At 61.4% G+C, this 57,000-nt stretch carries 49 protein-coding genes (1 of these 49 only partly in view); 26 read left to right on the top strand and 23 right to left on the bottom strand.

What is annotated here, in order from left to right; translation table 11 throughout:
- Nucleotides 1–5: the 3' portion of a SurA N-terminal domain-containing protein gene (locus HX868_RS22385; RefSeq protein WP_177004400.1), read on the top strand. Its footprint begins 1,870 nt before the window's first position; only the last 5 of its 1,875 coding nucleotides appear in the window; its start codon lies off the left edge, out of view; it ends in the stop codon at nt 3–5.
- A gap of 48 nt (nt 6–53) precedes the next feature.
- On the opposite strand, the gene HX868_RS22380 is transcribed toward HX868_RS22385, so the two are convergent.
- The gene (locus HX868_RS22380) at nt 54–494 is read right to left on the bottom strand and encodes a helix-turn-helix domain-containing protein (RefSeq protein WP_177004399.1); all 441 of its coding nucleotides are present in this window, start codon (nt 492–494) and stop codon (nt 54–56) included.
- A 79-nt stretch (nt 495–573) separates the two neighbouring features.
- Here HX868_RS22380 and HX868_RS22375 point away from each other — a divergent pair, with 79 nt between their 5' ends.
- Both HX868_RS22375 and HX868_RS22370 read left to right on the top strand, forming a co-directional pair.
- Nucleotides 574–1,068 (top strand): DUF2938 domain-containing protein, encoded by a 495-nt coding sequence (locus HX868_RS22375; RefSeq protein WP_177004398.1) that lies wholly within the window; start codon nt 574–576, stop codon nt 1,066–1,068.
- An 89-nt stretch (nt 1,069–1,157) separates the two neighbouring features.
- Nucleotides 1,158–1,682 (top strand): GNAT family N-acetyltransferase, encoded by a 525-nt coding sequence (locus HX868_RS22370; RefSeq protein WP_177004397.1) that lies wholly within the window; start codon nt 1,158–1,160, stop codon nt 1,680–1,682.
- Here HX868_RS22370 and HX868_RS22365 read toward each other — a convergent pair.
- Nucleotides 1,662–2,834, bottom strand: coding sequence for an MFS transporter (locus HX868_RS22365; protein WP_177004396.1), 1,173 nt, complete (start codon nt 2,832–2,834; stop codon nt 1,662–1,664). The two genes, HX868_RS22370 and HX868_RS22365, sit on opposite strands and share 21 nt — an antisense overlap.
- Before the next feature lie 119 nt (nt 2,835–2,953).
- Between HX868_RS22365 and HX868_RS22360 the strand changes: the two genes are divergently transcribed.
- Together HX868_RS22360 and HX868_RS22355 are read left to right on the top strand one after the other, a co-directional pair.
- Complete coding sequence (locus HX868_RS22360; protein WP_095016801.1) at nt 2,954–3,853, top strand: LysR family transcriptional regulator; 900 nt, start codon at nt 2,954–2,956, stop codon at nt 3,851–3,853.
- Between the two features lie 89 nt (nt 3,854–3,942).
- Nucleotides 3,943–4,725 carry a DUF2242 domain-containing protein gene (locus tag HX868_RS22355; RefSeq protein ID WP_095016800.1) on the top strand — a complete coding sequence of 261 codons (783 nt, stop codon included), beginning with the start codon at nt 3,943–3,945 and terminating at the stop codon, nt 4,723–4,725.
- A 247-nt stretch (nt 4,726–4,972) separates the two neighbouring features.
- Here HX868_RS22355 and HX868_RS22350 read toward each other — a convergent pair whose 3' ends face one another.
- Complete coding sequence (locus tag HX868_RS22350) at nt 4,973–6,001, bottom strand: AraC family transcriptional regulator ligand-binding domain-containing protein (protein WP_177004395.1); 1,029 nt, start codon at nt 5,999–6,001, stop codon at nt 4,973–4,975.
- Entirely contained in the window at nt 5,998–7,128 is a 1,131-nt protein-coding gene (locus tag HX868_RS22345) for a carbon-nitrogen hydrolase family protein (protein ID WP_177004394.1), read from the bottom strand. Before HX868_RS22345 ends, HX868_RS22350 begins: the two co-directional genes overlap by 4 nt.
- A 211-nt stretch (nt 7,129–7,339) precedes the next feature.
- Between HX868_RS22345 and HX868_RS22340 the strand changes: the two genes are divergently transcribed.
- Both HX868_RS22340 and HX868_RS22335 read left to right on the top strand, forming a co-directional pair.
- A complete protein-coding gene (locus tag HX868_RS22340) occupies nt 7,340–9,379 on the top strand; it encodes an NADPH-dependent 2,4-dienoyl-CoA reductase (protein ID WP_177004393.1) in 2,040 nt (679 codons plus the stop codon).
- Between the two features lie 57 nt (nt 9,380–9,436).
- Nucleotides 9,437–10,321 (top strand): 1-aminocyclopropane-1-carboxylate deaminase/D-cysteine desulfhydrase, encoded by an 885-nt coding sequence (locus HX868_RS22335; RefSeq protein WP_177004392.1) that lies wholly within the window; start codon nt 9,437–9,439, stop codon nt 10,319–10,321.
- Here HX868_RS22335 and HX868_RS22330 read toward each other — a convergent pair.
- The 3 genes from HX868_RS22330 to HX868_RS22320 form a co-directional block, all read right to left on the bottom strand.
- Nucleotides 10,311–10,868: a cytochrome b gene (locus HX868_RS22330; protein WP_177004391.1), complete on the bottom strand. Its 558-nt coding sequence runs from the start codon at nt 10,866–10,868 to the stop codon at nt 10,311–10,313. The two genes, HX868_RS22335 and HX868_RS22330, sit on opposite strands and share 11 nt — an antisense overlap.
- A gap of 114 nt (nt 10,869–10,982) precedes the next feature.
- Complete coding sequence (gene phnX, locus HX868_RS22325; RefSeq protein WP_095016794.1) at nt 10,983–11,810, bottom strand: phosphonoacetaldehyde hydrolase; 828 nt, start codon at nt 11,808–11,810, stop codon at nt 10,983–10,985.
- A gap of 50 nt (nt 11,811–11,860) precedes the next feature.
- Nucleotides 11,861–13,009, bottom strand: a complete 1,149-nt coding sequence (locus tag HX868_RS22320; protein ID WP_177004390.1) for a 2-aminoethylphosphonate--pyruvate transaminase — start codon at nt 13,007–13,009, stop codon at nt 11,861–11,863.
- A 110-nt stretch (nt 13,010–13,119) separates the two neighbouring features.
- On the opposite strand from HX868_RS22320, the gene HX868_RS22315 reads away from it, so the two are divergent.
- Together HX868_RS22315 and HX868_RS22310 are read left to right on the top strand one after the other, a co-directional pair.
- A complete protein-coding gene (locus HX868_RS22315; RefSeq protein WP_177004389.1) occupies nt 13,120–13,977 on the top strand; it encodes a LysR substrate-binding domain-containing protein in 858 nt (285 codons plus the stop codon).
- Nucleotides 13,978–14,076: 99 nt separating this feature from the next.
- On the top strand, nt 14,077–14,784 hold the full coding sequence (locus HX868_RS22310) for a YebC/PmpR family DNA-binding transcriptional regulator (protein ID WP_016976136.1): 708 nt from the start codon (nt 14,077–14,079) through the stop codon (nt 14,782–14,784).
- Between the two features lie 89 nt (nt 14,785–14,873).
- Here HX868_RS22310 and HX868_RS22305 read toward each other — a convergent pair whose 3' ends face one another.
- Both HX868_RS22305 and zapE read right to left on the bottom strand, forming a co-directional pair.
- On the bottom strand, nt 14,874–16,157 hold the full coding sequence (locus tag HX868_RS22305) for a protein kinase (RefSeq protein WP_177004422.1): 1,284 nt from the start codon (nt 16,155–16,157) through the stop codon (nt 14,874–14,876).
- A 39-nt stretch (nt 16,158–16,196) separates the two neighbouring features.
- On the bottom strand, nt 16,197–17,291 hold the full coding sequence (gene zapE / locus HX868_RS22300; protein WP_177004388.1) for a cell division protein ZapE: 1,095 nt from the start codon (nt 17,289–17,291) through the stop codon (nt 16,197–16,199).
- A 215-nt stretch (nt 17,292–17,506) separates the two neighbouring features.
- On the opposite strand from zapE, the gene HX868_RS22295 reads away from it, so the two are divergent.
- The 7 genes from HX868_RS22295 to HX868_RS22265 all read left to right on the top strand — a co-directional run bounded on the left by HX868_RS22295 (nt 17,507) and on the right by HX868_RS22265 (nt 23,814).
- Nucleotides 17,507–18,004: a Csu type fimbrial protein gene (locus tag HX868_RS22295; protein ID WP_425504239.1), complete on the top strand. Its 498-nt coding sequence runs from the start codon at nt 17,507–17,509 to the stop codon at nt 18,002–18,004.
- Nucleotides 17,998–18,540 carry a Csu type fimbrial protein gene (locus HX868_RS22290; RefSeq protein ID WP_177004387.1) on the top strand — a complete coding sequence of 181 codons (543 nt, stop codon included), beginning with the start codon at nt 17,998–18,000 and terminating at the stop codon, nt 18,538–18,540. The genes HX868_RS22295 and HX868_RS22290 overlap by 7 nt, the downstream gene beginning before the upstream one ends.
- A gap of 18 nt (nt 18,541–18,558) precedes the next feature.
- Entirely contained in the window at nt 18,559–19,101 is a 543-nt protein-coding gene (locus tag HX868_RS22285) for a Csu type fimbrial protein (protein WP_025999725.1), read from the top strand.
- 2 nt (nt 19,102–19,103) lie between these two features.
- The gene (locus HX868_RS22280) at nt 19,104–19,592 is read left to right on the top strand and encodes a Csu type fimbrial protein (protein ID WP_177004386.1); all 489 of its coding nucleotides are present in this window, start codon (nt 19,104–19,106) and stop codon (nt 19,590–19,592) included.
- A gap of 25 nt (nt 19,593–19,617) precedes the next feature.
- Complete coding sequence (locus tag HX868_RS22275) at nt 19,618–20,406, top strand: fimbrial biogenesis chaperone (RefSeq protein ID WP_095016787.1); 789 nt, start codon at nt 19,618–19,620, stop codon at nt 20,404–20,406.
- Between the two features lie 139 nt (nt 20,407–20,545).
- Nucleotides 20,546–22,840 (top strand): fimbria/pilus outer membrane usher protein, encoded by a 2,295-nt coding sequence (locus HX868_RS22270; RefSeq protein WP_177004385.1) that lies wholly within the window; start codon nt 20,546–20,548, stop codon nt 22,838–22,840.
- Nucleotides 22,837–23,814 (top strand): Csu type fimbrial protein, encoded by a 978-nt coding sequence (locus HX868_RS22265; RefSeq protein WP_177004384.1) that lies wholly within the window; start codon nt 22,837–22,839, stop codon nt 23,812–23,814. The genes HX868_RS22270 and HX868_RS22265 overlap by 4 nt, the downstream gene beginning before the upstream one ends.
- On the opposite strand, the gene HX868_RS22260 is transcribed toward HX868_RS22265, so the two are convergent.
- Both HX868_RS22260 and HX868_RS22255 read right to left on the bottom strand, forming a co-directional pair.
- Nucleotides 23,811–24,548: an anti-sigma factor family protein gene (locus HX868_RS22260; protein ID WP_177004383.1), complete on the bottom strand. Its 738-nt coding sequence runs from the start codon at nt 24,546–24,548 to the stop codon at nt 23,811–23,813. The two genes, HX868_RS22265 and HX868_RS22260, sit on opposite strands and share 4 nt — an antisense overlap.
- Nucleotides 24,545–25,051 carry an RNA polymerase sigma factor gene (locus tag HX868_RS22255; protein WP_122729159.1) on the bottom strand — a complete coding sequence of 169 codons (507 nt, stop codon included), beginning with the start codon at nt 25,049–25,051 and terminating at the stop codon, nt 24,545–24,547. Before HX868_RS22255 ends, HX868_RS22260 begins: the two co-directional genes overlap by 4 nt.
- A 167-nt stretch (nt 25,052–25,218) precedes the next feature.
- Between HX868_RS22255 and HX868_RS22250 the strand changes: the two genes are divergently transcribed.
- Both HX868_RS22250 and HX868_RS22245 read left to right on the top strand, forming a co-directional pair.
- Nucleotides 25,219–26,301 (top strand): catalase family peroxidase, encoded by a 1,083-nt coding sequence (locus HX868_RS22250; RefSeq protein WP_177004382.1) that lies wholly within the window; start codon nt 25,219–25,221, stop codon nt 26,299–26,301.
- The gene (locus tag HX868_RS22245) at nt 26,298–26,837 is read left to right on the top strand and encodes a cytochrome b (RefSeq protein WP_177004381.1); all 540 of its coding nucleotides are present in this window, start codon (nt 26,298–26,300) and stop codon (nt 26,835–26,837) included. Before HX868_RS22250 ends, HX868_RS22245 begins: the two co-directional genes overlap by 4 nt.
- On the opposite strand, the gene HX868_RS22240 is transcribed toward HX868_RS22245, so the two are convergent.
- A complete protein-coding gene (locus HX868_RS22240) occupies nt 26,739–28,010 on the bottom strand; it encodes an MFS transporter (RefSeq protein WP_177004380.1) in 1,272 nt (423 codons plus the stop codon). The two genes, HX868_RS22245 and HX868_RS22240, sit on opposite strands and share 99 nt — an antisense overlap.
- Nucleotides 28,011–28,107: 97 nt before the next feature.
- Between HX868_RS22240 and HX868_RS22235 the strand changes: the two genes are divergently transcribed.
- Nucleotides 28,108–28,560, top strand: a complete 453-nt coding sequence (locus HX868_RS22235) for a winged helix-turn-helix transcriptional regulator (protein ID WP_177004379.1) — start codon at nt 28,108–28,110, stop codon at nt 28,558–28,560.
- Here the strand turns inward: HX868_RS22235 and HX868_RS22230 are convergent.
- Nucleotides 28,557–29,708 (bottom strand): M14 family metallopeptidase, encoded by a 1,152-nt coding sequence (locus HX868_RS22230; protein ID WP_016976152.1) that lies wholly within the window; start codon nt 29,706–29,708, stop codon nt 28,557–28,559. The genes HX868_RS22235 and HX868_RS22230 overlap by 4 nt on opposite strands.
- Before the next feature lie 465 nt (nt 29,709–30,173).
- Nucleotides 30,174–30,515: a DUF6124 family protein gene (locus HX868_RS22225; protein ID WP_177004378.1), complete on the bottom strand. Its 342-nt coding sequence runs from the start codon at nt 30,513–30,515 to the stop codon at nt 30,174–30,176.
- Between the two features lie 132 nt (nt 30,516–30,647).
- Here HX868_RS22225 and HX868_RS22220 point away from each other — a divergent pair, with 132 nt between their 5' ends.
- A complete protein-coding gene (locus HX868_RS22220; RefSeq protein ID WP_177004377.1) occupies nt 30,648–31,280 on the top strand; it encodes a LexA family protein in 633 nt (210 codons plus the stop codon).
- Here the strand turns inward: HX868_RS22220 and HX868_RS22215 are convergent.
- The 4 genes from HX868_RS22215 to HX868_RS22200 all read right to left on the bottom strand — a co-directional run bounded on the left by HX868_RS22215 (nt 31,277) and on the right by HX868_RS22200 (nt 36,921).
- Nucleotides 31,277–33,202, bottom strand: a complete 1,926-nt coding sequence (locus tag HX868_RS22215) for an acetyl/propionyl/methylcrotonyl-CoA carboxylase subunit alpha (protein ID WP_177004376.1) — start codon at nt 33,200–33,202, stop codon at nt 31,277–31,279. The two genes, HX868_RS22220 and HX868_RS22215, sit on opposite strands and share 4 nt — an antisense overlap.
- Complete coding sequence (locus HX868_RS22210) at nt 33,199–34,005, bottom strand: gamma-carboxygeranoyl-CoA hydratase (RefSeq protein ID WP_177004375.1); 807 nt, start codon at nt 34,003–34,005, stop codon at nt 33,199–33,201. Before HX868_RS22210 ends, HX868_RS22215 begins: the two co-directional genes overlap by 4 nt.
- A 133-nt stretch (nt 34,006–34,138) precedes the next feature.
- On the bottom strand, nt 34,139–35,746 hold the full coding sequence (locus tag HX868_RS22205; protein WP_177004374.1) for a carboxyl transferase domain-containing protein: 1,608 nt from the start codon (nt 35,744–35,746) through the stop codon (nt 34,139–34,141).
- 11 nt (nt 35,747–35,757) lie between these two features.
- Complete coding sequence (locus HX868_RS22200) at nt 35,758–36,921, bottom strand: isovaleryl-CoA dehydrogenase (protein ID WP_028616896.1); 1,164 nt, start codon at nt 36,919–36,921, stop codon at nt 35,758–35,760.
- A gap of 150 nt (nt 36,922–37,071) precedes the next feature.
- Between HX868_RS22200 and HX868_RS22195 the strand changes: the two genes are divergently transcribed.
- Both HX868_RS22195 and HX868_RS22190 read left to right on the top strand, forming a co-directional pair.
- Nucleotides 37,072–38,706, top strand: coding sequence for an AMP-binding protein (locus HX868_RS22195; protein ID WP_177004373.1), 1,635 nt, complete (start codon nt 37,072–37,074; stop codon nt 38,704–38,706).
- An 80-nt stretch (nt 38,707–38,786) separates the two neighbouring features.
- Nucleotides 38,787–43,961 carry an NEL-type E3 ubiquitin ligase domain-containing protein gene (locus tag HX868_RS22190; protein ID WP_177004372.1) on the top strand — a complete coding sequence of 1,725 codons (5,175 nt, stop codon included), beginning with the start codon at nt 38,787–38,789 and terminating at the stop codon, nt 43,959–43,961.
- Between the two features lie 548 nt (nt 43,962–44,509).
- On the opposite strand, the gene HX868_RS22185 is transcribed toward HX868_RS22190, so the two are convergent.
- The 3 genes from HX868_RS22185 to HX868_RS22175 all read right to left on the bottom strand — a co-directional run bounded on the left by HX868_RS22185 (nt 44,510) and on the right by HX868_RS22175 (nt 46,935).
- Nucleotides 44,510–45,409 (bottom strand): hydroxymethylglutaryl-CoA lyase, encoded by a 900-nt coding sequence (locus HX868_RS22185; RefSeq protein WP_177004371.1) that lies wholly within the window; start codon nt 45,407–45,409, stop codon nt 44,510–44,512.
- Nucleotides 45,410–45,425: 16 nt separating this feature from the next.
- Nucleotides 45,426–45,818 carry a MerR family transcriptional regulator gene (locus tag HX868_RS22180; RefSeq protein ID WP_016977418.1) on the bottom strand — a complete coding sequence of 131 codons (393 nt, stop codon included), beginning with the start codon at nt 45,816–45,818 and terminating at the stop codon, nt 45,426–45,428.
- 181 nt (nt 45,819–45,999) lie between these two features.
- Nucleotides 46,000–46,935, bottom strand: coding sequence for a LysR family transcriptional regulator (locus tag HX868_RS22175; protein WP_177004370.1), 936 nt, complete (start codon nt 46,933–46,935; stop codon nt 46,000–46,002).
- A 151-nt stretch (nt 46,936–47,086) separates the two neighbouring features.
- Between HX868_RS22175 and HX868_RS22170 the strand changes: the two genes are divergently transcribed.
- A complete protein-coding gene (locus tag HX868_RS22170) occupies nt 47,087–48,316 on the top strand; it encodes an acyl-CoA dehydrogenase (protein WP_016977420.1) in 1,230 nt (409 codons plus the stop codon).
- A 27-nt stretch (nt 48,317–48,343) separates the two neighbouring features.
- Here the strand turns inward: HX868_RS22170 and HX868_RS22165 are convergent, their stop codons facing one another.
- Nucleotides 48,344–49,675, bottom strand: a complete 1,332-nt coding sequence (locus tag HX868_RS22165; RefSeq protein WP_177004369.1) for a substrate-binding domain-containing protein — start codon at nt 49,673–49,675, stop codon at nt 48,344–48,346.
- A 96-nt stretch (nt 49,676–49,771) separates the two neighbouring features.
- The gene (gene xthA / locus HX868_RS22160; RefSeq protein WP_177004368.1) at nt 49,772–50,584 is read right to left on the bottom strand and encodes an exodeoxyribonuclease III; all 813 of its coding nucleotides are present in this window, start codon (nt 50,582–50,584) and stop codon (nt 49,772–49,774) included.
- 168 nt (nt 50,585–50,752) lie between these two features.
- Here xthA and HX868_RS22155 point away from each other — a divergent pair, with 168 nt between their 5' ends.
- The 3 genes from HX868_RS22155 (at nt 50,753) to HX868_RS22145 (ending at nt 56,866) form a co-directional block, all read left to right on the top strand.
- A complete protein-coding gene (locus HX868_RS22155) occupies nt 50,753–51,403 on the top strand; it encodes a GNAT family N-acetyltransferase (RefSeq protein WP_016977423.1) in 651 nt (216 codons plus the stop codon).
- A gap of 64 nt (nt 51,404–51,467) precedes the next feature.
- On the top strand, nt 51,468–53,195 hold the full coding sequence (locus HX868_RS22150; protein WP_177004367.1) for an autotransporter assembly complex protein TamA: 1,728 nt from the start codon (nt 51,468–51,470) through the stop codon (nt 53,193–53,195).
- On the top strand, nt 53,195–56,866 hold the full coding sequence (locus tag HX868_RS22145; RefSeq protein WP_177004366.1) for a translocation/assembly module TamB domain-containing protein: 3,672 nt from the start codon (nt 53,195–53,197) through the stop codon (nt 56,864–56,866). The genes HX868_RS22150 and HX868_RS22145 overlap by 1 nt, the downstream gene beginning before the upstream one ends.
- Nucleotides 56,867–57,000 lie beyond the last annotated feature (134 nt).

Genomic DNA, 57,000 nt, shown 5'->3' with positions numbered 1-57,000 from the left:
TCTGATGTTGGTTTGAACAAGAAGCCCCCGGCCTGAAAAGACCGAGGGCTTTTTTATGTGCGCTGGAGTGGGCTGCTCGGTTGTGAGGCACCCGTCGTCCTGCTCCTTTTCAGTTTGCCTGCGGCGACTTTTAGCAGACGTTGGAAGTTCGGGCATTGGCCATGGTCAGTCGCGGGGCACTCTGCGGCATGGCGCAATCCAAGGCTCATCGCCTTCAGGCGTTTGATGGTCGCGTCTATGCTGTCGGCCTTGTCCAGCAGCACCTGCCTGTCCACCTGCAAGGCACCCTCGACCGGGAGCATGGTGCGGATCTCGTCCAGAGACAGGCCGCCAGCTTGCCCAAGGGCAATCAGCGCCAACTGATCGAGCACATCGGGTTTGAAGTGCCGTCGTTCGCCGGGTGCGCTGGTCGCGGCGATCAATCCGGTCTTTTCATAGAACCGCACGGTGGAAGAGGGTAGTCCGGTACGCCGGGCCACTTCTGAGATATCCATGATGCATCCCTTGACTTGAAGTTGACTTCAACTTCTATCCTGCCTGTGAACGAGAGTCTCATCAATCAGAGGGCAGGCAATGTTGTCGATGGCAGAAGGGGTCAGGTTGGTATTGGTCGGGGTGGGTGCGACCGTGGTGATGGACGTGTGGTCGCTGCTCCTGAAAATGTTGGGTGTTGCGACGCTTGACTACGCCATGGTGGGGCGATGGGCGGGTCACCTCTGTCGTGGCACGTTCGCCCATGCCAGTATCGGCAAGGCTACGCCGGTACGTGGGGAAGCCTCCTTGGGGTGGGTGATTCACTATGCCGTCGGCATTGCCTTTGCGGCGCTGCTGGTGGGCCTCTACGGCGTGCAATGGTTGCATGTCCCTACGGGATGGCCTGCGCTGATAGTGGGCACGGTCACGGTGGTGATTCCTTACTTCGTACTGCAGCCCGCCATGGGCGCGGGTGTGGCGGCGTCTCGTACGACCACGCCTTGGAGAAATCGTCTGCGAAGCTTGGTGTCTCATGGCGTGTTTGGTGGCGGTTTGTACCTTTCGGCTGTGATGCTTGCGCAAACAGTCGGGTAGGTAAGGCAGCAGTGCTGTGCGATGAGACCTTGTGTCCAGTTGTGTTTAACGGGGATGCTGGAGGGCCACTGACGAAGGAGTGTTCAAACATGTGGACTCAAGGACGCGACAGTTTGGCGATCCGCCGTGCCAGCGCGAACGACGCTGCGGCCGTATTGCAGGTGTTCGACGAGGTGATTGCCTGGTTTGTCGCCATCGACAACCCTGGCCAATGGGGCGCTGAGCCCTGGTCGACGTCGCCCCGGCGGGTCGTGCAGGTGACTGAAGCTTGCGCATTGCCCGGCGCATGGGTCGTGGAAGGCCCTGACGGGCGGATTCACGCAGCGTTGGTCCTGGGTGAGCCAATGCCTTATGTGCCTGCGGCAACTGAGCCGGAGGTGTACGTGCGTCTGCTGATCGCCGCACGCGATAGCGGTGTACGTGGCCTGGGCCGGCGTCTCATGGCTTTCGCCGACGAGCGCGCCCTTGCCTTGGGAGTGCAGCGCTTGCGGGTAGATTGCTACGGTGGTGGGAGTGGCGATCTGGTGCGGTTTTATGAGTCTTGTGGGTATGAGCGCCTCTCAACGTTCGACGTGGGGGGGTGGCCGGGCCAGTTATTGGGGCGCAGTCTTTAGCGCACCGGTAAAGGCCAGCAACATCAGCAGCATAACGGCCCAGGCAAATGCGCCGACGCCCCAACCCTGCAGCAACACCCCGCCTGCCAGGCCGCCGCCCGCTATGCCCAGGTTCCAGAAGGTCACCAGCATCGATTGCGCGGCATCGGCCGATTCGCCCGCCGATTGGGCCAGTGCCGTTTGCAGCAATGCAGGCAACCCGCCGAACGCCAAGCCCCATAACGCCACGGCGACGTAGATGACCGCTGGCAGGTTGATCCAGAACGCCAGCGCCAAGGCAATCAGGCCAAACATCGCGCAACTGATCAGCAGCAGCACGCGCAGCCATCGATCAATCAGCACGCCAGCCAGCCATATGCTCAATAACGCCGCAAGGCCGAACACCAGCAGCACCTGGTCGATATCGGCAGCCATTCCTGCCGGCGCCAGCAGCGGCGCGATGTAGGTATAGAGAATGTTGTGGGCCAGTACGTAGGTAAACGTCACCCATAGCACCGGACGAATGCCCGGCAGCGCCAACACTTGGTGCAATCCCAAGCGTTTGCCTGCCGGTTCGCATGCGAAGTCCGGCAGTTGCCAGCGCGCCCATGCCAACAGCACCAGCGTCAGTCCGGTCATGATCGCAAAGCTCAGGCGCCAGCCAACGGCGGCCCCGAGGAAGGTGCCTGCGGGTACACCCAGCGACAGCGCCAGCGGTGCGCCAAGCATGGCCACTGCAATTGCCCGGCCTTGCAGGTGTGGCGCAACCATCCGGCTGGCATAACCGGCCAGCAGCGCCCACAGCAGTCCGGCAAATACACCGGCAAAGAAGCGCGCCACCAGGGTCAGCCCGTAGTGGCTGGAAACGGCGGTCACGCTGTTGACTAAAGCGAAGCCGCCGATTGCCAGCAGTAACACAGGGCGACGTCGCCAGCCTCGGGTCAGCAGCGTCAGTGGAATGGCCGCCAGCAGTGAGCCCAGTGCGTACAGCGTGACCATTTGACCGACCAGCGCGGGCGATACGGCCAGTCCTGCGCCTATTTGCGGTAGGAGCCCGGCGGGCATGGCTTCGGTGAGGATGGTGATGAAGCCGGCGCTGGCCAGGGCAAGCAGTCCGCCCAGCGGCAGTGTTTCGGGTCGGGCGTTTACGGGGGAATCGGTGAGGGCAGTCATCGTGCTCTGTCCATGCAAGAGGGCAAGGCGCCAGAGTAGGGGGCTGTGCCTGGCGGAAAAACAGGCTAAGGTTCCGAACTTATCGGACTTGAATGTCCGCAATCATCAAGGACCCTTTCATGGACAGCCTGGGCAGTCTTTGCGTATTCGTGCAGGTCGCGGAGACCCGCAGCTTCACCGCCGCCGGGCGGGTGCTGGGCGTATCGTCTTCGGCCATCGGTAAAAGCATCGCGCGGATGGAAGAGCGCCTGGGTGTGCGGTTGTTTCACCGCAGCACCCGCAGCATCACCTTGACCAGCGAAGGCGCGCTGTTCCTTGAGCGCTCGCGACGCATCCTGGCCGAGGTCGAAGCCGCCGAGCGAGAGTTGAGCGAAGCCAGCGCCACCCCTCGGGGCAAGTTGCGTATCAGCCTGCCGCAAGTGCGTGGTTTGCTGATGCCGGTGCTCAGCGATTTCATGCGCGCCTACCCGGACATCGAGCTGGATGTGGATTTTTCCGACCGCATGGTGGACGTGATCGAGGAAGGGTTCGACGCGGTGATTCGCACCGGCAAGCCAGAAGATTCGCGGCTGATGGCCCGTCATCTGGGGCATTACCAGTTGGTGCTGGTGGGCACGCCGGGCTATTTTCGCGAATATGGCACCCCGCTACAGCCACAGCACTTGAGCGACCATGCCTGCCTGCGCCACAAGTTCTGCGCGACCGGCAAGCTGGAGCCTTGGCCGTTGCGACTTGCACCGGGCGCCGCCGAGCCCGTCTTGCGTGCGCCGTTGATCAGTACCACCATTGAGTCCCTCAACCACGTGGTGCACGAAGGCTTGGGCATTGCCTGCCTGCCGGACTACATGGTCAACCAGGCCGTGCGCGAAGGGCGCCTGCAAAGGGTGCTGGATGATCACCTGGAGCACCGCGGCAGTTTCTGGATGCTCTGGCCCTCCAGCCGCCACGCCTCGGCCAAACTGCGCGTGTTTATTGATCATATGTGTGCCGGGCTGTTTCCTACGGGCGGCGTCGTGTAAGGCTGTGACGTTTTACCGACAGGAATGCGCGCGCCAAGGCCGCGTTCTGTTGCACAATACCGCCCGGACCGTTTTCCTCAGGATTTTCAATGTCGACATCATTTCACTTGCGTAGCCTCGGGCTGGCGCTGGTGCTGGCGGGCGCCGCGGGCTGCTCGTCACCCAAGACCGCCATTTATGAACATGAAAATTTCGACGACTCCGGTACGTTTTCCAGGGATTACCCAGTCACGGACGTCGCAGCGTGTGAAGCCGCGCGGCGTGCCTTGCTGAGCCAGGGCTACATCATCACCAGCAGCGATCCGAAACTGGTCGTGGGTAACAAGAGCTTCCAGCAGACCGGCGAAACCCACCTGCAGATCAGCTTCAACGTGGTGTGTGCCGATGATGGCAAAGGCACCAACCATTCGACGATGTTCGCCAACGCCTTGCAGGATCGCTACGCGCTGAAGAAGGTCAACAACTCCGCGAGCCTGGGTGTGGGCGTGCTGGGCTCGGTGTCGATGCCGATCGGCTCCACCGATGACTCGATGGTGAAGGTGGCCAGCGAGACGGTGTCCGCGCCGAAGTTCTACGAGCGTTACTTTGCGCTGGTGGATGTGTTCCTGCCGCAAGAGGTGAAGAAGGCCGAGAACATTCCTGAGAAGCCCAAGGCTGAGCTTGGCGTGCCGGAACCTAAAGCCGCACCCGTCGCCGAGAAAGTCGAGCCGCCGAAGGAAGAGCCCACTGTGTCACAGCCGGTGGCACCTCCTGTCGAGGCTGCGCCGATTGCGCCGATTGCGCCGCAGGCCGAGCCTGCACCTGCGCCAACCAATCCCGAGCTGCCACCGCCGACAGAAGCCATTCCGCCGCTGCCGACGCCTGCGCAGTAAATCGGTGAGGCTAAATCCGCACAACGCTGCTACGTTTAATTCTTGAGTGCAGGAACGTCATGACTCCGACATTTTTTCGTCATCACGGCACTTTAGGCTGGTGATGCAGGTCATTTATCTGCAGCCACACTTAACTCAAGAAGGAGTCCACCATGGACGATTACCAGGAAGAACTGCTGGAGTACCACGCGATCGAGTTGGACCCGCTGGAACCGGCTGACGATGCAACAGAGCTGTAATACCGACTTCAGGCGGAATGCCGCTGACTGCGGCGAAATTCCCCTGGGGTCTGGTTGTTCCACCGCCTGAAGGCCCGTTGAAACGCCTGGGCCGAGGCAAAACCGAGCAAGTAGGCGATCTCGCCGAATGCCAGTTCCGTATCGCGAATGTAGGTCATGGCCAGGTCGCGGCGGGTGTCGTTGAGAATTGCGCGGAACTGAGTGCCTTCGTCGGCCAGTTTGCGACGCAGCGTCCAGGTAGGCAGCTTCAAGCGTGCCGCCACTTCTTCCAGGTCGGGTTCCCGGCCGCCATTGAGCATCGGCCCGAGCAACCGGGTAATGCGCTCGCGCAGGCTGCGGGTGCGGGTCAATTGCTCCAACTCTTGCTCACACAGTTGTAACAACAGGTTCCAGGTGCTGGGGCAATGCTGTGGGTTGCGCAGGGCCAGGGTTTGCTGGTTGAGGCGTAATTGGTTGGCCTCGGCGCCGAAGTGGATGTCTCCCAGCACGCTGTACTGATCGCTGTATTCCGGCGCTTCAAATTCGATGTCGATGCGTTGTGCCTGCACCGGCTGCTGGGCCAGGCTCGACAGTTGATGCAGCCAGCCGGCGATGATCGAGTCCACCACAAAGCGGTTGTAGGCGTTGTAGGGGCTGATGGAATAGAAGCGCAGCCAGGCGCCTTCAGCATCTTCGACAAAGCTCGACTGCCCGCGATAATTGGAGCCGTACAGCGCTTCGAAGCGGGTGAGTGCCCGCGCCGCTTCGCGCACGTTGGGGGCCTGGGCGGCGGTGACGCCCGCCAGTCCGCCTTGGCTCAGGCGGCTGAGTTGGCCCATGCGCAGCCCCAGGCCCGGATCGCCGGTGAGTTGGATGGCCGCATGGCCAAGACGCATGTAGCGCGGGATCGACAACCGTGCACCGGCCTCAGCCAGGCGCGCCGGGTCGAGGCCGTATTGCAGCAGCAGTGGCTGCGGGTCCAGGCCGTGACTGTGGACGGCGTCGGCCAGGGCGTGCACGAAGCCCACCGACAAATCCCCCAGCCGTACGGGCTTCACAGCCAGATATTCAACAAGCGCGCGCCACGGGCTTCGCCATCGGCGTTGACTTGCCCGTTGCTGCTGAGAAAGCTGTGCCCGGCAGTGCCCAGGTCCCAGAACTGGCCGCGCAGGAACACGCTCATGCCGGCGCTGGCCTGGCTGATGGGTTGCTGGCTGATCAGCGTAAGCCGACGCCAGGCTTCGCCCTCACTGAGTTCTTCGGGCTTGAGGCTGATTTCGGTCGGCGTGGACACGCTTTTGAAGCCGCGCCACGGGCGGTCCCAGGTATCACGACCCAGCACAAAAGCCGGCACCGCGATCAATTGCGCGCCTTGTTCGTTGAGTTTGCGGTAGTTGTCCGGGTACCAGCTATCGCTGCCCACCAGTACGCCCAAGCGGCCAGCCGGAGTGTCGACCACGCTGACGACATTTTCGTCACCGGGCTCGATAAAGCCGCGCTCATCGTAGATCGGGTAGAGCTGGCGTTGCGGATCGCCGATCGGCAAACCATCGGCGGCAAACACCACGCTGGCGTTGTACAAGGCGCCATGGCCGACGCGCAGTTGGCCCTGGCTCACACTCGGGTTGGGCAGGGTGATGGAGCCGGCGACCAATGTGACCCCGAACTCCTTGGCCAGGCCGCCGAACAGCACTTGGTAGTCCCGTGCCATGCCGTCGGCTTTCATGCGCAGGTAGGCGTCATCGGTGCGGTTATCACCGGTGGCGCTGATCCAGGCGCGGGCGAACAGTAGCGGGTTGCTCACCGACATCCAATTCATCGCATCTTTGGCGTGGAGGGCCTGGTACACCTCGTTTTTCTCGCCGGTGAGCATCAGCCAGGTGCCGATATGCTCGGGCAGTACCACGATGGTCTTGTCGTTGATCAGCCCCTGGTCCCGCGCTTTTTGCAGGTAGGCCGCGAGCTTCAAGTGCAGGCGTTCCAGGCTCTGGTAGTCGGCCGGGAACAGCTCCGGTTGGATGCCCAGCAAGTTGCCACGGTCGGCTGGCAGGCCTTCGTTGACGGCGAGGGTGATGCGCAGGTCCGACAGGTAATGCGCCACGGGGCGCTCCTGGGTCCAGACCAGATACGCGGCGACGGCGGCAACCAGGGCCATGGTGACAGTAAAAGCTAGAAGTTTACGCATGGGGGAACAGACAACAGACCGTGTGCAGGGTTCGCGACTAGGGTAGGGCCCATAAGCCGGCTTGCCAAGGGGCACTGTGCATTTGGATCAATAACTTGTCAGTTTCGGTCATTGAGCCGTCGTCCACCGCCTCTTAGTCTGTGGGACATAAACCGATGGCAGGCCATTCGAGCCTTCCACGTCCCGTGATGATCCGTTGTGGAGCTTGACCATGACCGCTGCTGCCTACCCGCACCTGCTGGCCCCGTTGGACCTGGGTTTTACCACCTTGCGCAACCGTACCCTGATGGGCTCGATGCACACCGGCCTGGAAGAAAAGCCCGGAGGTTTTGAGCGCATGGCGGCTTACTTTGCCGAGCGCGCTCGCGGCGGCGTGGGCTTGATGGTCACTGGCGGCATCGGCCCGAATGATGAGGGCGGTGTGTATGCCGGTGCGGCCAAGCTGACTACCGACGAAGAAGCGCAGAAACACAAGATTGTGACCCAGGCCGTACACGCAGCAGGCGGCAAGATCTGCATGCAGATCCTCCACGCCGGCCGGTATGCCTACAGCCCCAAGCAGGTAGCACCGAGTGCGATCCAGGCGCCGATCAACCCGTTCAAACCCAAGGAGCTGGACGAAGGGGGCATCGAAAAGCAGATCCAGGATTTCGTCACCTGCTCGTTGCTGGCCCAGGTCGCCGAGTACGACGGCGTGGAAATCATGGGCTCCGAAGGTTATTTCATTAACCAATTCCTCGCTGCTCACACCAACCACCGTACCGACCGCTGGGGCGGCAGCTACGAAAACCGTATGCGCCTGGCCGTGGAAATCGTGCGCCGTGTGCGCGAGGCCGTGGGCCCGAACTTCATTATCATCTTCCGCCTGTCGATGCTGGACCTGGTGGAAGGCGGTAGCACCTGGGAAGAAATCGTGCAGTTGGCCAAGGCCATCGAAGGTGCTGGCGCGACGATCATCAACACCGGGATCGGCTGGCACGAAGCGCGCATCCCGACCATCGCCACTAAGGTACCCCGTGGGGCGTTCAGCAAAGTCACCGCCAAGCTGCGCGGTGCGGTGCAGATTCCGCTGATCACCACCAACCGTATCAACACCCCGGAAATCGCCGAGCAGATCCTCGCCGAAGGCGATGCCGACATGGTCTCCATGGCGCGGCCATTCCTGGCCGACCCGGACTTCGTCAACAAGGCTGCCGCCGGGCGTGCCGATGAGATCAACACCTGCATCGGCTGTAACCAGGCGTGCCTGGACCACACCTTCGGCGGCAAGTTGACCACCTGCCTGGTCAACCCGCGGGCGTGCTACGAGACTGAACTCAATTACCTGCCGGTCAAACAGATCAAGAAGATCGCTGTGGTGGGCGCCGGTCCTGCGGGCCTGGCGGCTGCCACGGTGGCGGCAGAGCGCGGGCATCAAGTGACCCTGTTCGATTCCGCCAGCGAAATCGGCGGCCAGTTCAACATCGCCAAGCGTGTGCCGGGCAAGGAAGAGTTTTTCGAAACCCTGCGCTACTTCAAACGCAAATTGCAGACCACCCACGTCGAGCTGTGCCTCGACACCCGCGTCGATGTGGCGCAACTGACGGCAGGCGGTTATGACGAGATCATCCTCGCCACCGGCATTGCGCCGCGTACCCCGGCGATTCCAGGCGTCGACAACGCCAAGGTGCTGAGCTACCTGGACGTGATCCTGGAGCGCAAGCCCGTGGGCAAGCGCGTTGCGGTGATCGGTGCGGGCGGTATCGGTTTTGACGTGTCGGAATTTCTCGTGCACCAGGGCGTATCCACCAGCCTCGATCGCGAAGCGTTCTGGAAGGAGTGGGGCATCGACACCCAGCTGCAGGCCCGAGGCGGCGTGGCCGGGATCAAGGCCCAGGTGCATGCCCCGGCGCGTGAAGTGTTCCTGCTGCAGCGCAAGGCCTCCAAGGTCGGCGACGGCCTGGGCAAGACCACCGGCTGGATCCACCGCACCGGCTTGAAGAACAAACAGGTGCAGATGCTTAACAGTGTCGAATACCTGAAGATCGACGATGAAGGCCTGCACATCCGTATCGGCGCCGAGGGCGAACCGCAGGTGCTGGCGGTGGACAACATCGTCATCTGCGCCGGCCAGGACCCGTTGCGCGAATTGCAGGACGGCCTGGTCGCGGCCGGCCAGAACGTGCACCTTATCGGCGGCGCCGACGTGGCGGCCGAGCTGGACGCCAAGCGCGCCATCAACCAGGGCTCGCGCCTCGCGGCCGAGCTGTAAGACCCGAAGCGGGGCGGTGTTAGACTACCGTCCCGTTTTTCATGCAGATTTCCTCCGATGGGTCCTTTCGATTGGCTGCCCCACGCACCGCTTGAACCTTTGCGCCTGGATTGGCTGAAAGGTGTCGAGCTGGCCGTGTTGCGCCTGGACCGCATCGACCCGCTGATCAGCGGCAACAAGTGGTTCAAGCTCACCGGGCACTTGGCGCAGGCGCTGAACGCTCGCGGCATCATCAGCCTGGGCGGTGCGTATTCCAACCATTTGCACGCGTTGGCGGCGGCGGGGAAACGCTTCGGTTTTCCTACGGTTGGCCTGCTGCGTGGGCATCCTCAAGACACTCCCACAATCCAAGACCTGAAAGCCTTCGGCATGCAGCTGCATTGGCTGGGGTATGGCGGCTATCGTGCGCGGCATGAGCCGGGCTTTTGGCGACCTTGGCGCGAGCAATATCCCGATCTCCATCCCGTGCCCGAAGGCGGTGGCGGGCTTGTCGGTGCCATAGGCTGTGGTGTGCTGGTCGAGCAGGCTCGCGCGCAGTTGCCCGCACTGGGCTGGGCGGATTACGACGCGTGGTGGTTGGCGGCGGGTACCGGAACCACTTTGGCAGGGTTGGTGCTGGCAGAGGCGGGCGCGCACCGGGTGTACGGCGCCATGGCGGTGCCGGATGACCACGGCGTGGCAAAGAACGTCGACGCCCTTGTGCAGGGCGGCTATGAACTGCTGGACGGTAGCCGAGGTGGCTTCGCAAAAGTCGACCCGGTGCTGCTCGACTTCATCGACGCCACGCAACAGGCCTGTGGCTTGCCGTTGGAACCGCTCTACACCGGCAAGGCGTTACTGGCCTTGAAGACGCAGATCGAGGCCGGGCGATTTACCGCCGGCACTCGCTTGATCTTCGTCCACACCGGCGGCCTCCAAGGCAACCGGGGCTTCACGGGTTGACGCGCTTGCCCGGCATCATGCGCAACGCCGTGTTGTCTCGCAGGATGTAATGGTGGGCAATCCCCGCCAGCGCATGCAGCCCGATCAGCCAATAACCGACCTTGCCGAACCACACATGCCAGCCTTCGATTTCCTTGGCCAATGCTTTGTTCTCGCCGATCAACGGCGGCAATTCCATCCCGTAGAACATCACCGAATGCCCCTCGGCACTGACGATCAGCCAACCGGCAATCGGCATGCCGATCATCAGTGCATAGAGTGCGAAGTGCATCAGGGTCGCCAACAGGCTTTGCCATTGCGGTGGCGCCGGTACGATCTTCGGCGCCACACCCAGGCTGCGTGCGAACAACCGCAGCCACACCAGCACAAACACGGTGAGGCCGAACATAAAGTGCATCTCGACGATCAACGTCCGTGCACCGCTGCCTTTGGGAAACTGGCCGCGTAATTCAATGCAGGCGTAGACCACCGCCAGCAGCACCACCATCAACCAGTGCAACGCGATCGACATGGTGCTGTAGCGTGTATCGGAGTTTTTCCACGGCATCGCTGGTTTCCTCACTCATCAGGGCAAACCTCCATTCTTTGGTGATGGAGTCCTTTAACTGTATGCCGGTTTTGAGCGGTTTGCCTGGCGTAAATGCCCTGGTATTGACCTCGGTCAGTGGCTCTGCGGCATTTCCCCGCGGGCCAGCCGTGCGTTGATGTCGGTGATGACCGCGGGCAGGTCATTGATCGTGTCGATCAGGTAGTGCGGGCGCGAGCCTTCGAACATCGCCTCGATCCGTTTGCGCTCGCTGGCCAGGGTCGCGGCATCCAAGCTGCGGAACTGTTCGTAGGTCAGGCCCAGCGCATTGCCGGAACAGGTCAGGGCCACGGTCCACATGCCGGCGCGACGGCCTTCGAGGATACCCGGCACGGTGTCGTCGACCTTCACGCACGCCGCCACATCGTCAATGCCCAGGGCGATCACGTTGGCCAGGGCCTGGGCCGGCCAGGGGCGACCGTTGGGCACTTCATCGGTGGCAACCACGTGGTCGGCGATGTAGCCATTGGTGGCGGCCAGGGCGACGACTTTATCCATGACTTGCTTGGGGTAGCCGGAGCAGGAACCGATCTTGATGCCTTGCACACGCAACCGGGCGATGGTGTCGAGGGCGCCAGGGATCAGCGCCGAGTGTTCGGCGATCTTCTCGATCTGCAAGGGCATGAAGCGCTGGTAGATGGCAGTTACGTCGTCATCGGTGGGCGTGCGGCCAAAGGCCTTGCGGTAGCGCTCGGCGACCTGCGGTTGGTCGCAAAGGGTGCGGATGTGGTCCCACTTGCCCATGCCCATCGGGCCACGGGCTTCTTCGATGGAGACTTGCACGTCGAACTCGGCAAAGGCCTCGACAAAGATCTGCGTCGGTGCGAAGGAGCCGAAATCGACCACGGTGCCGGCCCAGTCGAGGATCACCGCTTGCAGGGTGTTGGGGTTCTGATAGTTCATACACAAATCCTGTAGGAGCTGGCTTGCCAGCGATGAACGAAAATGAGGTTTTACAGAAGGAACGCGTCGCCGGTGATCGCCGGCAAGCCGGCTCCCACAGGTTGGAGCACATTCATTTCCTGCAGTACTTGCGCGATCGCGGCGACGGCTGCATGCATGCCCGTCGCATCCACATGCCCGATGCAGCCCACACGGAAGGTTTCCACCTGAGTCAACTTGCCTGGGTACAGTATGAAACCCTTGGCCCTGACCCGTTCGTAGAAGTCCTTGAACTGGTAGCGCGGGTCGTGTGGGGCGTGGAACGTAACGATGATCGGCGCCTGGATTTCAGCCGGCAGGAAGCTGCGCAGGCCCAGTTCGGCCATGCCGTCGAGCAGTGCGTGGCAATTGCGCGCATAGCGTTGATGACGGGCGGGCAAGCCGCCTTCCTCGGCGTATTGCAGCAGCGCTTCGTGCAGGGCCGCCACCACATGGGTCGGCGGGGTGAAGCGCCATTGGCCGGTCTTGGCCATGTAGGCGTGCTGGTCGAACAGGTCCATCGCCAGGGAGTGGCAATTGCCTTGGGCCGCAGCCAGTGCCTGTTTATCGGTGAAGACAAACCCCATCCCCGGCACGCCTTCCAGGCACTTGCCTGACGCGGCGATCAACGCGTCGAAAGGCACTGCGCGGGCATCGATCGGCAACGCACCAAAGGAACTCATGGCATCGATGATCAGGCGCTTGCCGTGGGTTTTCACGACCTGGGCTATCTCGGCCAGCGGGTTGAGGATGCCGGTGCTGGTTTCGCAATGGATCAGCGCGACGTGCGTGATGGCCGGGTCGGCTTGCAGCAGACGGTCCACATCGGCAGGGGTAGTGGGTTGGTCTTCGGCGGTTTCAAAGGTGCTGAACTCGCGGCCCAACACTTCACAGATTTTCGCCAGTCGCTTGCCGTAGGCACCGTTGATCAGTACCAACACCTTGCCGTTGCGCGGCACCAGGGTGCCGATGGCAGCTTCGACGGCGAAGGTGCCGCTGCCTTGCAACGGTACGCAATGGTGGCTGGCCGCGCCGTCGATGATTGCCAGCAACTGCTCACAGACGCTGGCGGTGAGCTGGTTGAAGCGGTCGTCCCATGAACCCCAATCCACCATCATGGCCTGGCGGGTGCGGGCGGAGGTGGTCAGCGGGCCGGGCGTGAGCAGGATGGGCGTCGTCATTACAAGTCCTCGCGAAGCATCGGATGAATCTACGGCGCCTAAATTGCAGTTTGGCTTGTCATCAATCAAATTGTTTGTTGTTATGCGAGCTATCAGTGAGGCCGATAGCTATGAACCTGTTTCAACTGCGTGCATTCGATGCCGTGGCCCGCGAGGGCAGTTTTACCCGTGCGGCGGCGCGGTTGTTCATCAGCCAGCCGGCGGTGACCGGGCATATCAAGGCACTGGAAGAGCACTACCAGATTCCGCTGCTGCGCCGCACCGCCAGGCGCGTGGAATTGACGGAGGAGGGCGCGCGGTTGGCGGCGATCACCCGGGCCATCTTCGGCCTGGTGGACGAAGCGCAGACGATGCTGGAGGCCAATCGCCAATTGCTCATCGGGCGCCTGGAAGTCGCAGCCGACGGCCCGCACCTGGTGATGCCGATGATCGCCAGCTTGCGTGCGCGCTACCCCGGCATCACCGTGAACCTGCGCCTGGGCAACGCCCAGGAAACCTTGGCGGCGTTGTTGTCCGAGCATGCGGATGTCGCAGTGCTGACGGAGGTGGAGCCACGCAATGGCCTACACCTGCAGCCTCTGAGCGAATCACGGATTTGCGCGCTGGTGCCGGCCAGTCACCCGTGGGCGGCGCTGCCCAAGGGTATCCGCCTGGAACAACTCAATGAGGTGATCATGGTGCTGCGCGAGCCGAGTTCCATCACCCGGCGTACGTTCGATGACGCCTGCCAGGCTGCCGGTGTACAGCCTAAGGTGCTGCTGGAACTGGACAGCCGTGAGGCGGTGACCGAAGCCGTGGCCGCTGAGTTGGGCGTGGGCGTGGTCTCGTCGATGGAGGTCAGCCCGGACCCGCGGGTGCGCGCCGTACCGATCCAGGGCGATGGGCTGGTGAACCGGCACATGCTCGGCTGCATGGAGCGGCGTCGCTCGTTGCGCTTGATTCAGGCGTTTTTCGAGTTGGCGCCCTGACGGTTTTTTGGTGGAACGTTGCGTTTTTGCGCTATAAACTCTGCCCCCAAAGCGCCGGCCAGTAGACGTTTGGGCGCGATGGACAGAAGAGAGTGAGTCATGGGCGCACAGTGGAAAGTCAAACATAAAGAAGCGGCAGCCAATGCCAAGGGCAAGATTTTCGGCAAGCTGGTGAAAGAAATCACCATCGCCGCCCGCAACGGCGCCGACACCTCCACCAACGCCCACCTGCGTCTGGTGGTGGAACAGGCCAAAAAGGCCTCGATGCCCAAGGAAACCCTGGACCGCGCCATCAAGAAAGGCGCCGGTCTGCTCGGCGAAACCGTGCAATACCACCGCGTGACCTACGAAGGCTTCGCGCCGCACCAGGTGCCGCTGATCGTCGAGTGCGTGACCGACAACATCAACCGTACCGTGGCGGAAATCCGCGTGGCCTTCCGCAAGGGCCAACTGGGCGCTTCCGGTTCCGTGGCCTGGGACTTCAACCACGTCGGCCTGATCGAAGCCTCGCCGGACAGCCCGGACGCCGATCCGGAAATGGCCGCTATCGAAGCCGGCGCCCAGGATTTCGAAGAGGGTGAAGAAGAAGGCACCACCCTGTTCATCACCGAGACCACCGACCTCGACGCAGTACAAAAAGCCTTGCCGGAGCAGGGTTTCACCGTGCTGTCGGCCAAGCTGGGTTACCTCTCGAAAAACCCGGTGAGCGGTTTGAGCGACGAGCAGATGGCTGAGGTTGAAGCCTTCCTCGAAGGCTTGGACAACCACGATGACGTGCAGGATATGTTTGTCGGGTTGGCTGGCTGACGCTTACGTGCTGACTGACAATGCCTTGTAGGCGTCCGGCTTGCCGGCGATGGTGGTTTCAAGGACGCCATCGCCGGCAAGCCGGGCTCCTACAGGATTTGCGTTATTTCGTTGAAGCTCGGCCGTGCCAGCACATCGTGCTGACAGCATCTTTTCTGCAGCTCGACTATTTCGCTGCTCACCTGTCCTTCAACCCGCTCCAACAATTCCCCCAGTAAAATCCCGAACGCCCGCACTTCAATCCGCTGCAACGCCCTGGTTTCCACGCTATCCGCTGTGGCATGGAACGATGCCGCGCCAAAATCCCCCAGCAAGCAGTCGCCGGCTGCATTCCACAGGATATTGTGGCCATACAGGTCACCGTGAGTGATGCCGTGCCGGTGCAGGTGCGCGGCGACCGAAGCGATGCCCCGCGCCATGCGCAGCGCCACTTCAACGCTGAAGCGGGTACCCGGTTCATAGATGTCGCGAGTGCAAGACGCCAGGCTCGGTAGCGCCGCGAGGTTGCGGTAGCTCAGGTCGATCAGGTCCATGACCAGTGCGGCCTGGTCATCCGGGTGGCCGACCACGCGGCCCTCTACCTTGATCAGGTTGGGGTGCAGCCCGGCAGCGATACAGGCCTGCATTTCGTGCAGCGGCGAGCCATCGCTGGTGATGGTGCCTTTGTAGAGTTTGACCGCAACGGGCTGGCCTGACGGTTTCCACAGGGCCTTGCGGATAATGCCGGAAGCGCCTTCGCCAAGGACTTCGGCCAGTTCCAGCTCTGGCCAGGGAATGTTCGGCGTAGCGTCATCACCCGTTACGTCCACGGCCATTTCCACCGGGTTACCGGCATAGGCCAGCCAAGTCAGGCTTGGCAGTGTCAGTAGCCATTCCGGCAGTTGGGTGAAGCGGTTGGAAGCGATGCGCAGCAATTCGAGGTTATGGCAGTTCGCCAGGCTTTCTGGCAGGTGCGCCAGTTGGTTGCCGGCCAGCATCAGTTTTTGCAGGAGTGGTCGCTTGCCCAGTTCGTCGGGCAACTGGCTGATGCGGTTATCGGTCAGGATCAGCCAGCGCAACAACGGCGGCAGCGCGGCGGCGGGCACGTGGCTGATCTGGTTGGCCTTGAAGCCGATCATGCTCAGTTTGGCGCATTGGCCCAAGCAAGCCGGCAGCTCGGTGAACCGGTTGTCCGAGCAGAACAGCACGCGCAGGTGCGGCAGCCGGTGCAGGTCGTCGGGCAGGCTGTTCAGGGCGTTGCCGCTGAGATTGAGGATCTCCAGGGAGTCGGCCAGTTCGAAGATTTCCCGGGGAAATTCGGTCAGCCCGCAGGACAAGTCCAGGCGCGTGATACCGGCCAGTTGGCCGGCCTTGAGTTGGGCGAGGGTATGCATGAACGGGGTGGTCACTCGGCAAAGGGGCATCAATGGCGCTCATGATACCGGGTCGGGTGCCGGTTGCGGGTCAGCCTGTTGCAATTGTCCCAGACGGCTGGCGGTGCGGGCCAGGTCGATGGCCTGGCCGCCCAGGGCAATGGCGAGGGGCTGCGCGCCGATCAGGATCAGGTGCTTGTCCCGATCGTAGAGCACGTCCACCAGGTTGATAAAGCGTTGCTGCACGGCGATCGGGCAGTCCGCCAGTTGAGGCAGGCCGTCGATGACCCAGTGGTCGTAGTCCTGGCACAGCAGCAGGTAGTCCATGACTGCGGTCAACTGCTCGCAAAGATCGCTGAAGGTGAAGGCGATGGAGCGGCCTGCGCGGTGACGGCAGATCAATGTCCGATTACCGACGGCCAGGGGCTGTGGCGGGCAGTCGGCAGCGGGAAGATCCAAGGCTTCGCGCTGGCGCGCAGTCCCCGGCCAAACGTACTGACCGCTGGTAAAGCGTTGTGTGCTTTGGGCCTGGGGCAGGCTGCGGAAATCCTGGGGCGAACTGACTTCCAATACCTCCATGCGCGCATCGATCAGGTCGATCACCGGCTTGAAACGCTCGTGGTACAGCGGGTTGGGCAGCAGCCCCTGTGGCGCATAATTGGACGTCACCAGCACCAGCACACCGCGTTGGAACAGGGCTTTGAACAGCCGCGTGATCAGCATCGCGTCGCCGATGTCGTGGACGTGAAACTCGTCGAAACACAACACCCGGCAGTCCGTCAGCAGTTCATCGAGGGTCACGGCCAGGGCATCGTCCTGTTCACGATGCGTGAACATGCCGCGATGCAGGCGCGCGAAAAAGTCATGGAAATGCACGCGCTGCTTCTCGGTAATCGGCAACGCTTGGAAAAAACCGTCCAGCAACCAGCTTTTGCCGCGCCCAACCGGCCCGTACAGGTACAGGCTGCGGGTGGGCTGGCCGGTGAGCAGGTGCTGGGTTTCTCGGGCCAAGGCGGCGATGGCGCGGGTTTGGCCGGCGCTGAGGGTATAACCCTGTTGCTCGGCTTTTTGCTGGAAGAACGCGGGTATAGGCGAGGCGTCAGGGGCGTCGGTTTTCTTGCCGAGCAGGCGACGGATCAGGGAAAGCGCGGCCAATGCGAGTCACTCTGTATTTCAATGGTCGCTCACTTTAGGGCGACTGCTGCGTTTTGACCAATAGAGAAGGGCGCTGCCCGCTATCTCGAAACGGCATGTCACGCTTGCAAAGCTGCCCAGACTGGCAGTTTCTCGTTGAGTGACTAACCTCCTACACAGCAGTTACCCCTGTACAAGGATTTGGGGCAGTGAAGGGACGAGCAGTATTGGCAGTCATGGGCGCGATGCTCTGCAGCACGGCTTTCGGGGCACAACTCCAGGTGGAGGTGCGTATCGACGTGCAGCGGGGCTGCCAGTTGGTGGGCACCACCCGCAGTGCTGGCATCGAGCAACTTGGCGTACTGGATTTTGGCAGCGGCGCGCGTCTGGATGACCCGGCCGGGCCCCTGAGTGCGGCACTGATCAGCCAACGCCAGCCGCGCCTGGAGTGCAACCCCGACACGCCGTATCAGGTGCGCGTGGATGGCGGGCTGCATGGCGGTACCGGTGAAGTGCGCTACCTCAGCGCCACCCCTTCGATCAAACCCATTCCCTATCGCATTTATGCCGACGCCGCGCGGCGCGTGCCGTTGCCGGTGGATGTGCCGATCAGTGGTCGCGTGCCGGACGCAGGCTTCGTTGATCTGCCGCTGTATGGCCGCATCGAGCCGCTCAAGGACATCCCCGCCGTCGGCCGCTACACCGACCTGCTCAAGGTCACGGTCACATGGTAAGCCGCTATCTGGCCGTGATGGCCATGGGAGGCCTGCTGATGCTGGCGGATGACGTGCAGGCGGCTGTCGCCACCGGGTTTATCCAGGCGCGACTGGTGATCACCGCCAGTTGTGAAGTGAGCAAAGGCGTCGAGAGCGCGCCGGTCAACCCCACGGGCGGCACGGCGCTGCTCGACTTCGGCAGCCAGGGCCCGACCTGGAACAACACGCTGGGCGCAGCGGTCTCCGACGGCGACAAGGCGCCGCTGGCGGTGTCGTGCAACCCCTCGGTCTCAAGCTTCACCGTGACTATCGACGGCGGCACCAACGGTGATGGCACTACGCGGCGCCTGAGCAATGGGCGTCAGATGATTCCGTATCGGCTGTCCGCCGATCCACAGGGCCGCAGCACCTACAGCATCGGCCAGCAACGCAATTTTGTCGTAGCCAAGGGCACCCAGATACCGATCCCGGTGTTTGGCTCCGTGGTGGCAAATACCAGTGCCTTACCGGCAGGGATCTACACCGACACGTTGACGGTGACACTGGACTGGTAACTCAAGAGGATGAACACCATGCATGTACTTGTTTCGCGATTGGGCGCTTGCGCGCTGGGGCTGGCAATGGCCTCCAACCTCAATGCGGCAACCACGGTCACCGGGCAGATCACCTCCAGCCTGATATTGATCGCCAGTTGCCAGGTCAACGGTTCCGGCGCGGCGACCGGGTTGAACTTCGGTAGCTTGAACTTCGGCACCACCAACAGCCTGTTCACCAACGCCGATGCCCAGTTGCTCGGCGGTACTGGCACCGGTGGCGCGTTATCGATCCTGTGCTCCAGCGGCACCACGCCAGCGGTCAAGGTGCGCGCCGGTGCCCATGACGGCGCGTCCCCCGGTGGCAGCCGTGCATTGGCCGACGGTGCGGGCAACTTCGTGCCCTACGACTTCTACACCGACAGCGGCCACTCTGCGCTGTTGGCGATTGACGGCGTGATCACGCTCGCCACCAGTACCGGCGTGGCGCAGACCGTCAACCTCTACGGTCGGGCGGTGGGCAAGGCGGGGCTGCCAGCCGGCACCTACACCGACACCGTGGCCGTGGAGCTGACGTTCTAGCGATGTGGCTCAGAGCGTTGCTGGCCTGTGGGCTGGCGGTGCCGCTGCCGTTGTCGGCGGTGACCAGCCAGAGCTTCCAGGTGAGCGCGACTATCACGCCGGGTTGCCTGATTGTGGGCGGGGGCTCCAATTACGGCACGCTGACCTACGGCAGTTATTCGGCCCTGGCCTCCAGCACGGTCACGGCGGCGCTGACCGGGGGCGTCACCTTGCAATGCACGCCGGGGGTGACGCTGAGCATGAGCGTCGACGGCGGCCTGCACAGCAGCACCGGGCGCAATCTGCAGCTCAACAGCGGCAGCGCGCGGGTGGCTTACCAGCTGTTTCGGGATGCGGCATTCAGCCAAAGCCTGGGGATTGGCCAAAGCGTCAATGTGGCCTACAGCGATGCCAACAACATCAACCTGCCCATTTACGGGCGGGTGCAATTGCCGGGCAATCAGCCTGGGGGGACATACAGCGACACGCTGCAGGTGCAGCTGACGTGGTAAGGCTATCGGTAAAAGGAGTGGGGTTATGCGTTCACCTTCCCGGCGGCTGTGGGCCGCGGGTATTGCCCTGAGTGCCGTGTGCACGGCGGGGTTTGTGCAGGCGGCCAGCTCGGTGCTGATCTGGCCCATCGACCCGGTGCTGGAGGCCGATCAACAGGCCAGTGCGTTGTGGCTGGAAAACCGTGGGAGCGAAACCGCGAGCCTGCAGATTCGTGTGTTCGCGTGGAGCCAGAGCGGCTTCGACGAGCAATACCAGAACCAGCGCGATGTGATCGGCAGCCCGCCGGTGGCGCGAATCGAGCCGGGGCAAAAACAACTCGTACGCCTGACCCGCACCCGCGAAGTGCCACCAGGGCAAGAGTTGGCCTACCGCATCATCATCGATGAAATCCCTTCGCCCTTGCAGGTGCCGACGCCGCCGGAAGGCAAGAACACCGCAGCGGCGATTCGCTTCCAGATGCGCTACTCGGTGCCGCTGTTTGCCTATGGCGCGGGCCTGTGGAGCAAGGAAGACAGCACGCGCCAGCGCGACCCCAAGGGTGCCGGCAAGCCGGACTTGAGCTGGCACAAGGTCACGGTGGCGGGGCGCAACTATATCGAGGTGCGTAACCAGGGCGCCGTGCATGCGCGCCTCACCGATGCTTCATTCAAACAGGGCGGGCAGACCAAACCGTTGGTGGACGGCCTGTTGGGCTACGTGTTGCCGGGCGCGACCATGCGCTGGCCGGTGCCGGATGGGCTGTCGGCTGACCAGCCCTTGCAAGTCAGGGTCAACGGTGCGCAACAGTTGGAGAACCTGGCACCGAAGCGGTAACCGAGTGTAGCGGGGCGGGACGCTCCGGGATTTAAACGGATGGAGATGTCCATTGAAGGACACAACGCCATGTGTGAGTCGTGGTCGGGCTCGTCGTCTATGGCCGTCGGTGGCAGTGGTAAGCGGGCTATGGGCCGCAATGATTGCGCCCCAAGGCGTGGCTGGCGACCTGCCGCCGCCGCCAAGCAGTATGGAGGCTGTCGCCGATGCACAGTTGTTTCTGGAACTGGTGGTCAACCAGATGGACACCGGGCGCGTCATCGCGGTCGATCAACGGGCCGGGCAACTCTATGTCCCCGCCAGTGCGTTGCAGGATGTGGGCATGAAGCTGCCCGGTGAACTGAGTGGCAGCGTGGCGTTGGACACCATCCCAGGCCTGCACAGTGACTACGACAGCAATGGCCAACGCCTGTTGCTGGATGTGCCGCCCGCATGGCTGAAGGAACAGTTCATCGGCAATCGCAACACCTACCCGCGCACCCAGGCGATGAGCAGTTTCGGCGCCTTGCTCAACTATGACCTGTACTTCAACGACACCGACGAGGGCGGCAGCTACCTCGCCGCCTGGAACGAAGTGCGGCTGTTTGACAACTGGGGCACCTTGTCCAATACCGGGCAATACCGGCAGACCCTGGCCGATGGCGTCAGCAGCAGTACCTTCAACAACGGCTACCGGCGCTATGACACCACCTGGCGTTTCTCCGATGACGAACGACTGCTGACCTACGAGGCCGGTGACGTGATCAGCGGCGCCTTGCCCTGGAGCAGCTCGGTGCGTCTGGGCGGGGTGCAGTTTTCACGGGACTTCGCCGTGCGCCCGGACCTGGTGACCTACCCCTTGCCGCAATTTGCCGGTGAAGCTGCCGTGCCGTCCTCGGTGGACCTGTTTATCAACGGCTACAAATCTGACAGCGCGCTGCTGCAACCGGGGCCTTACACCCTGACCAACGTGCCATTTATCAATGGTGCCGGTGAGGCGGTGGTGGTGACCACCGACGCGCTGGGTCGCCAGGTGTCAACCACGGTGCCGTTTTATGTGACGAGTTCGCTGCTGCAAAAAGGCCTGACGGATTTCTCGGTGGCCGCCGGTTCCTTGCGCCGGGAATACACTTTGAAGGATTTCGCCTACGGGCCTGGCGTCGCCAGCGGCACCTTTCGTTATGGTGTTTCCGACAATCTGACCCTGGAAAGCCACGCCGAAGCCTCCAGTGACCTGACCCTCGGCGGCCTGGGTGGCAATTTGAGGCTGGGCAACTTCGGCGTGCTCAACACCGCCGTCAGCCAAAGCCAGTTCGAAGGGCGCGGCGGCCAGCAACTGAGCCTGGGGTATTCATACAACAGCACGCGCTACAGCCTGTCGTACCAGCGGGTCGAACGGCGCGACGAGTACGCGGACCTGACCCTGGTCGACACCCCCTATGCCAGCCTCAGCAAACGCAGTGAGCAAGTGACCTTGAGCCTCAACCTTGAGCGCTTCGGCAGCCTGGGCGTGGGTTACTTTGATGTGCAGGCAGCGGACGATTCGCGCACGCGCTTGCTCAACCTGAGCTGGAGCAAACCCCTGTGGCACAACACCAGTTTCTACCTGTCGGCCAACCGTGAGATCGGCGACAGTAACTGGGCGATGCAGGCGCAGTTGGTTATCCCGTTCGACCTCAACGGCAGCCTGGCCGTGAGTACCGAGCGCAGCAAGGATGGCGCCAGTCGCCAGCGCCTCAACTACAGCCGCGCAGTGCCCAGCGAAGGCGGGGTGGGTTACAACCTTGGTTATGCCCAGGGTGATGGCCCGGCGTACCGGCAGGCCGACCTGACCTGGCGTTTGCAGTCGGTGCAGTTGCAGGCGGGTGTGTACGGCAGCAGCGACGCCGAGACGCGTTGGGCGGATGCCAGTGGTTCGCTGGTGTGGATGGGCGGCGATATGTTTGCCGCCAACCGTATCAATGATGCGTTTGTGGTGGTGAGTACTCAGGGCTTCGCCGGGATTCCGGTGCGCTATGAAAACCAGCTGGTGGGTGAAACCGACCGTAATGGCCACTTGCTGGTGCCGTGGAGCAGCGCCTATTACCGCGGCAAGTACGAAATCGATCCGCTGAACCTCCCGCTCAACGTGCAGAGCCCGAATGTGGAGCAGCGTGTGTCGGTGCGCCGTGGCAGCGGTTACCTGCTGGAATTTCCATTGCGTCGGGTGCTCGCGGCCAGTGTCACGCTGGTGGACACCCAGCATCAGGAGTTGCCCCTCGGCAGCCTTGTGGTGCATGAGCAAAGTGGCCAGCAGGCGGTGGTGGGCTGGGATGGCCTGGTGTACCTGGAAAACCTCTCGGCCCATAACACGTTGCAGGTCACGTTGGGTGAAGGGCGTACGTGCCAGGCGCGGTTCGAGATGGACGAGCAGCAACAGGGCGTGCCGTTGATCGGGCCGTTGGTGTGCCAATGAGAGGGCGCGGCATTGCGTTGATAGGCAGTGTGCTGCTCTGCGGTAGTGCGTCGGCCGCTTGCTCGGTGGTGGCGACCGCGCCGGTCAGTTTTGGCTCCGTCAGCTCAATGACGGTGAACACGACGGTGCAAGGCAGTTCCACTGCCAATGCCGGGCTGCGCTGCACGCCGACCCTGATCGCACTGGTGCCGGGCAGCGATCACTTCATTGCCACTATTACCTCGGCCACGTCAGGTATGGTGGGACCGACCGGAGACGTGATCGGTTACACGATCTATGGCAATAACAGCGCCAGTTTCCCTATCAATCGCGGGGTGGCTTTCGATTTTGGTACCAATGGCATTGCCTCGTCCTTTGGCTTGGTCTCTGGGCCCGGTGCCAAAACCCTGCCGTTGTATGTCGGGAGCATTACCGGCAGCAACGTGGCGGCGGGGGTCTATACCGAGACCTTGAACATTGTCTGGAGTTGGGACTATTGCTCACTCCTGAGCCTGGGCAATGTGTGCCTCGCGCGCGACAAGAGTTCCAACCCGCCGGTAGCGACCCTGACAGTGAGCATGACGGTCACCAACGACTGCCAGATCACCGCGCCCAATATCAGCTTTGGCAGCGCCCCGGTCATCAGTGGATTTACCGCCGTGACCGGGCAGACCATCAATATCGCCTGCACCAAGGGCAGTGCCTACACCGTGGGCTTGAGCGACGGCCAGAACGCCGTCAGCGTGGGCGGTCGGCGGCGGATGATCTCGGGCAGCAACTACCTGGCGTATGACATCTTCAAAAGCGCCGGCACTACGCGCTGGGGCAGCGTGGGCGCTGCACGGCGCGCCAGCTCCACCGCCGAGATCAACCCCGGCAATGGCCTGGGCACCGGCAGCCAGGTGTTCAACTACAACGCCCGGATCTACACCGACCAGAGCACGCCTCCCGGCGGCACCTATGTGGACAACGTGGTACTCGATGTGGGTTTCTAGAACGTCAGCAGCGGCGGGGCAGGCTGATCCACCGGGCTGACCATCGCATAGTTGTAGCCTGCGCCGGACCAGTACTGCGCCTGCAAGCCATCGGCACTGCGGCTGCCCCTTGGCAGGAAACCGTTTTCCGGTCCTGGTGGGCGAATGTAGAAACTGATGCGCCGGCCTTGCGGGTCTTCATACAGCACCATGGCAGCAGCGCCTTGCTCGGTGGTGAGCAAACGCCCACTGACCGGTGTGAATCCGGACGCGCTCAAGTCGGGTAGGCGATGGGCCTGGTTGAAGTAGCGGTCGAGCCAGGCCTGCATCGTGCCACTGCCCTGCACTTTGTAGTCGGCGGGCATGATGCCGTCTTGGGCGAATAAGCGGAACGCCTGCATCGCATCGGCCATCGGCAGTTGGGCGGGCTGGGTGGCTTCACGGGCGTGCCAGCCACCGACACCGCCGAGGCTGATGGCGATCAGCAGCACGGCGGCCGTAGCCAAGTGGCGTCGTGATTGACGCTTGATGCGCTGGCGGATCAGCGCCGGGTCCAGGTCCGGGTTGGCCGGCTGTTGCAGGGCGCCGCCCAACGCGGCACGCAGCAACTGCGCGTCGTGTTGCCAGGCGTGGACCTGGGCGGCGACGTCCGGGTGGGCCGCCAAGTAGGTTTCAAGCACGCGGCGATCACTCTCCAGCAGTTGGTGATCGACGTAGGCATGCAAATCGCGTTCGCTGGGGGGCAGGCTGATCATTTGAGTATCCGCAGGGAAGGGCTGGCAATTTCGCCATCACTGAGTTGACGCAGGGCTTGGCGCGCCCGGGACAGGCGCGACATCACGGTGCCGATGGGCACCTCAAGGATCTCGGCGATTTCCTTGTAGCTCAGGCCTTCGACCGAAACCCACAGCAGCAACGCGCGCTGCTCGGTGTTGAGTTGATCGAAGGCTTGCAGGGTCGCTTGGGCGATCACCGTGCGTTCCACCGACGGCTGCGCATCGTCGCGTCCGGTGAAGAATTCCAGCATGCGCGCATAACGCCGGGTGCGGCGGTGGGCATCGAGGAACTGCCGGTAGAGGATCGAAAACAGCCAGGCGCGCAAGTCGCCTTCGACGCGTTTGTCGGCCCAACTGATGATCGCCCGCTCCAGGGTCGACTGCACCAGGTCGTCGGCGCTGCTGGCGTTACGGGTCAGGGACACGGCAAAACGCCGCAACCTGGGGATGAGTTCACGTAACTGTTCGTCGAGTTCATGCATGGGAATCTGGCTGGTCACTACGCTGGGACTGGAGAGACGTGCGGCGTGAACGGTTATTCCCGATCCTGGGAAATAAATCAAAGGCCAGGGAATAGAGCCGATCGGCATTCGTCTTAATGCTCCGACCTTATATTTACCCCTAAGGCCTTTGGCCCTGGAGTTCCTTCATGGTAGATCACTCATCACCGCCCCGTCCTCCGCTGAGCACTGCGAGCCTGATCGCGCGCCTGGCAGGTATCGGTGCCGTGGTTGCGGTTATGGCGGGGGCTTTTGCCTACGTCAACGGCACCCTAGACCCACAGCGCCTGCGCCCGAAAACCCTGGTCAATGCCCTGGAAACCAACAACGGCGTGCACCCAGGCTTCCGGCGTAACCATGCCAAGGGCGTGTGCGTGGCCGGTTATTTCGAGAGCAGTGCCGAAGCCCGTGCCTACTCCAGCGCCCAGGTATTCAGCGAGGCCAAGACGCCGTTGATCGGACGGTTCGCCTTGCCGAGCGGTAACCCCTATGCGCCGGACAGCAGTGTGCCGATCCGCAGTTTTGCCGTGCAGTTCAGCCAGGCCAACGGCCAGCAGTGGCGCACCGGCATGAACAGCATGCCGGTGTTCCCGGTCGGCACGCCCGAAGCGTTCTACCAAATGCTCAAGGCCGGTGCGCCGCAGCCTGCCACTGGCAAGCCGGACTCGGCGAGCATGCCGGCATTTTTTGCCGCTCATCCCGAGACTGCGCCGTTCCTGGCGTGGGTCAAGACCGCCAAGCCTTCGGCCAGTTATGCGACCGAAACTTACAACGGTATCAACGCGTTCTTCCTGGTAGGGGCCGATGGCAAGCGCCAGGCCGTGCGTTGGGGCGTCGTGCCGCAGCTTCAGGATGCAGCGGGCGATACCGCGCCTGCGGGCAGTGATTTCCTGGAAAAGGACCTCATACAGCGCCTGGCGACCGGGCCGTTGCGCTGGCAGTTGAACATGACGCTGGCCAACCCCGGCGACCCCGTGGACGATGCGAGCAAGGCCTGGACCGGCGAGCATAAAGTCATCAACGCCGGCACCCTGGTGCTGCAAAGCAGCCAGCCGCAGGCGGATGGGGATTGCCGCGATATCAACTTCGATCCACTGATTCTGCCCAGTGGCATCCAAGCCTCCAACGACCCGTTGCTGGCAGCTCGCTCGGCGGCGTACGCCAGTTCGTACCTGCGCCGCGCCGGTGAAGTCAGCCCGTTGCACAGCGCCCTTCAGGAGTCGAAACCATGAATGCCCAACCGCGGTTTTTCGCACCCCTGGCGCGCCTGCTGCACTGGCTGATGGCGCTGATGGTCATCGCCATGCTGTTTATCGGCGCGGGCCTGGCGGCTTCTGTTTCAGAGCGCCATGAATGGTTGATCCACCTGCACAAGCCGTTGGGTATCGCGATCCTGGCCTTGGTGATCGTGCGTTTGGTCGTGCGTTTTTCCACGCGCCAACCGCCGTTGCCTGCCGACTTGCCGCTGTGGCAAGTGCTGGCGGCCAAAGCCTCCCACCTGGTGTTGTATGCCCTGATGCTGGTCTTGCCGTTGCTGGGCTGGGCGATGATTTCGGCGGCGGGCGACCCGGTGATGCTCAGCGGTTCGGTGCAGTTGCCGGCGCTGGTGGGGGCGAACGCGCCGTTGTTCGCGGTGTTGCGCAGGGCCCATGGGTTCCTGGCCTATCTGCTATTCCTGACAGTGCTGTTGCACCTGGCGGCGGCGTTGTTCCATGGGTTGATCCGCCGTGACGGCGTGCTGCAAAGCATGACCGGCAGCAAGGACTGAAACAGGTTTGGCGGGCAGTGTGGCCAGCCAGTAGATCAGCGCCAGCAGGTTGATGGTGGCACCGAGGCCGCACACCCCGATCCAACCGCCCCAGGCATACATAGCGGTTGCGCTGATGGAGCCCAGCGCACTGCCCACTGAGTAAAACAGCATGTAGCCGGCTACCAGCCGGCTCTGAGCGTCGGGGCGCACGGCGTAGATCAGGCTCTGGCTGGTGACATGCACGGCTTGCAGGCCCAGATCGAACACAATCACCCCCAACACCAATGCCCACAGCGACGATTGGGTACAGCCGATGGCGACCCAGGACAGCAACATCAGCAGCAATGCCGTGCCGCTGGTCCACTGGGCAAAGCCTTTGTCGGCCAAGCGCCCGGCGCGGGCAGCACCGAGTGCTCCGGCGGCACCGGCGAGTCCGAACAGGCCGATTTCTGTGTGGGAAAGCGACAGCGGCGCGGCGCTCAACGGCAGCACCAGCGGCGTCCACAAGACGGTGCCGGCGGCGAAAATCAACATTGCCAGTACGGCGCGGTCACGCAGGACCTTTTCTTTCTTGAGCAAGCTGAAGACCGAGCGGATCAACGTGCCATAAGTGCCGGTGGCGCGCGGTTGTTCGGTGTTTGGCAACACGCGCCACAGCAAGATGGCCATCAATAGCGTCAGGCCTGCTGACAGCAGATAAACCGAGCGCCAGCCTGCCAGATCGGCCATCGCGCCGGACACCGAGCGGGCCAGCAGCAAACCGACCACGATACCGCTGGTGACCAACCCCACCACCTGCCCGCGCTGTTCCGGCGACGCCAAGTGAGCCGCCAATGCCACCAGCACCTGGGCAACCACCGCGAGCAGCCCGGTCAGCAACATGCCAGCCAACAGCCAGAAACTGCTTGAGGACAATCCCACCATCAGCACGGCCAGGGTGGAGAGCAGCAGTTGGCTGACAATCAGCCGGCGCCGGTTGAGCAAGTCCCCCAGTGGCACCAGCAACAACAGGCCCACGCCATAGCCGACTTGGGTGAGGGCGATGATGATGCCGACAGTGGCGTGGTCCATGGTAAAGGTTTGCGCCATGGCGTCGAGTAACGGCTGGGCGTAGTAGACATTGGCTACCGACAGGCCGCAGGCGATGGCGAACAGCACCACCACTTTGTTACTCAAGGGTGAGGAAGGCATGGGGATATCCTTTGTGGTTTTAAAATGAAACTAGTTGTACGGTATGGATTCTGGTTTTATATTGCAACTACATTATTGGTCGACGACAGGCAGCCCGATGGTCAAGCTCACCCGCTTTGAAAGCGCCGAATGCCCGGTGGCGCGCTCGCTGGATGCGATTGGCGATGGCTGGTCGCTGCTGATCATTCGCGACGCGTTTGATGGGGTTCGCCGGTTTGGTGAGTTCCAACGCAGCCTGGGCATGGCCAAAAACATCTTGTCCACGCGCTTGCGCAGCCTGGTGGCCCATGGCGTGCTGGAGATCGTGCCGGCGTCGGATGGCAGCGCTTATCAGGAGTACGTCCTGACGGAAAAGGGCCAGGGCCTGTTCAACGTGATCATCGGGTTGCGGCAGTGGGGCGAGGGTTTTTTCTACGGGGAAGGCGAGGCGCATTCGGTGATGGTGGACAGCGCCCATGGCGCGCCGCTGCGAGCGCTGGAGCTGCGCTCGGCGGATGGGCGGTTGCTGGGGCCTGAGGATTGTCGGCGGGTGCCCGCCGACTCGGTTTAGCGCAAGACGTCGACGATATCGGCCACGCTGCTCAACACATCCTTACCCAGTTGCATTGAACGTTTACCTGACCAACCGGTGAGCGGGTTGGGCGCGTCGTCGTTGTCCTTGAAGGGCATTTCCAGGGTCAGGGACAGGCAGTCGTACTGCTGGCCGACGGCATTGCACGCCAGTGTCATGTTGGCTTCGCCCGGCAGGTCGCGGGTGTAGCCGTAGGTGGTCTGGAAGTCGCGGGTCAGGGCGCTCAAGTGGCTGCGGAAGTGTTTTTCCAGCATCTCGATGCGCGGTGTGTAGCCGGGGTTGCCTTCGCAGCCGGCGGTGAAGACGTAGGGTATTTCCTCATCGCCGTGGATATCGAGGAACAGGTCGACGCCGTACTTTTCCATCTGCTGTTGCACGAACAGCACTTCCGGGCTGATCTCCTGGCTGGCGTTCTGCCAGGCGCGGTTGAGGTCCTGACCCATGGCGTTGGTGCGCAGGTGGCCATGGAACGCGCCGTCCGGGTTCATGTTGGGCACCAGGTACAGGTCGGCAACTTTCAGCAGTTTTTTCAACTCGGCGTCACCGTCCTGTTGCAGGCGTTCGATGATGCCTTCCATGAACCATTCGGCCATGTGTTCGCCGGGATGCTGTTGGGCGATGATCCAGACTTTGCGGCGGCCTTCGCCACCTTTTCCGCGACGCAGCAGTGGGATATCACGGCCTTCGACACTTTTACCGGTGGCCAGCAACTGGGTGTCGGCGCGGCTCAAGGCCTGTTCGATCAGCCAGTCATGCCGCTCACGGCTGTAGGGTTCGAAATAGGCAATCCAGGCTTGCTTCTCCCGGGTCTCAAGGCTGATATGCAGGATTTCCCCATCAAAGCGCGAAGGTACCCGAAACCAATTGATATGGTCGTAGGACGCTACGGCGTTGTAGCCGCTCCACGCGTGCGGGTAAGACGACTGGCTCGCATTGCTCAGGCGAAACGTGTGGGTGTGGCCCACATGCATACCTTCGGCCTTGAAGTGGAACCATTGGAAATGTTGGCTACGGGTGTCGGGTTTGATCGCCAGCAGCAATTGATAGGAATCACTGGCATCCAGTACCTGAATATTGCCACTGTCAAAGTCGGTGCTGATCCTGATGGAGGTCAAGGCCACGGTCATAGTCTGATTGCCTGAATATGAGTGTTGTGGCGGCTATATTACACAGGAGTCTGGTAAAGACTGGATGCAAAATTGTTGCACGGGGGAGGGGGCGTCATCCTTGACGCCGCAGCAGCTTAGAATCTATGAGATTGATTCTCAAGCGCTATTTCGCAAAGGTTTGGACTAGAGCGTTCGACTGACTTTCTTTTGGCGATGGTCTTTTGCTACCATGCGCGCCATTGAGCAACACATAGTCTTCATTAGCCTGAAGCCATGCCAGGGAAACTGGCAAAAAAAAGACCCGGCCAAAGAGCCGGGTCAAAAACCGTGATTAGCCTGATGAGGAGATATTCCAAGAGTCCGACCTAAGGTCCCTTGGTCTATCGACTGATCTCGCGATCAGCTGGGTCCAATAATAATCATTATCATTTGCAAGTCAAATGTTTTTATCCGTGAGATAGAAATATTTTTCTTCTGCGCCTGTTATCCGTTCGCTTGAGCCGCTGGCACCTGCAACGACCGCTCCACCATCGCCTTCGCCATATCAATCAAATACACCACCGAAAACGCCAGGTCACGATGATTACCCTGATGGCTGCTCGCTGACTCATAGGCCGTAGCGGCGGCGCTGCGCAACAGGTCCGAGGCGTGCACCAGGGCTTCTTCCGGGCTGATGCCTGGCTTGATGGCGAAGAGGGCGTCGTCGGGGGCTGCGGCCGACATCTCTTCTTTCAAATAAAAGTCCAGTGCGCGCTGGGCGGCGCCACTGCTGCGCAGGTCGTGATCTTCAGGGATTTCGTGCAGGAGGTACGGGCTGGTGGTCATAAGGGGCGGTACTCTGTTATGGGTGTCGAAAACCTTATGTCCGATGATAGTACGTATCGTATTTATGTCGTTTTATGGATTACTACAAACTGTTTATTGCCCTGGAAACTGCGTGACGTATTGTCAGCTTCCATGGATAACTGGATAGCGTTGGTCAAGGCCAACATGGAAGACCGCAAGGTCACGCAGGGTGAATTGGCTGAGCGTCTGGGCATGTCTCAAGGCGGCGTTGGCCATTGGCTCAACAAGCGCCGTGCGCCGAGTGTGGTGGACATGAACCGGGTGTTAGCCGCGTTGGGGCTGGGGTATCTGGAAGTCGCGCTGGACATTCGTGAGCGGGCGGAGGACGCGCCTGCGCAGAAGCACTACAGCCCGTATTTTCGCTACCCGGTCAGCGGTTGGAAAGGGCTGTGCGAGGTCCGCGAAGAGCGTGCGGCCTATGGCGCTGACCGCTTCGAACTCACCGATTACCCTGCCAAGGGCGATGCGTTCTGGCTGCCGGTCAGCGGCGACGCCATGACCGCGCCCAGCGGCTTGAGCATCAGCGCGGGCATGCTCATCCTGGTCGACCCGGCCATCAAGGCCGAGCCCGGCAAACTGGTGGTTGCCCAATGGGCCGGGAGCCCTCAGGCGACCTTCCGCCAGTTGCGGGAAGAAAGCGGCCAGCTCTACCTGGTGCCGCTCAATCCCACCTACCCAAAGCAGCCATTCACTGATGAGTGCCACATTCTGGGTGTCGTTGTTCAGGCCATTGCGAAGTTCTAGCCGTTCGCTTCGAGTTCCACCAACGCGCAACCTTCTGCAACCATTTCGCCTTCCTGGCAGAACAACGCCTTGACCACCCCGGCTTGAGGCGCGCGGATGCTGTGTTCCATCTTCATGGCCTCCAGCACCACCAGTTGCGTGCCGGCCTCAACGTTTTGGCCAACCTCCACCAGCACCCGCACGATACTGCCGTTCATCGGCGCGGTCAGGCCGCCTTGATGGGACTGGTTGGCCTCAACCGCCGCAATCGGGTCGAACAGTGTCACGCCCTGCATCTCGCCGCCCCAGCGCAAAAATACAGTGCCTTCGCTGCGAACTGCCAGATGGCTGCGACGCACGCCCTGTTGCTCAACCAGCAACTGTTCGCCTCGCAGCTGTGGCGCCTCAGCCGCCAACGTCACCAATCGATCCTGGCCATTGCAGCTCAAGTGCAGTGAAACCTCGGCAGGTAGCCCGGCGCGAAATCCTCGCTTGTCTGCCCAAGGTCCTTCTTCCGCTGGCAAGCTCTGTATGAATGCTGAGGCGGCCGCCTGCCAGAACTCGTCACTCAATTCTCCAGGCACCGGCAGCAACTCATTCTGATAACGCGGAATAAACCCGGTATCCAACTCAGCCGCCGCAAACGCCGGATGCCCGATGATGCGCCGCAAAAATCCCAGGTTGGTCTTCAGCCCGCCGATGGCAAACTCGTCCAGCATGGCCAGCAATCGCAACCGCGCCTGCTCACGGTCTTCACCCCAGGCAATCAGCTTGCCGAGCATGGGATCGTAGAACGGCGACACGCTGTCGCCTTGCTCCACACCGCTGTCCACGCGGCGCCCAGGGCTCGGTGCGGATTCGCGGTACAGCGCCAGGTGCCCGGTGGCGGGCAGGAAGTCATTGGCCGGGTCTTCGGCATACAGCCGCACTTCGATCGCATGGCCAATCAGCGGCACCTGCTCCTGGGTGATCGGCAACGCCTCGCCCTGGGCGACACGGATCTGCCAGGCCACCAAGTCCAGGCCGGTGATCGCCTCGGTCACCGGGTGCTCCACTTGCAGCCGCGTGTTCATCTCCATGAAGAAGAATTCGCCGCGTGCGTCCAGCAGGAACTCCACGGTGCCTGCGCCGACATAGCCGATGGCCTGGGCGGCGCGCACGGCGGCTTCGCCCATGGCCTTGCGCTGTTCAACACTCAGTCCCGGTGCTGGCGCCTCTTCGACGACCTTCTGGTGACGACGCTGGATCGAGCAGTCACGTTCATTGAGGTATAGGCAATGTCCGTGCTGATCGGCAAACACCTGGATCTCCACATGGCGAGGCTTGAGCAGGTACTTTTCCACCAACATTTGCCCATTGCCGAAGGACGACAATGCCTCGCGCTGTGCCGAGGCCAGGGCTTCGGCCAACTGGCTGACCTCCTCGACCACCTTCATGCCCTTGCCGCCGCCACCCGCCGTAGCCTTGAGCAGCACGGGATAGCCGATGCGCTCGCAGGCTGCGCGGAAGGTCTCCAGGTCCTGGGCTTCACCGTGGTAACCCGGAACCAAGGGGACCCCGGCGGTTTCCATCAAGGCCTTGGCGGCCGACTTGCTGCCCATGGCATCGATGGCCGAGGCGGGCGCGCCGAGGAATATCAACCCGGCGGCTTCAATCGCGCGGGCAAAACCGGCGTTCTCCGACAAAAAACCGTAACCCGGATGGATCGCCTGGGCACCGCTGGCCTGGGCTGCAGCGATCAGTTTGTCGATTTTCAGGTAGCTGTCAGTGGCCTTGCTGCCGCCCAGGTCGACGCGGATATCCGCCTCACGGCTGTGGCGCGCATCGCGGTCAGTGGCGCTGTGCACCGCCACGGTGGTCAGGCCCATGGCCTTGGCGGTGCGCATCACTCGGCAAGCAATCTCGCCCCGGTTCGCCACCAGTAGGGTCGTCAACGTGCTCATGAACGTGGCTCCTGCGATTGCCAGCTGGGTGGACGTTTTTGCAGGAAGGCGCGCAGGCCTTCCTGGCCTTCGGCGCTGACACGAATGCGCGCGATGGCATTTTCGCAATAGCGGCGCAGGGCCGGGGTGAGGGCGCCGTGGCCCACTTCGCGCAGCAAGTCCTTGCTGGCGCGCATGGCCGCCGGGCTGTTTTGCAGGAGGTTTGCGATCCACTGTTCGACTTGTTGATCCAGCTCGCCGACGGGATAGCTTTCCGCCAACAAACCGATCTCCCGTGCCCGCTGGCCACCAAAGCGCTCAGCGGTCAGCGCATAGCGCCGTGCTGCGCGCTCGCCGATGGCCTGTACCACGAACGGGCTGATCACCGCTGGCGCCAAGCCGATGCGTACTTCCGACAGGCAGAACTGCGCATCGTCCGCGCCAATCGCCATGTCGCAGCAACTGATCAAGCCGAGTGCGCCACCGTAGGCCGCGCCTTGCACCACCGCCAGGGTCGGGATTTTCAGCTTGGCCAGGTTGTACATCAACTCGGCCAACTCACGGGCATCGTCCAGGTTGGTGTGGTAATCCAGCTCGGCCGATTGCTGCATCCAGGCCAGATCGGCCCCGGCGCTGAAATGCTTGCCGCGCCCGCGCAGCACCAGAAAGCGCAGGGATGGATCACCCTGTACGTGGTCGAGGGCGATGATCAGTTCGCGGATCATCTCTGCGTTGAACGCGTTGTTCTTGGCTTCACGACTGAGCCACAGGGTGGCAAAGCCACGGCTGTCGGAGATCAGTTCGAGGGTGTTGAAATCGCTCATGCAAGGAGCTCCATGATGATAAGAGGTCTCCTGTAGGAGCGAGCTTGCTCGCGAAAAACGTCCAATCAACGCGCTCATCCAGAATTCCCGCGTCATCGTTGACGATCTTCGCGAGCAAGCTCGCTCCTACAGGTTACATGCGGAACACGCCGAAGCGGCTCGGCTCGATGGGGGCATTCAGCGAAGCGGACAACGCCAGGGCCAGTACGTCCCGGGTCTGCAACGGGTCAATCACACCGTCGTCCCACAGGCGCGCGCTGGAGTAGTAGGGGTGGCCCTGGGTTTCGTACTGGTCAAGGATTGGTTGCTTGATGGCGGCCTCTTCTTCGGCGCTGAACCCTGTGCCTGCGCGTTCAGCCTGCTCGCGCTTGACCTGCACCAGCACGCCGGCCGCCTGTTCGGCGCCCATCACGCCGATGCGTGCATTCGGCCACATCCACAGGAAACGCGGGTCATAGGCGCGACCGCACATGCCATAGTTCCCGGCGCCAAAGCTGCCGCCGATGATCACCGTGAACTTCGGTACCTTGGCGCAGGCCACTGCGGTGACCAGCTTGGCGCCGTGCTTGGCGATGCCACCGGCTTCGTATTTCTGGCCGACCATGAACCCGGTGATGTTCTGCAGGAACAGCAGCGGAATGCCACGCTGGCAGGCCAGTTCGATAAAGTGCGCGCCTTTTTGCGCGGCTTCGGCAAACAGGATGCCGTTGTTGGCCAGGATCGCAATCGGGTAGCCATGCAGATGCCCAAAGCCACATACCAAGGTGGTGCCGAACAGCGCCTTGAACTCATCGAACACCGAGCCGTCCACCAGCCTTGCGATCACTTCGCGCACATCAAAGGGCTGCTTGGCATCGGCCGGGATCACGCCATACAACTCTTCGCTGCTGTACAGCGGCGCGACCGGTGTGCGTTGCAGCAGTTCGCCTTGTTTGCGCCAATTGAGGTTGGCCACGCTGCGCCGAGCCAGCGCCAGCGCGTGTTCATCGCTGTCGGCATAGTGGTCGGCGACGCCGGAGATCTTGCAGTGCACATCGGCACCGCCGAGGTCTTCGGCGCTGACCACTTCACCCGTCGCGGCTTTCACCAGCGGCGGGCCGGCAAGGAAGATGGTGGCCTGGTTGCGCACCATGATCGCTTCGTCGGCCATGGCCGGCACGTAGGCGCCACCGGCGGTGCACGAGCCCATCACCACCGCGATCTGCGGGATGCCTTGGGCGCTCATGTTGGCCTGGTTGAAGAAGATCCGCCCGAAGTGTTCGCGGTCGGGGAACACTTCATCCTGACGCGGCAGGTTGGCGCCGCCGGAGTCCACCAGGTAGATGCACGGCAGGCGGTTCTGCTCGGCGATCGTCTGGGCGCGCAGGTGTTTTTTCACCGTGAGCGGGTAGTAGGAGCCGCCTTTCACCGTGGCGTCGTTGGCGACGATCATGCATTCGACGCCTTCCACCCGGCCGATCCCGGCAATCAGCCCGGCGGCAGGCACGTCTTCGCCATACACCTGATGGGCAGCCAGTTGGCTGAGTTCAAGGAACGGCGAGCCGGGGTCGAGCAAACGGTTGATGCGCTCGCGGGGTAACAGTTTGCCGCGTGAGGTGTGCCGCTCCTGGGCCTTGGCACCGCCGCCTTGCTGCACTTGGGCAAGCAGGCTGTGCAGCGCGTCGACCTGTTGGCGCATCGCCGCGCTGTTGGCGGCAAACTCTGCCGAACGTGGGTTGAGTTGGGTATGCAAGGTGGCCATGGTGCGTTCCTTCAGCGGGTTTCGTTGAAGAGTTCGCGACCGATCAGCATCCGGCGGATCTCACTGGTGCCGGCGCCGATTTCATACAGCTTGGCATCCCGCAGCAGCCGACCTGCAGGGAATTCATTGATATAGCCGTTACCGCCCAGGATCTGGATCGCGTCGAGTGCCATCTGCGTGGCGCGTTCGGCGCTGTAGAGGATCACCCCGGCCGCATCCTTGCGCGTGGTTTCGCCGCGTTCGCACGCCTGGGCCACTGCGTAGAGATAGGCGCGGCTGGCATTCAGCTGGGTGTACATGTCGGCGACCTTGCCCTGGATCAGCTGGAATTCGCCAATGCTCTGGCCGAACTGTTTGCGATCGTGGATATAGGGCACGATCAGGTCCATGCAGGCTTGCATGATCCCGGTGGGGCCGCCGGACAGCACCACGCGTTCGTAGTCCAGGCCGCTCATCAGCACTTTCACGCCACCGTTGAGCACGCCGAGGATGTTTTCTTCGGGTACTTCAACGTCATCGAAAAACAGCTCGCAGGTGTTGGAGCCGCGCATGCCCAGCTTGTCGAACTTGTTGCTGCGGCTGAAGCCTTTCCAGTCGCGTTCGACGATGAAGGCGGTGATGCCGTGGGGGCCTTTTTCCAGGTCGGTCTTGGCGTAGATCACGTAAGTGCTGGCGTCGGGGCCATTGGTGATCCAGGTCTTGCTGCCGTTGAGCACATAATGATCGCCGCGTTTGTCCGCGCGCAGCTTCATCGAGACCACATCGGAACCGGCATTCGGCTCGCTCATGGCCAGGGCGCCGACGTGTTCGCCGCTGATGAGCTTGGGCAGGTACTTGAGTTTCTGTGCGTGGTTACCGTTGCGGTTGATCTGGTTCACACACAGGTTGGAGTGCGCGCCGTAGGACAACGCCACCGAGGCCGAGCCGCGGCTGATCTCTTCCATCGCCACCACGTGGGCCAGGTAACCCAGGCCGGCGCCGCCGTACTCCTCCGGAACGGTGATGCCCAGCAGGCCCATGTCGCCGAATTTCTGCCACAGATCGGCGGGGAACAGGTTGTCACTGTCGATCTGTGCCGCACGCGGCGCGATTTCCTTGCTCACGAAGGACTGCACCTGGTCGCGCAGCATGTCGATGGTTTCACCGAGGGCGAAGTTCAGGGACGGGTAACTCATGGACAGGCACCTTAATGTGAGCGTTGTTTTTGTGTGGAGGGTGCGCCAGGGGAGGGCGCTCACCTTTACGTTAACGTAAGCTTGCGTTGCGGTGCTGTCAATCGTAGTTTACGTTTACGTCAACCTACAAAAAAGACAACAGGGGTCGTTATGGATCAACCAAACCAGAGCTACAGCCGTGGCTCCCAGGACAAGACCTTGCTGGCCATGACCATTGGCCAAGCCTTTGACCGCACCGTCGCGCAGTTCCCCCATGGCGAGGCCTTGGTGGTGCGCCATCAGCAGCGCCGCTACACCTGGCGGCAACTGGCCGAAGCGGTCGATGTGCACGCCCGTGCGTTTCTCGCCCTGGGCATGCAGACCGGCGATCGTCTGGGCATCTGGGCACCCAATTGCGCCGAGTGGTGCATCAGCCAGATCGCCAGTGCCAAGCTCGGCGTGATCCTGGTGAACATCAACCCGGCCTACCGCAGCAGTGAATTGGACTACGTGCTCAAGCAATCCGGCTGTCAGTGGCTGGTGTGCGCCGGGTCGTTCAAGAGCTCCGATTACCATGCGATGCTGCAGGCATTGAAACCCGACCTGCGCGGCATGATCAGCCTCGACCCCAGTCCTCCCCCGGGATTCATGCCTTGGTCGCAGCTATCGGCCCTCGGTGCAGGCGTCCCACCCGAACAGTTGCACAGCCGCCAGGCCAGCCTGCATTTCGACCAACCCGTGAATATCCAGTACACCTCCGGCACCACCGGCTTCCCCAAGGGCGCCACCCTCAGTCACCACAACATCCTCAATAACGGCTACATGGTCGGCGAAAGCCTGGGCCTCACGGCGCAAGACCGCCTGGTGATCCCGGTGCCGCTGTACCACTGCTTCGGCATGGTCATGGGCAACCTGGGTTGCATCACCCACGGCACCACCATGATTTATCCCAATGATGGCTTCGACCCACTCCTGACACTCACTACCGTCGCCGAAGAACGTGCCACCGGCCTGTACGGTGTGCCCACCATGTTCATCGCCATGCTCGATCACCCGCGCCTCGGCGAGTTCGACCTGTCTACCCTGCGCACCGGCATCATGGCCGGCGCCACATGCCCCATCGAAGTAATGCGCCGAGTGATCAGCGAGATGCACATGAGCGAAGTGCAGATTGCCTACGGCATGACGGAAACCAGCCCGGTGTCCTTGCAGACCGGCGCGGATGACGATCTGGAACGCCGCGTGACCACGGTTGGCCGTACTCAGCCGCAACTTGAAAACAAGATCATCGACGCCGACGGCAACACCGTCGCACGCGGCGAGATCGGCGAACTCTGCACCCGTGGCTACAGTGTGATGCTTGGTTACTGGAACAACCCCGACGCCACCCACGAGGCCATCGACGACGCTGGCTGGATGCACACCGGCGACCTGGCAAGCATGGATGAGCACGGCTATGTGTGCATCGCCGGGCGCAACAAGGACATGATCATTCGTGGCGGCGAGAACGTGTACCCGCGTGAACTGGAGGAATTCTTCTTCACTCACCCGGCGGTGGCGGATGTGCAGGTGATCGGCATTCCCGATGAGCGCTACGGCGAAGAAATCGTCGCCTGGATTAAATTCCATCCGGGCCATGTGGCCAACGAACTCGAGCTGCAAGCCTGGTGCAAGGACCGCATCGCGCACTTCAAGACGCCCAGGCACTTCAAGTTTGTGAATGACTTTCCGATGACGGTGACGGGCAAGATCCAGAAGTTTCGCATGCGCGAGATCAGCATTCAGGAATTGCGCAGCGATCGCTGAGGCCCGGTGCATGTCTACCGCCTCCCGATGAAGCGCGCTGCCTAAAGTGGCGGATTATTTCGCCACTTTAGGCCGTAACAATGACAACAAACGCGATTGATCGCCTCGGGCTCCCGGCTCAAGACGAGCAGAGCCCGCACACACAGGTGATCAAAGACAACACGCCTGACTGGTACAGCGAAGCGCTGGACACGCGCAAAACCGAGTTGGCGTCTTTGGACCTTGCTATTCCCGACTGGTACAAAAAGGCCTCGACGAGCGCAAGGGATCGCCTGAGGTCGGTGCATGCGCGCAGCAGGAGGTCTTTGAACCAACTGGATCAAGTGTTCAGTGAACTGAAACCACCGGCGGTGTATGCAGAGCCGTTGTTGGTGGCAGCGATCGAGAAAAAGTTCGGGCAACGGCTGGATGTCACAGCGGTGTTTTATGCCCGCAAAATGGAGCAGAAAGACTGCGATACAGTCCCGAGCCTGGTCCCGACCACCGACGTCAGCGCATTGGCTTCAGAGTACTACTTCTATAGAGGAATCAGCCTGTTGGAGGCTGCGCTGAACAATTTCACCTTGGAGGAGGCGACTGAGCCGGTTTGCGAGGACTGCCACCTGATTACCCGTTACAACTTTTATCGCTCTTCGGCCGCAAGGCTTCACCCTACGGGCAATGTCCGCTCGTCAAAACTGGATATCAAGGCTCATGAGTTTGCCCAACTGTGCAGGGAGCTGAATTTGGGGCAGTCGTATTACGAACATGTACGAACCGCGATCAATCAGCAGATTCAGACGAACAAGACTGAGGTGGGAATTGGCAAGCTGTACGGCAGCTTGATTACCAGCCACCGAAATCAATTGGAACTGGCCGCTGAAATTGCCTTGATGAAGGGTGATATCCAGTCTGATGACCACCGGTTGATCAACGACATCTTGATTGACCTGTTGAATGCCAAGCGAGCAGGGGAGTTGGTGAAATTCTCGCCGTTGCGGCTGTGCAGCGTTGTACTCGAAAACATCCTGATCATCGGCCCGGTCGAGTGGCGGGCCAACCTGAGAAATTCCGAGTTGCTGCCTAGGGCCTGCATGGTCTACATCCCAGGCGATCCACTTCATCCGCTTAAGGCCTATGACAACATCGCGGCCTTTACCAACCATCTGACGACTCGCCTGTGTCGCGTCGAATACCGGAAGTTCTTCAGCCAATTCGTGCCGCTGGCCAAGCAGGATGGTTTCTTTACGCAGCTCAAGGGCTTGCTCGACCCCGACGCGGCCTACACCGACGATCAGGATTTTGCCCCGGCCAAAAAAGGTCGGATCCATCATCAGGGTACTTACGCGGCGTCATGGCGAGATCTCTGGACGGACTGTGCGCTGGAGCGCATCCGGGTGATCATGAGTAATGCCAGTACCCGTGTGGTGTCTACCCAGGATGTTACGGATCGGGCTTATAAAGCCTGGCTCTGGTCGTGGGCCAGTACGGCGCTGGATATTCTCAATCTTGTCTCTTTCGTGGTACCGCCCCTGGGTGAACTGATGTTGGTCGTCGCGGCGGTGCAGGTGGCCTATGAGATCGGCGAAGGGATTGAAGCGTGGTCCGAATACGATGCCAAAGCGGCTTGGGCACACTTTTCGGCAGTGGGCCTCAACCTGGCGATGTTGGCGGTGCCCAAGGGATTGATGGCGGCGAAAGACACGGCATTTGTCAGGCGACTGGTGCATGTGGAGTTCGGTGGACGCACGCGATTGTATGATTTCAATCCGGCGCAGTACCTGCACAGGGTCACGTTGCCTGAAGGGCTCAAGGCCAATGCACACGGGCTGTATGCCCATGAAAGCAGCCTGTACCTGCCGGCAACGGACGGGGGGCATTACAAGGTTGAGGCCAGCGGAACCGAACATGAATTCAGGCTCCTGCACCCCGATGGCGACTCACGTTACACGCCACGAATTCGGCATAACGGCGAGGGGGCCTGGGTGCATGAGTTCGAACAGCCCTTGACCTGGGATCGCAAGACCCTGTTGCGCCGCATTGGCTATAGCGTCGATCACCTGAGCGATAACCAGCTGGAGCAGGCCAGGGCAATCAGTGGCGTGTCGGATGACGAATTGCGTCAGGTATTTACCGAGCAACGACCACCTGCACCCCTGTTCAAGGACATGCTCCGGCGGTTCGAATTCAATGATCAACAACAGCGCTACGTCGACCAATTGAGCCACTACGATTATAGGGTCCGTCTCCAAGTCCACTGGTCTTTGCACGTCAAGTTGTTGATCGAGAGCGGGAAGTGGCCAGCGTCGCGCGTGTTGGTCTCGGTGGATAACGCGGGTAATCGGCTGTGGAGTTCAGGCCGCGAGGTCAACCCTGCACAGTTGGTGACGCTCAAGCCCTGGCAGCGTCACAGCGACCACCTCTTTTCTGCACTTTCGGAGCAGTTGAGTGAGCCTGAAATGCGCTACTTATTGGGCGAGGAGTTGATTGAGCGCCGGATTCGTCGGGAAGTTTCGTTCAGGGCTAGTAAAATCACTCTCATATCGCCTCGCACTGTGGACGACGTACTCGACGCTTATGTAGAGGAGGAGATGGAGGAAGAGCGTACACCGGCCATGAGGGCTCTCAGATTCAAGGACTGCCTGGTGGATGCGGCCATCAGCACGAGAGCCGAGCTATTCAATCGTGAGATGGCGGCAGGTGAGGTTTCCAGCGATGTCAACGTACAACTGATCCAGCGCAGCTTTCCCGGGCTGCCAAAGCTCGCCGCCGAGGAAATCGTGACACATGCCAGCGCAAAGGAACTGGCAAGCATGACGTCTACGTCGCGTGTGCCGTTGCGTTTGGCTGAGGAAGCGCGTCGCTTTGCTCAGAAGGCACGTGTCATGCGCGCGCATGCGGATCTTCTGTTCGAGAATCAACTCACGATGGATGGTGTGCACTTGGCCCTGCACAAGATGGCGTCTGTACCCGAACTTCTGGGTGATACGTGCATTGAGCTACGTGCGGATACCTATGACGGTCCTCTGCTGGACCGAGTGGGAGAGACGAGTGCCCTCAGGCAATGTCGCCTTATCCGTACCGACATGAAGGAGTGGAAGTTATACAGCGGGCCGGAAAAGAAAGTGGAGTACTGGCGCAATGACAAGGACGCCTTTTTCAGCGCGCTCTGGATGGCGGGCGGCGGTAAGTTTACCCGTTGGCCAGAGTTCAACGCCTTCACCCACACGTTGAAAAAGCGGCTTGGGCAACAGCCACTGAACGAACAGGCAAGCCGGCGCGCACTGGGTTTGCAAGCGATCAAGCCGGGCTTTAAATCGCCGATGCGCCTGGCGGATGGACGCATTGGTTATCCGCTAAGCCCGGTGGGCAGCACAGACGTTCGCCCGCGGGTTTGCAAGATGAAAGCGATGGCGCTTTATCCGTCAAAATCTTTGGAGGAGGTCGAGCTGATGCTTGGCCTTCAAGGCGCGGGAGATGCCGCGCTGACAGCGAGATTGACCCACCTGGAAGGCGAGCTTGCAGAACTGGACAAGGTGCTGACCCACTGGCAGCAGGAGGATGGGTCAGGTTACTCGAGGGCCCGCCGCAGGGTCTCGGGCACCATCAAGCACGCTTGGCGGCGAGGTTCCGCCCAAGCCGTTGCGGGGGATCAAACGCCCATCGGTCACGTACTGGATCTGTCGGATGAAGACGTCGGCGAATTGCCTGCGATCACCGCAAATATGGATCATGTGGGCAGTCTGGTGCTGCGTCGAATGGCACTTTCAAACAGCTCCTTGCCTTTTCTGAAGGCATTTGGCGGTTTGCGCTGGCTGAACCTCAGCGAGAACCATCTCACCGAACTGCCGGAGTTTACAAATGGCGGGTCTGGGTTGACCAAGCTCAATCTGAGTAGAAATGATATCCAACTGACCGAACAAAGCCGCTTGCGCCTGCAAGGTATGCAGGATTTGAAGATTCTGAAGCTGGGCGACAATCCTCGCTTGGGATGGCACGCCGATCTAGATGGCTTACGCAATTTGAACCAGATTTACCTAGCGAATACAGGCACCACCCGGTTTCCAGACGGTGCCGAGTTATTGCCCCGCTTGGCCCGTATCGACGTGCATTCAAACCGGATCACAACCCTGCCTGAATACGCTTACCAGCACCTGGAGCGCATCAACCTGCACGACAATCCCCTGTCGGCTGTCACGCTTGAACGCCTTCAATTGGACAGGCCATTAAACCCGGCGCAATGGGGCGAACATGTTTCCGTGGGCGAGGCACGTGGTGTGTGGCTGGGTGAGTCGTCGACGTCAGAGCAGGCACGACGGGGTGGCCTTTGGGACGAACTCAAGGCCAGTCCTGAGTCGGCCGCTTTTTTTACGGTATTGGCCGACATCACCCGCAGTGCCGAATACACCAGTCCAGTAACCCGCCCGGCGCTGGCTGAGCGAGTATGGGACATGCTGGAGGCGGCGAGTGAAAACCAGGGTATTCGCGAGACGTTGTTCGCAGTCGCCGACGACAGAGTGACCTGTGGCGATGGCAGTTCGGTTGAGTTCATGAACCTTGAAAGTGAGCTGCTGGCAGCCAGGGCACTCGAGTCTGTAGGGGCACAAAGCGCTGAAGGACCGCTGATATCCACGGCGCGCAAGTTGTTCCGGTTATCCCTGGTGGATGCCATTGCTCAACGGGATGTCGACGCTAGAGGGCCTGGGTTCACGGAGCAGGTCGAAGTGATTCTGGCGTATCGCATCCGGCTGGCAGATAGGCTGGAGCTGCCGGTCAAATCCCGCGATATGTTGTTTTCCGAGCAGGCGAGGGTGAGTCCGGCGGTGATTGATGAAGCCTACGCAAAAGTGCTTAGGGATGAGCGCATTGCCGGTGACGAGGAAGCTTTTTTTGTCGGACGCAGGTTTTGGGATACCCATCTACGCACCCGATACCCGCAAGAGATCAAGGCGCAGATGGTGCCGGCCATTGACCTGATCGACGAGAAAAGCAATGCGTTGTTTGATCTCGCGGATTTGCAAGGTGAGCCCGTCAGTGACGCGGCTACCCAAAGCCAGTGGCAAACAAAGCATGATGCGGCGGCCGACCGATTGGCCGGCCTGCTGGGCAAGCGCAGGGATGACATCCTGGTGAGTGGCTCAATGCAAAGTGCATTCTACGAGCGCGAACTTAAACAGTTAGGGGCTGAGCGAGAGGCATTGGAGCAGCAGGCACTGAAAACCTTGACGCGTAAGGTGCTCAACAATTTTGCAGCCAGCGAAGGGACATCGGTCTAGTAGGCAAGTGCAGAAAGCACAAAGGGGACCCGAGGGTCCCCTTTAATTTGTCGTTGCGTGCTCTTTTTTTATTATTGAGGGGCGGTCTATTGTTGTTTTTGGCAACCGTTACCCTTTACCGCTGTTTTTGGCGACCCCCATCCGGGGTCAAGAGCAAACGTATTTTTTTGAGCGCTGATCTGCTTCTTCGTTAACGATCCAACCAGTGGGTAGCTACCTGAGGTAGTTTTATTTTTCTCTAACCGGTTGCGGGTTTCGGCACGCCGTACCCTGCGAAGCACATCTTCTCCAAAAAAATCTGTTAGCTGCGTCTCTGCCGTGTTGTTTTTGTTATGTCAGAGTCGTTTCGTCTTATTTTTATTAGGTTTGGCGCTTTTTATTCTTGTTATGCCATAGAGATAGCAGAAGCCGTGCCAACTTTTAAAAACCCTTCAAAATCAATAGTTTGATTTTTATGTAGGATCCGCCCTACAGAAAATACGACAAAATATGTTCCCGTGTTACTCGATGTGTAGGCGTGCGGTAACACATTGTCACGGCTAAGCTACTCAACCGGCATTACGCGCCTTGGCCACGCGTGACCCTGTCGGGCGGCCCAGCACCTTGCTGATTTGCTGGCCCGCGCCAATCAATGCCTCCAGGTCGATACCCGTCTCGATGCCCAGGCCGTTGAGCAGGTACAGCACATCTTCAGTGGCGACGTTACCGCTGGCGCCCTTGGCGTATGGGCAGCCGCCGAGGCCCGCGATAGAGCTGTCGAACACCGTGATCCCTTCCAGCAGGCTGGCGTAGATGTTTGCGATGGCCTGGCCATAGGTGTCATGGAAGTGCCCCGCCAACTTCTCCCGAGGCACCTGCGCGCCGACCACGTCGAACAGCCGCCGCGTGGCGCCCGCCGTGCCGGTGCCGATGGTGTCGCCGAGGGACACCTCATAGCAGCCCATGGCATACAACTCGCGCGCCACCGCCGCGACCTGTTCCGGCGCGATCTGCCCTTCGTACGGGCAACCCAACACGCACGACACATAACCTCGCACGCTGATGCCGTGCTGCTTGGCCGCCGCCATGATCGGTGCAAAGCGCTCCAGGCTTTCGCTGATGGAACAGTTGATATTGCGCTGGGAAAACGCCTCGGACGCGGCCGCAAACACCGCCACTTCCTTCACGCCGGCGGCCAGCGCATCCTCAAAACCGCGCAGGTTCGGCGCCAGCGCGCCATAAGTCACGCCGGGTCTGCGCTGGATCTGCGCGAACACCTCGGCGGAACCGGCCATCTGCGGCACCCACTTGGGCGATACGAAACTGCCGACTTCGATATAGCTCAAGCCCGCCGCGCTGAGGGCGTCTACCAGCTGGACCTTGTCCGCCACGCTGATTGGCTGGGCTTCGTTCTGCAAGCCGTCGCGTGGGCCGACTTCCACCAGGCGCACGTGTGAGGGGAGGGACATGGCAGTTACCTTCTGATCAATGGCCAACCTGGCGCAGGGTGTGGGCCAGGGCCTGGGTGCAGCGCTCTTCGGCGGTGTCCAGTTCCAGCTTCATCTGTTCGATGTCCAGCAACTGCTGCTCAAGCTGCTCACGGCGCTCGGCGATTTTTGCCAGCATGCTGTTGAGTTGCACGTGGTTGCCGCTGGTAGGGTCGTAGAGTTCGATGAGTTCGCGGCACTCGGCCAGGGAAAAGCCGATGCGCTTGCCGCGCAGGATCAGCTTGAGGCTGACCTTGTCCCGCGCCGAGTAGATGCGCTCCTGGCCCCGACGTTCCGGGGCCAGCAGGCCTTGTTCTTCGTAGAAGCGAATGGCGCGGGTGGTGATGTCTAGCTCGCGGGCGAGGTCGGAGATGCTGTAGGTGGTGCTCATGGGGGCGCTCAAGAAAGTCTTGGCATTAAGCTAATGGCAGGTTGACGTAAACGTCAAGCGAATCCCTGTAGGAGCCGGCTTGCCGGCGATGGTCGTCAACGATGACGCAGCAAGCCCGGAAAAGTGCGGTGACTGTGCGTTTTTCGCTGGCAAGCCGGCTCCTACAGGGGGTGTGACAATCTCAGGATTGTTGTTTGTCGAGCTTCTTCTCGTGCGCCGTGACTTGCTGGCACAACTCGATCATCTGCTCGCGCATCCAGCGGTTCGCCGGATCCTGGTCGGTGCTTTCATGCCAATAAAGATGTGTTTCCACCGGCGGCACATCGTTGACCGGCAGGTTGAACCAGTGCAATTCGTGGCGGCGCGCGAAGCGCTCGGGCACGGTCATGACCATGTCGGTCTGCTGCAACACCTGCGAGGCCATCAGGTAGTGCTGGGAGCGCAGGGCGATCTTGCGTTGCAGGCCCATCTTGCCCAGCGCCAGGTCCACATGGCCCAGGCCGTTGCGCCGGCTGGAGATATGGATGTGGGTCAGCCCCAGGTAATCATCCAGAGTCAGCTTTTCCTTGCCCGCCAGCGGATGGCCCTTGCGCATGGCGCACACGTAGCGGTCTTCCATCAGCTTGACGTGGCGTACCTGCGGGTCGGTATTGAGCGGAGCGTCCACGGCAAAGTCCAGGCGCCCGGCGGCCAGTTCCTTGGTGGTTTCGCGGCGTTTGGAGAGGAAACTCTCGATCACCACCGTGGGCGCCAGGCGGCGCAGGCGCTGGAACAGCAGCGGCAGGATCACCGCTTCGGTGAGGTCGGTCATGCTGATGCGGTAGGTTTTGGCCGCCTGCTGCGGGTTGAAGATGCGGCTCTCTTGCACCGACACCCGCAGCAACGACAGCGCGTTGCGCACCGGCCCGATAATGTTCTGCGCCATGGGCGTAGGCACCATGCCTTGGGCGGTGCGCACGAACAGCGGGTCGTTGAAGGTTTCCCGAAGACGCGCCAGAGCGTTGGACACCGCCGGCTGGGTAATGCCGACAATCTGCCCGGCGCGGGTCAGGTTGGCTTCGGTGTAGATCGCGTCAAAGACGATAAACAGGTTGAGGTCGACCTTGCTCAGATTCATTTCGTAGCGCTCTTATTGTTAGGTGGCCATACGTCGATCATATATCGGTGATGAATGTTAATACACGCCGAGAATAGGTTAGGTAAATTTTCGTAGCTCATCTAGCATCGACTTCATGACCTAAACAACCTCTCAGAGAAGGGAGCTGCTCATGGATTTCGCCTATTCGCCCAAGGTTCAGGAACTGCGTGAACGCGTCACTGCGTTCATGGACGCTTACGTTTACCCGGCCGAGCCGGTGTTCGAACGCCAGGTCAGCGAAGGCGACCGCTGGCAGCCCACCGCAATCATGGAAGAGCTGAAGGCCAAGGCTAAAGCCGAAGGCCTGTGGAACCTGTTCCTGCCGGAATCCGAGCTGGGCGCCGGCCTCACCAACCTTGAATACGCACCGTTGGCGGAAATCATGGGCCGCTCGCTGTTGGGCCCCGAGCCGTTCAACTGTTCCGCCCCCGATACCGGCAACATGGAAGTGTTGGTGCGCTATGCCAACGAAGAACAGAAACAACGCTGGTTGCAGCCGCTGCTGCGCGGCGAGATCCGCTCCGCATTTGCCATGACCGAGCCGGATGTGGCGTCTTCAGACGCCACCAACATGGCCGCCCGCGCCGAACGCCAGGGCGACGAGTGGGTGATCAACGGCAAGAAATGGTGGACCTCTGGCGCCTGCGACCCGCGCTGCAAGATCCTGATCTTCATGGGCCTGAGCAACCCGGACGCGCCGCGCCATCAGCAACACTCGATGATCCTGGTGCCGGTGGACACCCCCGGCGTGAAGATCGTGCGCCCGCTGCCGGTGTTCGGCTACGACGACGCGCCCCACGGCCATGCCGAAGTGCTGTTCGACAATGTGCGCGTACCGTACGAAAACGTGTTGCTGGGTGAGGGCCGTGGCTTTGAAATCGCCCAGGGTCGCCTTGGCCCAGGCCGTATCCACCACTGCATGCGTTCCATCGGCATGGCCGAGCGCGCGCTGGAGTTGATGTGCAAGCGTTCCGTCAGCCGGACTGCATTCGGCAAGCCGTTGGCGCGCCTGGGCGGCAATATCGACAAGATCGCCGACTCGCGCATGGAAATCGACATGGCGCGCCTGCTGACTTTGAAGGCGGCGTACATGATGGACACCGTGGGTAACAAAGTCGCGAAAAGCGAAATCGCCCAGATCAAGGTGGTCGCACCGAATGTGGCCTTGAAGGTGATCGACCGTGCGATCCAGATCCATGGCGGTGCTGGTGTTTCTAACGACTTCCCGCTGGCCTATATGTACGCCATGCAACGTACCTTGCGCCTGGCCGATGGCCCGGATGAAGTGCACCGAGCGGCGATCGGCAAGTTCGAGATTGGCAAGTACGTGCCTAAAGAGCTGATGCGCAGCGGACAATAAACAGCAATAGGCGGGGAGGTTGGGTATTCAATACACCCAGACCTCCACCCGCCGATTCTTGATTCGCCCTTCATCCGCCGTGTTCGCCGCCACCGGCATTTGCGCGCCAAACCCGCGGATATCGCGCAGCACCACGCCGTTCTTGACCAATTCCCGGCGCACCGCCATTGCCCGCAACTTTGACAGCAACGCCGCCCGCTGCGGATCGTTCTTGGCATCGCCAAAGCCCACCAGCGTCACCTGCTTGTCCAGTTTGTTGTGGCTTTTGAGATACGCCACCACCCGCTGCAGATCTTGGCGGGCCTTGGTGTCCAGGCTTGCGCTGCCTTCCTCGAAACGAAAATTCACGGTCAGGCGCTGGGCATCCCGCGCAATCGCTTGATAGTCCCCGGGCATCGACGTGCGCGGCTCCACTGCCATCGCCTGTACCTGCTGCGCGATAAAGCCATTGGCTGCCACGATCGCCTGGCCCTTGCTGCTCTGGCTGAAGTCCACCAGCGCCCTGGCCCATGGATTGCGACTCGAGGGCGGCCAGTAAAAGAACAGCCGGCGTGACAGCGGATAATCCTCGGTGGCAATCAGGCTGTTCAGCGGCAACATGGGTTGCGAGTCGCCATCCGCAATCGCCACCGCTTTGGCCTGGCGTACGTAGGGCAGGCCGATAAAACCGATGCCCTGGGGATCCTGGCTGACCGCGTCGGACAATTGCTCGCTGGACTCGAAACGCTTGGCGCCCGGCGCGAGCGGTTTGCCACGCAGGCGCAGTACCAGGTCCTTGAAGGTGTCGTAGGTGCCGGACTGATCATCACGCGCATACAGATGAATCGGCCCGCCGACGCCTCCGAGCGCCTCCCAGGTTGCGACCTCGCCATTGAAGACCTGCGCCAGTTGCTCGGTATTCAGGGTGTTCAGCGGGTTTTGCGGGTGGAGGATGATGGCCAGGCCATCGATGGCGATCACCTGTTCGGCTTCGGGGCTTTTCAGGTCGCCCAGCGGTTCAAGGTCGACCAACTCGCCGTCCTTGATCGGGCGAGACGAGGCCGCGAGGTCGGCGCTGGATTTCTTCAACGCAGTGAAACCGGTGCTGGAACCGTGAGCAGCAACTTCAATCGTCACTGTCTTGCCCTGGCGCGTCTTGCCGATCACGCGCTGTTCATTGGCACCTTCCGCCGGCTCGCTGTGCACCGCCTGCAAACCCTGATGCTCCATCAAGCCCTTGACCAATGCCGGGCCCAACGCTGCACCGATGGTATTGGAACCCTGGATGCGCAAAGCGGGGCCTTGATCAGGAACGGGAAGGGGAGCGGAAACAGCGAAGAGGGGAAAAAGCACCAGCAGGAACAGAACGCGCAGCCTCATGCCGGCACCTTCTCAAGCCAAAGGGAGTGCCGCGAGAATAAGTCAGGCAGGTTGCACAAATATGACGGAGCCGAGGGGGCGGCCCCGTCAGGGCGATCAGCTCAGTTCAAGCCAGATCGGCGCATGGTCCGACGGCTTTTCCAATCCACGCAGCTCGTAGTCCACCCCGGCATCCTTGACCCGCGGCAGCAGGCCATTGGAGGCCAGGATCACGTCGATGCGCAGGCCGCGCTTGGGTTCGTCCTCGAAGCCACGGCTGCGGTAGTCGAACCAGCTGAAGCGGTCTGCAACCTCTGGGTTGAGGTGACGGAAGCTGTCCACCAGGCCCCAACTTTTCAGGCGGGCCATCCATTCGCGCTCTTCCGGCAGGAAGCTGCACTTGCCAGTCTTGAGCCAGCGCTTGGCGTTGTCGGCGCCAATGCCGATGTCGATGTCTTCCGGGGAAATGTTGATGTCGCCCATCACCACCAGCGCCTGGTCATTGCTGAACTGGCTCTCCAGCAACTGTTGCAGGTCTTCATAGAAGCGCTGCTTGGCCGGGAACTTGGTAGGGTGGTCGCGGCTTTCGCCCTGGGGGAAGTAACCGTTCATGATGGTGACCGGTTGGCCGTTCTCATCGGCGAAGGTGCCCCAGATAAACCGGCGCTGGGCGTCTTCTTCGTCGCTGGCGAAGCCTTTGTGCAGGCTCAACGCCGGCTGGCGCGAGAGCAGGGCTACACCGTAGTGACCTTTTTGGCCGTGGTAATACACGTGATAGCCAAGGGCCTGTACTTCGGCCAATGGGAATTGGTCATCGTGGACCTTGGTTTCCTGCAGGCCTATCACGTCGGGCTGGTGCTTTTCAATCAGCGCCGCCAGCTGATGAGGGCGGGCGCGCAGCCCGTTGATATTGAAGGAGACGATTTTCATGGTCGGCAGTCCAGTCTGGCAAAAGGGCGATGCTAGCGGACAAGTCGGACGGGGGCCAGCGTGGCGGTAGGGCACTTGCACTGCTAATGTCTGGGAACGACTGGTGCTGTGTAGGTTCGTACCCATAAGAACGCTGCCTTTTGAGCCGCGCCCAGGGAGATTGACGGTATGCCGGACACTTCAACTGCAACTGCTGAAATTCGCCTGCTCAACAGCGGCTATTCCCGCGAAGCCCGTTCGTTGCTATACCAGGCTTATCGGCATGAGCCGACGTTCGCCTATATCTTCGAAGCCGAGCGTCCTGGCTATGAACAACGGGTACGCGCCACGGTGCGTGAGCTGGTCAAGCAGCACTTCTTTCAGAAACTGCCGGCCATTGGTCTGTTCGTCAACGACCGGCTGATCGGCATCGCCCTGATCGCGCCACCGCAGCGGCGCCTGGGGATTACCGAAAGCTGGGCCTGGCAACTGCGCATGTGGCTGAGCACGGGCGTGCGCGGCACGCGACGTTACCTCGACTACCATCACGCCGTGCTGGCGTGCCTGCCCAGTGAGTCGGTGCATGTACTGCCGCTGTTGGGCATTCACCCGCAATTCCAGGGCAAACACTACGGCGAGCAGTTGCTGGAGGCCGTGCACAACTGGTGCGCCGAAGACCCGCATTCGTCCGGTGTGGTACTGGACACGGGCAACTCACGCTATCTGGAGTTCTATAAGCGTCAGGGCTATGAGGAAATCGGCGAAGTCGCTGTAGGGCCTGTCCTGGAGCACGTGTTTTTTCACCCCAATCCCCAGTCGTTACATGCAGCAACGGCTTAGTACAGAATTATTCAGACATTTCCGAGTTCAAAGAGGCTCCCCAGGTCGTGTAGCATCCGCGCCTATGAAGTTTCCAGGAAGATTTACCAGCGGCTTGATTCTGCTGTTCACAAGCTGCGGCGCCTTGGCGCAAAGCGAATTGGACGTGCGGATCAGACCCTCAAACGACGCGTTGAAAGCCAACATCGAAGGCTATATCGGCGGGGTGGGCGATCGTGACGAAGAAGCCTTGCTGCGGTTCAGCCGTGGCGCCGAGGAGCAGGCGCGCAAAGCTGCCCAGGCCCTGGGCTTCTATCAGCCACAGATCGAGAGTGACGTGAAGGGCGGCAAGAATCCGCGCCTGACCCTCACCATCGACCCCGGCGAACCGGTGCATTTGCGTAACGTGACCATTCGGGTCGACGGCCCTGCCGCTGACCTCAAGGCCTTTCGCGTGCCCGTCAGCAACGACCTCAAATCCGGCGCCGTGCTTAACCACGGCCATTACGAAGACGCCAAGCGTCTGATCCAGAACCAGGCCTCGCGCTACGGCTTTTTCAGCGGGCGCTTCACAAGTCAGAAACTCGCGGTAGACCCGCAGGCCGGGGTCGCCGATATCGAACTCATCTACGACAGCGGCCCGCGCTACACCCTTGGCAAGGTCAGCTTTGCCGGCGATACGCCGTTTGACGAAGACCTGCTGCAACGCATGGTTCCGTTCAAAAGCGGTACACCCTACGACTCTGAACTGATCGCCGAACTTAACCAGAACCTGCAAGGCAGTGGTTTTTTCGAAGGCGTGCGTGTGGACGCCGCACCGGCCGCTTCAACCAATGACATCATCCCGGTGGTCGTGCGCCTTGAAACCCGCAAGCCGCGCACCATGGGCTTGGGCCTGGGTTTTTCCACCGACGTCGGCCCGCGTGGTAAAGCCAACTGGACCCGCCATTGGGTCAACCCCCAGGGCCACAGTTATGGCTGGGAGGCCGAGCTGTCGGCACCTCGGCAGAACGTTGGCCTGTGGTATGACATCCCGCTCGATCCGCCACTGACCGACAAGCTGCGTTTTGCGGGCGGCTACCAGAATGAAGAGCTGGCCGGTTCCGATACCTTGAGCAAGTTGCTCACCGTCGGCCCTGAATGGCACAGCAAGTTGCCGAGCGGCTGGACGCGGGTGATTTCCCTCAAGTACCAACGGGAAGAGTACCGTGAGGGCAACGACTCGGGCTTGAGCAACCTGTTGATGCCGGGGATCAGCTACTCCTACCTGCGCAGTGATAACCGCATCGACCCACACAACGGCTACCGCCTGCAATTTGACAGCAAAGTAGCCAAAGAAGGGCTGGGTTCCGACACTAACCTGCTTTACGGCACGGCCATGGTCAAAGGCCTGACCACCTTGTGGGACAACCACCGCTTCCTGGCCCGCGCCCAAGTGGGCGGCAGTGCCACCAATGGCTACAAATCGGTGCCGCCGTCGCTGCGTTTCTTTGCCGGTGGCGACCAGAGTGTGCGGGGTTACGAGTACCAGACGCTGTCACCCGAGAACGACCGGGGCGATCGCATCGGTGGCCGCTACATGGTGGCCTTGAGTGCCGAGTACCAATATTCCATCGCCGAGAAATGGCGGATCGCCACCTTTATCGACCAAGGCAACTCCTTCAACAGTCTGGAGCTGCCCAGCCTTAAAACCGGTGTAGGTGTGGGTATCCGCTGGGTTTCGCCGGTCGGCCCGATCCGTCTCGACCTGGCCCATGCCCTCGAAGATCCGGGCGGCATTCGATTGCACTTTTCCATGGGGCCTGAGCTGTGATGCGTGGTGTAAAAATAGCGGGGCTGGCCGTGGTGGCCATCCTTGCCGTGCTGTTGTTAGCACTTTGGACGGTGCTCGGCACCCAGGCGGGCAACCGCTGGGCGTTGGGCCGTGTTCCGGGTTTGACGGTAGAAAATTTCCAGGGACATCTGGGGGGCCGGTGGAGCGCTGACCATTTACTGTGGCAGCAGGACAGCAGCCGCGTCGAACTCAAGGCGCCGACATTTGATTGGTCGCCGGCGTGCTTGCTGCGCATGACGCTGTGCATCAATCAACTGGACGTGGAGCAGGTCAGCCTGCAATTTCCGCTGAGCACAGAGGAAAGCAGCGGGCCAATTCAACTGCCCGACTTGAAGCTGCCGCTGGCCATCCAGTTGGGCGACGTTCGCGTCGGTAGCCTGCTGTTCAACGGCAGCGAAGAACTCAAGGGCCTGCAATTGGCGGCGCATTGGACGGCCGCGGGCATGCAGATCGACTCGGTACACCTGCAACGGGACGACCTGGTACTGGACCTCGCCGGCCTGCTGCAACCCACTGGCGACTGGCCGTTGAGTGCCACCGGTAACCTGAGCCTGCCCTACGCGCCGGGCGGTGCACCGTGGAAGGTGGCGCTCAAGGTTGACGGCGACCTGCTCAAGACCCTCAAGCTCGACGCCGACAGCAGCGGCTATCTGCCCGCAAAACTGACCGGAGAACTGCAGCCCCTGGCGGAAAACCTTCCGGCCCAGGTGCACATCACCGCCGACGGCTTCAAACCCAGCGCCGACTTGCCTGACACTCTACAACTCAATCAACTGGACCTCACCGCCAAAGGCGATCTGAACCGCGGCTACCAACTGCTCGGCAAGGCCGTGTTGCCGGCGGAAAAAGGTCCGGTGGATTTGCTGCTGCAAGGCCGGGTCGACGCCAACGGCGCGCAGATCGCCGGCCTGGACCTGAATGCCGGTGACAAACAAAATCTCAAGCTGACCGCCCAGCTGGATTGGCAGCAAGGCTTCAGCGCCGATGCCAAGATCGACTGGCTGGACTTCCCCTGGCATCGCCTCTATCCGGTGATCGACGAGCCGCAAGTCGCGCTGCGTACCTTCAATGGTGAGATTTCCTACAAGGACGGCAACTACCTGGGCAACCTCAAGGGCGACCTCGACGGCCCGGCGGGCAAATTCAATGTGGTCACGCCTTTCAGTGGCGACCTCAAGCAGATCTTCCTGCCTGAGCTGAAACTCACCGCTGGCCAAGGCAAGGCCGAAGGCCACCTGAACCTTCAGTTTGCCGACGGCATTGCCTGGGATACCGCGCTGGATCTGTCCGCGTTGAACCCGGCGTACTGGGTCGCAGAACTTCCCGGCACCCTGGCCGGACCGCTGCGCAGCAAGGGTGAGTTCAAGAACGAGCAACTCAAGCTGAACGCCGACCTCGACCTCAAGGGTCGCCTGCGTGGGCAAACCGCCGTGTTGGCGGCCAAGGCGGAAGGCGCGGGCGAGCAGTGGACCCTGGCCAACCTGGATATCCGCCTGGGCGACAACCGCATCAACGGCAGCGGCAGCCTGCAACAGCGTTTGGCCGGGCAGATCGATATCAAGCTGGCGCGTCTGGCCCAGCTCTGGCCGCAACTGCGTGGGCAGGTCAACGGTCGACTCGACGTGGCCGGCAGCCTCAACGCCCCCCAGGGCAAGCTCGCTCTCAAGGGCCAGCAACTGGCGTTTGCCGATAATCGCCTGCAAAACCTCACCCTCGACGCCAACCTCGACAGTGCCCAGCGCGCCAAGATCGACCTGAAAGGCAGCGGCATCCAATCCGGCGACACCCAGGTCGGCACCCTGACCGCCAGCGCCCAGGGCGATATCAAGAACCAGAAAGTCCAACTGGATCTGGCTGGGCCACTGGTCAAGCTCGCCCTGGCGTTGGATGGCAATCTTGACAAAGGCAACTGGCGCGGGCGCCTGGCCAGCGGCGATGTCCAGGCCGGCGGCCAGGACTGGAAGCTGCAAGCCCCGGCGAAGATCGAACGCATGGCCGATGGCAAACTGACGTTTGCCGCGCATTGCTGGGTATCCGGCCCCGCCAGTTTGTGCGGCGAAGACCAGCGGCTGATGCCCGAGCCGAAGCTGCGCTACCACCTCAAGCAATTCCCCATCGACAGTCTGGCGGCGTTCCTGCCCAAGGATTTCGCCTGGCAGGGCAAGCTCAACGCCGACCTGCAACTGGACCTGCCCGACAGCGGCCCCAAAGGCGTGATTGCGGTGGACGCCAGCGGCGGCACCTTGCGCGTCAAGGACAAGAACCAGTGGCTGGATTTCCCCTACGACACGCTCAAGCTGGAAACCACTCTCAACCCCAAGCGTATCGACACCCAGCTGAATTTCCGTGGCGGCAAGCTTGGCGAATTGATGTTGCAGGCGCAGATCAACCCGCTGCCGAAGAACAAGCCGATTACCGGCAACTTCAGCCTGGTCGGTCTGGATCTCGCGGTGGCGCGGCCGTTTGTACCGATGGTGGAAACCCTCAGCGGCAAGCTCAATGGCAACGGGCGCATCTCCGGTGGTCTGTTGGCACCCCAGGTCAACGGCAACGTGAATCTGGTGGGCGGCGAGATTTCCGGTCCGGAACTGCCCATTAGCCTGGAAGGCCTGAACGTGCAGGCGCTGATTGCCGGTGAAAGCGTGCAGCTCAACGGTGGCTGGCGCAGTGGCAAGGCCGGGCAGGGCAGCCTTAAAGGCCAGATTGATTGGGGCCAAGCCCTGGTGGTGGACCTCAGCCTGCAAGGCTCGCAGCTGCCCGTCACGGTGGAGCCCTACGCGGTGCTGGAAGTGGCGCCCGACCTGAAAATCAGCCTGAAGAACGACAAGCTGGCCGTCGCCGGCAAAGTGCACATCCCACGGGGTGATATCACCGTACGCGAACTGCCGCCCTCCACCGTCAAGGTCTCGGACGACACCGTGATCATCGGCAGCCAGACCGAAGAGGGCAAGCCGCCGATGGCGATGGCCATGGACATTGACGTGGTGGTGGGCGAAGACAAGCTCAACTTCTCGGGCTTCGGCCTTACCGCCAAGGTGCAGGGCCAGGTGCATATCGGCGACAACATGGACACCCGTGGCGAGCTGTGGCTCAACGATGGCCGTTATCGCGCCTACGGGCAGAAGCTGGATGTGCGCCGTGCGCGGTTGCTGTTTGCCGGGCCGTTGGACCAGCCGTATCTGGATATCGAGGCGATCCGCAAGACCGATGATGTGATCGCCGGCATCCGCTTGAGTGGCAGTGCCGAACAGCCCACCACGCAAATCTTCTCTGAGCCGGCGATGGCTCAGGAGCAAGCCTTGTCTTACCTCGTGCTGGGGCGTCCGCTGAGCTCCACGGGTGAAGACAACAACATGCTGGCCCAGGCCGCGTTGGGCCTGGGGTTGATGGGCAGCGCCGGGGTGACGTCGGATCTGGCGAAGAACCTGGGGATCCAGGACTTTGAGCTTGATACGCAGGGCAGCGGGAATAACACCGCAGTGGTGGCGAGCGGCAAGATCACTGAGAAACTCAGCTTGCGGTATGGGGTGGGGGTATTTGAGCCGGCCAGTACGATTGCCTTGCGGTATTTGTTGAGCAAGAAGGTGTATCTGGAAGTGGCCAGTGGTGTGGCCAGCTCTTTGGATATTTTTTACAAGCGGGATTTTTGAGCCCTGCCTCGCTTAAAACGGTAGGCGCTGGCTTGCCAGCGATGGTCGTTAACGATGACACGGGAAACCAGGCAGAACGCGGCGCCCTCGCGTTTTTCGCCGGCAAGCCGGCTCCTACAGGACCGCGTCGCCGC

Source organism: Pseudomonas reactans, from assembly GCF_013385825.1.
GTDB classification, from domain to species: domain Bacteria; phylum Pseudomonadota; class Gammaproteobacteria; order Pseudomonadales; family Pseudomonadaceae; genus Aquipseudomonas; species Aquipseudomonas reactans.
This window is presented reverse-complemented; position numbering and strand designations above follow the sequence as displayed.

Bases quoted from the DNA above. Each gene is read 5' to 3' on its own strand.
- HX868_RS22175 (WP_177004370.1), bottom strand. From the start codon at position 46,935: ATGAATCTGAGCAAGGTCGACCTCAACCTGTTTATCGTCTTTGACGCG.
- HX868_RS22360 (WP_095016801.1), top strand. From the start codon at position 2,954: ATGGACAGCCTGGGCAGTCTTTGCGTATTCGTGCAGGTCGCGGAGACC.
- HX868_RS22345 (WP_177004394.1), bottom strand. From the start codon at position 7,128: ATGCGTAAACTTCTAGCTTTTACTGTCACCATGGCCCTGGTTGCCGCC.
- HX868_RS22230 (WP_016976152.1), bottom strand. From the start codon at position 29,708: ATGACCGTGGCCTTGACCTCCATCAGGATCAGCACCGACTTTGACAGT.
- HX868_RS22205 (WP_177004374.1), bottom strand. From the start codon at position 35,746: ATGGCCACCTTGCATACCCAACTCAACCCACGTTCGGCAGAGTTTGCC.
- HX868_RS22290 (WP_177004387.1), top strand. From the start codon at position 17,998: ATGGTAAGCCGCTATCTGGCCGTGATGGCCATGGGAGGCCTGCTGATG.
- HX868_RS22165 (WP_177004369.1), bottom strand. From the start codon at position 49,675: ATGAGGCTGCGCGTTCTGTTCCTGCTGGTGCTTTTTCCCCTCTTCGCT.
- HX868_RS22220 (WP_177004377.1), top strand. From the start codon at position 30,648: ATGGATAACTGGATAGCGTTGGTCAAGGCCAACATGGAAGACCGCAAG.
- HX868_RS22370 (WP_177004397.1), top strand. From the start codon at position 1,158: ATGTGGACTCAAGGACGCGACAGTTTGGCGATCCGCCGTGCCAGCGCG.
- HX868_RS22295 (WP_425504239.1), top strand. From the start codon at position 17,507: ATGGGCGCGATGCTCTGCAGCACGGCTTTCGGGGCACAACTCCAGGTG.
- HX868_RS22275 (WP_095016787.1), top strand. From the start codon at position 19,618: ATGCGTTCACCTTCCCGGCGGCTGTGGGCCGCGGGTATTGCCCTGAGT.
- HX868_RS22320 (WP_177004390.1), bottom strand. From the start codon at position 13,009: ATGACGACGCCCATCCTGCTCACGCCCGGCCCGCTGACCACCTCCGCC.
- HX868_RS22245 (WP_177004381.1), top strand. From the start codon at position 26,298: ATGAATGCCCAACCGCGGTTTTTCGCACCCCTGGCGCGCCTGCTGCAC.
- HX868_RS22155 (WP_016977423.1), top strand. From the start codon at position 50,753: ATGCCGGACACTTCAACTGCAACTGCTGAAATTCGCCTGCTCAACAGC.
- HX868_RS22340 (WP_177004393.1), top strand. From the start codon at position 7,340: ATGACCGCTGCTGCCTACCCGCACCTGCTGGCCCCGTTGGACCTGGGT.
- HX868_RS22180 (WP_016977418.1), bottom strand. From the start codon at position 45,818: ATGAGCACCACCTACAGCATCTCCGACCTCGCCCGCGAGCTAGACATC.
- HX868_RS22240 (WP_177004380.1), bottom strand. From the start codon at position 28,010: ATGCCTTCCTCACCCTTGAGTAACAAAGTGGTGGTGCTGTTCGCCATC.
- HX868_RS22260 (WP_177004383.1), bottom strand. From the start codon at position 24,548: ATGATCAGCCTGCCCCCCAGCGAACGCGATTTGCATGCCTACGTCGAT.
- HX868_RS22215 (WP_177004376.1), bottom strand. From the start codon at position 33,202: ATGAGCACGTTGACGACCCTACTGGTGGCGAACCGGGGCGAGATTGCT.
- HX868_RS22380 (WP_177004399.1), bottom strand. From the start codon at position 494: ATGGATATCTCAGAAGTGGCCCGGCGTACCGGACTACCCTCTTCCACC.
- xthA (WP_177004368.1), bottom strand. From the start codon at position 50,584: ATGAAAATCGTCTCCTTCAATATCAACGGGCTGCGCGCCCGCCCTCAT.
- HX868_RS22190 (WP_177004372.1), top strand. From the start codon at position 38,787: ATGACAACAAACGCGATTGATCGCCTCGGGCTCCCGGCTCAAGACGAG.
- HX868_RS22200 (WP_028616896.1), bottom strand. From the start codon at position 36,921: ATGAGTTACCCGTCCCTGAACTTCGCCCTCGGTGAAACCATCGACATG.
- HX868_RS22145 (WP_177004366.1), top strand. From the start codon at position 53,195: ATGCGTGGTGTAAAAATAGCGGGGCTGGCCGTGGTGGCCATCCTTGCC.
- HX868_RS22280 (WP_177004386.1), top strand. From the start codon at position 19,104: ATGTGGCTCAGAGCGTTGCTGGCCTGTGGGCTGGCGGTGCCGCTGCCG.
- HX868_RS22375 (WP_177004398.1), top strand. From the start codon at position 574: ATGTTGTCGATGGCAGAAGGGGTCAGGTTGGTATTGGTCGGGGTGGGT.
- HX868_RS22185 (WP_177004371.1), bottom strand. From the start codon at position 45,409: ATGTCCCTCCCCTCACACGTGCGCCTGGTGGAAGTCGGCCCACGCGAC.
- HX868_RS22250 (WP_177004382.1), top strand. From the start codon at position 25,219: ATGGTAGATCACTCATCACCGCCCCGTCCTCCGCTGAGCACTGCGAGC.
- HX868_RS22330 (WP_177004391.1), bottom strand. From the start codon at position 10,868: ATGCCGTGGAAAAACTCCGATACACGCTACAGCACCATGTCGATCGCG.
- HX868_RS22235 (WP_177004379.1), top strand. From the start codon at position 28,108: ATGGTCAAGCTCACCCGCTTTGAAAGCGCCGAATGCCCGGTGGCGCGC.
- HX868_RS22255 (WP_122729159.1), bottom strand. From the start codon at position 25,051: ATGCATGAACTCGACGAACAGTTACGTGAACTCATCCCCAGGTTGCGG.
- HX868_RS22335 (WP_177004392.1), top strand. From the start codon at position 9,437: ATGGGTCCTTTCGATTGGCTGCCCCACGCACCGCTTGAACCTTTGCGC.
- HX868_RS22270 (WP_177004385.1), top strand. From the start codon at position 20,546: ATGATTGCGCCCCAAGGCGTGGCTGGCGACCTGCCGCCGCCGCCAAGC.
- HX868_RS22265 (WP_177004384.1), top strand. From the start codon at position 22,837: ATGAGAGGGCGCGGCATTGCGTTGATAGGCAGTGTGCTGCTCTGCGGT.
- HX868_RS22225 (WP_177004378.1), bottom strand. From the start codon at position 30,515: ATGACCACCAGCCCGTACCTCCTGCACGAAATCCCTGAAGATCACGAC.
- HX868_RS22210 (WP_177004375.1), bottom strand. From the start codon at position 34,005: ATGAGCGATTTCAACACCCTCGAACTGATCTCCGACAGCCGTGGCTTT.
- HX868_RS22355 (WP_095016800.1), top strand. From the start codon at position 3,943: ATGTCGACATCATTTCACTTGCGTAGCCTCGGGCTGGCGCTGGTGCTG.
- HX868_RS22310 (WP_016976136.1), top strand. From the start codon at position 14,077: ATGGGCGCACAGTGGAAAGTCAAACATAAAGAAGCGGCAGCCAATGCC.
- HX868_RS22170 (WP_016977420.1), top strand. From the start codon at position 47,087: ATGGATTTCGCCTATTCGCCCAAGGTTCAGGAACTGCGTGAACGCGTC.
- HX868_RS22365 (WP_177004396.1), bottom strand. From the start codon at position 2,834: ATGACTGCCCTCACCGATTCCCCCGTAAACGCCCGACCCGAAACACTG.
- HX868_RS22150 (WP_177004367.1), top strand. From the start codon at position 51,468: ATGAAGTTTCCAGGAAGATTTACCAGCGGCTTGATTCTGCTGTTCACA.
- phnX (WP_095016794.1), bottom strand. From the start codon at position 11,810: ATGAACTATCAGAACCCCAACACCCTGCAAGCGGTGATCCTCGACTGG.
- HX868_RS22285 (WP_025999725.1), top strand. From the start codon at position 18,559: ATGCATGTACTTGTTTCGCGATTGGGCGCTTGCGCGCTGGGGCTGGCA.
- HX868_RS22195 (WP_177004373.1), top strand. From the start codon at position 37,072: ATGGATCAACCAAACCAGAGCTACAGCCGTGGCTCCCAGGACAAGACC.
- HX868_RS22305 (WP_177004422.1), bottom strand. From the start codon at position 16,157: ATGCATACCCTCGCCCAACTCAAGGCCGGCCAACTGGCCGGTATCACG.
- HX868_RS22315 (WP_177004389.1), top strand. From the start codon at position 13,120: ATGAACCTGTTTCAACTGCGTGCATTCGATGCCGTGGCCCGCGAGGGC.